Below are 53187 nucleotides of genomic sequence, written 5' to 3' on the forward strand. Positions count from 1 at the left end.
ACGCGCTCCGCCTCCGCGGGGTTCGTGTTCCCGACCATCTTCCCGCCGGCGTCGACGAACGTCACGCTGTCGCGCAGTTCCGGCGGGAGCGCGTCGCTCTCGACGCCCGGCAGGTCGGCGATTCGCTGGGCGGCCACCTCGCCGCTCGCGGGGCGGAGCGCACCGCCGTAGAACTCCCGCGACGAGAAGGCCTGAATCCGCTGCGCCATCCGGTACTGGCGTTCCAGCATGACGGAGGCGTCCGGATACCGTTCGACGAGGCGCTCGAACAGCGATTCGGAGAGGTCGTTTTCCGCGCGTACCACGGGCGGAAGCTGGTGGTGGTCGCCGACGAGGACGAACCGGTCGGCGAGGTTGATCGCGGCGAGGGTCGCGGGTTCGGTCAACTGCGAGGCTTCGTCGACGAGCGCCACGTCGAACTCCTGTGCGCGCATGACCCGCGAGCCGCATGTCGCGGTCGTCGCCGCGACGACGCCGGCGCTCCGGAGTTCCGCGACGCGCTCGTTCGGGTCGCCGCCGCGCTTCAGCCTGAGGTCTTGCATGTCCTCGCGGACGCCGCTCTCGGTGCCGACGCGCGCGATGTCCTCGAACCCTTGCTCCCTGAGCGCCTCCAGCGCGTTGTCCACCGCGCGGTTCGTGAACGCCGAGAGGAGGACGCGGTTCCCTCGCTCGACCAGCGCCCTGACGGTTCGCGCGATGGTGTACGTCTTCCCGGTGCCGGGCGGGCCGTGGACGAGCGCGCAGTCCTCGGCGTTGACGGCGAGGTTCACCGCCGCGTTCTGCGATTCGTTGTTGGTGACGAACGGTTCGCGGTCGTCGGCGAACGCGGGTTCCCGCCGCCCGAACAGCACGTCCTTCCGGCGCTCGTCGCCCTTCAGCAGGCAGTCGTGGAGCGCGGTGAGCATCCGGTCCGCCGAGAGTTCGGAGGGGTACACGTCGAGTCGCCGGAGTTCGACCGGTTCGTCGGTCGTGACGACGACCTCGTCGGTCAGTTTCTCGACCCGAGCGAGTTCCGCGTGGCCGCGGACGGGGTGGCCGTCGCTGGCGAGCACCACGTCGCCCTCCCGGATCTTCGAGACCGCGTCGTCCGTCTTCCGAGCCGTGAGTTCCCACCGCCCGCCGTCGCGCTGGCGCTGCCCCGTCGGTTCGAGGTCGACGAGCGCGCGGTCGTCGTTCGCCCGCTCCTCCGCGGTCTGCTCCCAGAGTTTGGCGTACTCCGCGTGGGTCGCCCGGCGCTCTTCTTCGATTTCGCGGTACTTCCGGTCGAAGTACTCGCGTTCGCTCTCCGGAATCGGGGTGCCGATCTGTCCGGCTTTCGACTCCTGGTCGAGTCGCCCCGAGACGACCATGCAGGTGTCCTTCTCGAAGCAGTACTGGCACTTCGCGTTCGCCTCGTACCCCGTCGGAACGTCCGCGTCGAACTCCATCGCGGCGATGGCGTTGCGGGTTCGGACGACGAACTCGAGGAGACCCTTTCCGATGGAGAACTCCTTCGCGGGCGAGAGGTCGCCCGACTCCTCGGTGCGGTCCAAGGCGGTGTTCTTGGTGTAGAGCAGAGTGCCGGTGTCCGCGGGAACGTCGCGCTCCCGGAGGAGCAGGGCGTAGCAGGCCGCCTGAATCTTGTCCTGAAAGCGCGGTTCGCGGTTCGTGTTCTTGCCGGTCTTCAACTCGACGGGCATCCCCCGGCGGAGCGCGTCGCACCGCCCCTTGATGCCGAACCGCTCGCTGATGAGGGTGTACTCGCTCCGCCACTCGTCGGTGTCGGTCAGGACGCCCTGTTCCAACCACCCTTCGATGGCGCGGGCGTTCTGCCGAACCTCGCCCGCGACCTCCTCCGCCTCGCGTCCGAGCAGGCCGAGTTCCAGTCCCGCCTCCTCGACGCGCTCGTCGATGGAGTCGTCCAGGTCGCGCCCGCGGAGCAGGTCGCCGAACACCTCGTGGACGACCGTCCCCTTCACCACGGGGTAGTTCAGGGGGATGCCCGAGAGCTTGTTCAGGTAGTACATCCGAGGACACTGCACCCACGAGCGAACGTCGGTCACGTTCACGAGAAACGAGGGTTCGACCACGACGTACGAATCCTCGCCCGTCGCGTACCGCGTCTCGCCTCGGTACTCCGACTCCTCCACGTCCGTCACCAGCAGTTCCATCCCCTCGCGGAGCAGTTCGGCGGACTCCGTCCACTTGCCCCACAACGTCACCGTCCGCGGCGCGTCGTCGTCCGGTCGGACGACCACCTCGGCGAGTTCGCGTTCGCCGTACCGCGTCGTGACGGTTCGCACCTCGCCCGGCTCCGAGACCGTCCCCCGTAGATTCACGAGCGGTTCGTACTGCCTCGGCGCGAAAAATTCTGTCGGTTGCGGCGTTCAGAGATAACGCCGCGACGTCTCCGTTTCTAGGGACGAGTCGCGAGAGGTTCGAGGACGGGCATTCCGACGTCGAAATCACCGCCGAACGGCGTCCGTAACGGTTCGGGCGCGCGGTCGCCGACGCTCTCGCCCGTCCGAAACCCGCCGACGAAACCGCCGCGCCGCTCTGCGGAAGCGACACGTTAATCTCCTCGGCGTGTTAGGGAGTATCCATGCGGGTTCGAGACTGGCAGGACGTTCTCCAGGACGTCATCGACCGCGACGTCGATCCAGAGGGCTGGCGGGCCGCCGGGGGTTCGCGAGCGGGCGGTGTCGGTGAAGACCTCTACCTCGGCCACCCGAGCGCGGGCCTCTACCACCTGAAGACGTACGCGAAGAATCCGTTTCAGGTTCGAGGCGTCGGCGCGCGGGTCGCCCGGAAGTTGGACGACGAAATCGGGAGCTACCTCCCCGAAAAGGAGTTCCGCGACGGTCGGTTCGCGGTTCGCCACCCCGAACGAGAACTGCCGGACGAGGAGGAGGCCGAGGCGCGCGCGAAACGGCTCGAAGAGACCATCAAGGCCCACGCGGACGCGCCGACGACGCCCGCCGACCTCTTCGACGACGTGATGGAGGCGATAGAGAGCCCGGCCTTCGGGCCGATGGACTTCGATAACTACGACCGCCCGGAGTCGGTCGACGACCTCTCGGAGACGTTCGAAGAGGCGGAGAAACTGCTGAGTTCGGAACTGGACGACCTCATCGACGAGGACGAGGTCGGGCGCGGATTCCAGTAGCGGCGGTTTCCGGTCGAAAGACCTACGACGATTCTTGTCGTATTATCGTTGAGTATCAGTGACACGATCACGAGAGCTACTGACACGAACGTTGCCGACAGAAAACGAATCCGAGAGTCGTCCCGACCCGGATGCGAAGATAGGCGGGTGGGCGATCGCCGCCATCGGCGTCGTTCTGATGGCGGCCATCGTCGCTGATCACTTCCTGCGCGTTCACGAAATGTGGCTGTTCGAACTCGTCGAACTGGGTCTCTCGACCACGCTCGTCTACGGCGGCTACCGACTCGCGTACAGCGATATCGATTCGAAGAAGCTCCTGACCGTCAACGCGTGGTGTCTCGCGGGCGTGGCTATCCTCGGCGTCGCCGCCGCGACCGCGGCCTTCGTCGAGGTGGTGCGGGTCGGCGACCTGACCGGCGGACACTCCAAAGTCCGGACGGTGGTGACCAGCGGTGCGGTGTTGGGATTCGTCATCGGAACCGCCAGCGTCCTCGGCTCGGTTCGGACTTCCCCGCCGACCCCCGACGCTCTCGACGCCGACGCTCGCTCGATTTCGAACGACGACGTTCCGTCGGCGGCGTTCGATACGTGGCTCGAACTGCTCTCCGACGAGCGCTGTCGGCGTATCCTCGAACTGGCGGTCGCGTCGCCCGACGGCGTGATGGCGACGGACGAGCTGGCGTCCCGCCTCGCCGATCGTTCGGACGCCGGGCGAGAGCGGACGTCGGTACACCTCCACCACGTCGCCCTCCCCAAACTCACGGACTCGGGGCTCGTCGACTACGACGACCGAACCGAGACGATACGCTACCGGAGCAACCCGACGTTCGAGGCGGTGTTCGAGACGACTGAGCGATACCGCCGGTAACGCGGCGGACGAATCGCGGGGGTTTCAACCGCCGTCGGAGACGTACGTCGTCGTCCCCCGTCGCGGCGAAATCCGCGCTATCGCGTCGATCTCCTGCATTCGGCGAATCGCCGCGGGCGTCGCAACCGCGCGAACGGTCGACCCGGCGGACTCGACGGTCGCGCCGTCCATCGACCGAAGTTCGCCGGCGACCGAGTCGACTTTCTGTCTCTCGCGGCGCTGATACTCGTCGCTGAGGGCCTCCTTGTACGCTTTGCCTGTGAGGTCGTCGTCCACCGCCCGTTTCGCGACTTCCGAGTCGACGGGCGTGACGGAGATCGACACGGCGATTCGCTCGTTCTCCCCCGCCGACCGAAGGCGCCGGTAGAGGTCGCGGTCGAGTTTCCCGTACCGTCCCTCGTAGGCTCGTTCCGCTCGCGCGTCGACCGCGTCCCGGTCGGCGACCGTTCCGTTGCTCGCCAGGAACACGCCGTTGATCCGGCGCTCGGCGTCGCTTCTGACCTTCGCGGTGTAGTAGCACTCGCCGAGTATCTCGTAGGTGACGACGGCGTCGTTTACGACCGTCACGTTCGCGGCGTCCGCTCCCACCTCGGCGGCGACGCGCTCGACCGCCAGCGTTCGAAGCCGGTTGCGGTCGACGTGACACTCGATTTCGGCGGTCCCGGCCGTCTTCGGGGAGTCGGTGACCGCAGTTTGCGCTTTCGTTCCGTCCGCCGAGTCGGTTCCCGGTTGGGCGGGAACGCTACCTCCGAGGCACCCGGCGACGAGGACGAGCGCGACGAACGAGAGCGCGGGGATTTTCCGCATGATCGACACGATTTCGGTATCCGATAAATGCCTTCAGGTGATAGGAACCGCCGCTTCGCTCGCGGCCGTCCCGCCGGGGTTTAAGCGCGTTCCCACGGAGCCATCTGGCATGGGTGCCGAGGAAACGGTACGCGACTACTACGAGGCGCTCCGGCGGGGCGAACCCCTGCATCCGTTCTTCGCGGCGCGGGAGGACGTCGTGAAGTTCGGAATCAGCGAACGCCTGACCGGGTACGACGAAATCGCGGCGGGACTGCGCGAACAGACCGACACCACCGCCGATTGGAGCGTGGGGAGCGAGCGCCTCCGCGTGGTCGAAGGACGCGAGTTCGCCCGATTCTCCGACGACGTTCGACTCGCGTGGGCTGACGCCCGGACGGGCCGGCGGCGAGCGTTCGACACTCGGTGGAGCGGCGTCCTCGAACGGGACGAAGACGAATGGGTTTTCACCGGCATGCACGTCAGCGTCGCACGGGAACTCTGATGGTCGGGCCGATATCCAGCGAAGACCGAACCGCCGCGATGAGCCGTCTGAAAGCCGCAATCGTCCTCCTCGTCGGCTCCTCGGGCGGACTCATCGCGCTCCACGCCGGCGCGAGCGCGGTCGGTATGGCGGTCGCGGTGCTGAGCGGACTCGTCGTCGGCGGACTGTTGGTGTGGTATCTCGGCCGGATAACGCGGTGACCGACCGCCGTTCGACCGCACCCTTTTGAGGCGGGCGTCCGAACTCGCCGTATGTCCTACGACGAACTCCGCGAGGAACTGCGGACGCCGTCCTCCCCGAGCGTCGCGGCGTTTCCGGACGGGAGCGTGGACACGTACTGTCGAATCCGCGACGGCGACGGGTACGTCAGTTCCAGGGAGACGTTCGGAAACGAACTCGCGGGCGGCGCGGAGTCGTTCCGCCTCGAACACCGGGACCGCGAGGCGGGCGGACAGGCGGTGAACATGGCGACGCAGGCGCACGCGCTCGGCGGTCGCGTCACGCTGTTCGGTCACGTGGACCACCCGGCGTTCGCCGACCTCCCGTACGACGCGCGCTCGATGGGGAAACCGGCCTCGGTTTCGGTGGTGGAGTTCGAGGGCGACGCCGTCATGCTCGCGACCGAGTCCGAGGCGATTCGGGAGTGGACGACCGCCGACCTGCGGATTGCGGCCGGCGGCGATTTCTCGGCGCTGTTCGAGTCGGACGGGGTTTGCTGCGGGAACCTCGCGTCGTTTCCGGCGCTGGTGGAGGTGTTCCAGACCCTCGCGTCTCGAAGCGACGGGGGCGGCGCGTTCGTCTTCGACCCCGGCAACCTCACCGACGTCGCCGACGACGCCGTGACCGCCTGCTTCGACGCGCTCGCCGACCTGGACGACCGATTCGACGTGGTCGTGAGCGTGAACCGCCGGGAGCTGGAGCAGCTCGCCGGGCGGGTCGGCGCGTCTCGGGGGTCGGACGCGAGGAAACTGGACGCGGTGAGGGCGAACGCGGGCGTCTCCGGGGTCGTCTCTCACGGCGAGAGCGAGGCGGTCGCTGCGACCCGCGACGGCACCGTGACGGTCGAGAACCTCTCCGTCTCGACGGTTAAGCGAACGACGGGGGCCGGAGACCGGTTCTCCGGCGGACTGACGTTCGGTCTCGCGGCCGGGATGGAGTGGGAACCGGCGCTCGCGCTGGCGAACGCCTGCTCGTCGTGGCGCGTCGAACGCGGAACGACGGCGGGGAGAGACGACGTCGGAGAGCTGATTCCGAACCGGTGAGGGGGGGAAAACCGTAACTACGCGCCGATTCGGGCCAACCACCGCTCGGGGTGGTCGAGTTCGTCGTCGCTCGGGAGGTTCTCCGGCGCGTCCCACACTCGGGTCGCGGTTTCGATGCCTTTCGCCTCGACGACGTGCTCGAAGAACGCCTTCCCCCGCTCGTACTGCCTGCGCTTCAGGCCGAGACCGAGCAACCGACGGACGAGCTTCGAGAGGGGGTTCATCCCCTTGCGCCGCGCCTCGATCTTCCGCCGGAGGTCCTCGTACTCGTCGTCGAACGCCTCGTCCATGAGGAGTTCGGCGTAGCCCTCGACGGAGGTCATCGCGGCGTCGAGTTCGCGGAACGCCTCGCGGTCGACCTCGCCGTGCGCCAGCGCCTCGACGCCCGACTCCATCTGCGCTTCGAGGTGGCCGGAGAGCCACGGGGCCGCGCCGAACTCCGCGGCGTGGGTGACCTCGTGGAAGGCGATCCACCTGCGGAATCGGTCGAAGTCCACGCCGAGTTTGCCCGCGATGCGTTCGATGTTCGGGTGGACGAAGTAGAGGGCGTGTTCGTCGCCCTCCGCGAGTAGCAGCGGGTCGTACTGGCCGAGGACGTTGTTGCCGAGGAGCGAGAGCATCACCGACATCGTCCCGGTGTTGAGGACGCGGGCGACGTCGGGGAGCACCGTCGGACCGTGTTCCTCGATGGGTTCCATCACGCGCCGAAACGTCGTTATGTTCGCGTCGATCCAGTGGTGGCGGTTCTGGATTTCGACGGTGTCCGGCACGTCGAACGAGACGCCCGACTCCGCTCGAACGCGGCTTCGGGCGTCCCGCACGTCGTTCGCGTACGCCGACTGCTCGGCGGGTGAGAGGTCGATGGAGCCGGGCTCCGTCGCCGCCTTCGCAGCTTCGGCGACCGCGGCCCAGTCGATGGGGCCGGTTCCGGACGCGTTCGTGACGGCCCGGACGCTACGATAGAGGTTCACGATTCCTCGTTGGGTTCGAGCCGACAAAATGCTTCTGTCTGGCTACCCCCGGCGCCTGTTCCTGCGCATCGCCAGCGCGACGACGGCGAGCACGACGAGCAGCGGGCCGAGTTTCCCCGCGACCGACGGCCTCGATTCGTCGTCGGTTCGCCCCCAGTCGAGCGACGACTCCGCGGCCGACCCGCCGTCGCCCACGTTCAGCGTGAAGTTCGGTTCGTGTAGGTGCAGTTCGAAGACCCCCATACCCTACCTTCGGTCATCTCCGCCTTATCGATTCGGGATAGGTGAAACGTCGATTACACGACGCGGCGATATCCGAGAGGTTGAAGGCGCACCGCTTCCCGGCTTCCCTATGAACGAAAAACGACGCGAGTTTCTGAAGACATTGCTCACGACGCCGAGCCCGTCGGGATTCGAGGTACCCGGGCAGCGCGCGTGGGTCGAGTACGTCTCCGAGTTCGCCGACGAGGTGCGAACCGACGAGTACGGCAACGCCGTCGCGGTCGTCGAGGGCGAGGGCCCCGAACTGGCCTTCGCGGGGCACGCCGACCAGATCGGATTCATCGTCGCCGGCGTCGACGAGGACGGGTTCCTCCGCATCGACCGAATCGGCGGTTCCGACAGGACCGTCTCCAAGGGCCAGCGCGTCGAGATTCGCGCCGCGGACGGCGTCGTCCCGGGGGTCATCGGCCAGCGGGCGATCCACCTCCGCGAGCGGGAGGACGAGGAGCTCGAAGACATCGTCGAACAGCACGTCGATATCGGCGCGAAAAACGAGCGGGAAGCCGAGGAACTCGTGGACGTGGGCGACCCCATCGTCTTTTCCCCCACCGTCGAAGAGCTCCACGGGACGCGACTGGCCGGGCCGGGTATCGACAACCGCGTCGGGACGTGGGTGGCGGCCGAGGCCCTCCGCCGCGCGGCGGAGCGGGACGCGGACGCGACGGTGTACGCCGTGAGCACGGTCCAGGAGGAGGTCGGCTTGCAGGGTGCCAAGATGGTCGGCTTCGACCTCGACCCCGACGCCGTCGTCGCCGTCGACGTAACGCACGCGATGGACAGTCCCGACATGACGAACGAGGAGCGGTTCAAGGACATCAGCGTCGACCTCGGCGGCGGTCCGGTCGTCGCGCGCGGGAGCGCTAACCACCCCGAAGTCGTCGCCGCGGTGCGCGAGGCCGCGCGCGACGCGGACATCCCCGTTCAGCTGCAGGCGTCGGGAATCCGGACCGGAACCGACGCGGACGCCTTCTTCACGGCTCGGGGCGGCACGCCGTCGCTCAACCTCGGCCTGCCGAACCGGTACATGCACACGCCGGTCGAAGTCGTCGACACGGACGACCTGGAGGCCGCGGCGGAGCTCCTCGCCGAGTTCGCCGCCCGGTCGGGCGACCGGGACGGGTTCGCGGTCGACCTCTGATTCGGGGCCGGGTTCGACTCGCGTTCCGGTACGTTTATCAACGCAAACAATGGGCTTGTTGATATGAGCGGACGACCACTCGACGTGCTCGAAGCGTCGCTGAACTCCGCGGTGACCGTGCAGTTGAAAGGTGGCGAGGAGTTCACCGGCACGCTTACCGGCTACGACCAGCATATGAATCTCGTCATCGAGGACGAAGACACAACCATTATACGCGGCGATAACGTCGTTTCGATTACTCCATGACTGGTGCAGGAACCCCAAGCCAGGGCAAGAAGAACAAAACGACGCACGTGAAGTGCCGTCGCTGCGGCGAGAAGTCCTACCACGTTCGAAAGAAGGCCTGCTCGTCGTGCGGATTCGGCAAATCGAGCAAGCGACGCGACTACGAGTGGCAGAGCAAAGCGGGCGACAGCTGACTCCCGCTGCGGATCTTTTCACTCCTTCCAACCATCGACCGTGAGCCGTCGGTGTCTCGCGCCCGTCGATATACACGAAAGTGCATATTTCGTGTTTTCGCGATGCTGAATTCGGCACGATAACGAGAGTTTTTACTACCGGCCCGCACTACGGACGCCTATGTCAGGTGGCCGGGCCGGGAACCTCGAAAAACCAACCGAAAAGTGCGGCGTCGTCGGGGCGTCGCTCGCGGGGCGTGACGCCGCGCGTCCCCTCTACTACTCGTTGTACGCCCTCCAGCACCGCGGGCAGGAGTCCGCCGGCATCGTCACGCACGACGGATTTCAACAGCACAGCCACGTCGAGATGGGACTGGTCGGCGACGCCTTCGGCGAGGACGACATCGACGGTCTCGCGGGGAGCGCCGGAATCGGCCACGTCCGGTACCCGACCGCCGGGAGCGTGGACAAAAGCTGCGCCCAGCCATTCACGGTCTCGTTCAAGAGCGGGTCGCTCGCGCTCTCGCACAACGGGAACCTCGTCAACTCCGACGAGATTCGGGACGAGCTCGCCGGAAAGGGCCACGCCTTCACCTCCGACGGCGACACCGAGGTCATCGCCCACGACCTCGCGCGCAACCTGCTCGAAGAGGACCTCATCCGCGCGGTCAAGCGGACGATGAACCGCATCCACGGCTCGTACTCGCTCGCCATCATGCACGACGACACCGTGCTCGGCGTGCGCGACCCCGAAGGAAACCGCCCCCTCGTCATCGGCGAAGTCGAAGACGGCTACGTCGTCGCTTCCGAGTCGGCGGCCATCGACACCATCGACGGCGAACTCGTGCGCGACGTACGGCCCGGCGAACTGGTCGTCCTCCAGCCCGACGGCGAGGGGTTCGACACGTACCAACTCGTGGAGCGCGAGCGAACCGCCCACTGCTTCTTCGAACACGTCTACTTCGCCCGCCCCGACAGCGTCATCGACGGCAGTCTCGTCTACGAGGTGCGGCGCGAACTCGGCCGAAAACTCTGGGAGGAGAGCGGCATCGAGACCGACGTGGTCATGCCCGTGCCGGACTCGGGACGCGCGTTCGCCTCGGGGTACGCGGAGGCGGCCCAGGAGGACGGTTCGGACGTGGAGTTCGCCGAGGGTATGATGAAGAATCGCTACGTCGGGCGGACGTTCATCATGCCGACGCAGGACGAGCGGGAGCGCGCGGTGCGGCTCAAACTCAACCCCATCAAATCCACCGTCGAGGGCCGAACCGTGACGCTCATCGACGACAGCATCGTCCGCGGGACGACGTCGACCCAACTCGTCCAACTGCTCAAAGACTGCGGAGCCGAGGAGGTTCACATGCGTATCGGCGCGCCGCCCATCGTCGCGCCCTGCTACATGGGCATCAACATGGCGACCCGCGGGGAACTCATCGCTTCGGACAAGTCGGTCGGCGACATCCGGGACGCCATCGACGCCGACAGCCTCGCCTACCTCTCGAAGGAGGCCATCGCGGAGTCCCTCGAAACCGAGAAGGGCGACCTCTGTCTGGGCTGCGTGACCGGCGAGTACCCCTACGACATCGACGACGAGGAGACCGACCGCGACGTGACCCGGCCCGTCATCGAAGGCGCGAGTTCGGACGACTGAGAGCGACGCTTCGGGAGCGGTTTTTTCGGACGGGAGCGGACGGACGATTCGCCGTGTTCGTCGGCCCCTTCGGCCTCACCGACCTCCGCCCCGAAATTCACCGTCAGTTCAGCAGTCGGTGGATGTCGTCCTCGTCCAGCACGTCGAGGAGGCTCTCTCCGCTCTCGTACCGCTCCCGTTGGCTCGGCGTGAGAAACGAGTCGTCGCGCTCTTCCAGCCGCTCTTCTAGCATCTCGTCCAGATCGTCCTCGTCGTACCCCGGAATCGGCATACATGTGGTAGGGAGCGACGAGTCAAATATCGTGCGGTTAGTTACCACGCCACCGCGCCGAATCGCGGCAGCGAATCCGAGACGGCGACCGGCGAGGTCAGTAGACGACGTACAGCAGCGCGTAGACGACCACGCCGAGCGCGAACGAGACGAGCCACAGCGACGTCGCGACCCGTCCCACGCGTCGGTGGTTCGTTCGCGGTATCGCGCCGACCGGTCGGGAGAGCGCCAGCAGGAGCACGTAGTACAGCAGGGGGATGCAGACGATGGCGAGGAGGATGTGAACCGCCAGTACCGGGAGGTAGACGAACCGCTCTATCGCGACGGGGCCGGGGAACTCGGTCGGCCCTTCGAGCGACACGCGGTAGAGGTAGAGACCGAGGAACGCGACGAACAGCGCCAGTCCGGTCAGCATCCCGGCGCGGTGGCGGGCGACGTTCCCGCGTCGAATCGCCCGCCACGCGCCGCCGATGACGGCGATGGCGACGACGCTGATGACCGCGTTGGCGTGCGGAATCGCGGCTATCACCGAGTCTGGCGCGCGCGGAATCGACTGTTCGGGAACGACGCCGAGCACCGCGCCGAACACCAGCGCCAGCGAGACGGCGGTCAGAAGCGCGGTCAGCACCGGGACGTTGTTTCGAACCGTAGCTTCCATACTCCGATTTCGTACTCGGGCGGCATACCAGTTACTTCACGATTCGGTACAGGGGCTCATCGTCACACACTGGACAGGTTTCGGACGGAAGGTTGAACGCCCGGGCGCAGTTGGGACAGACGTAGTCGATTTGGTTGTTCCGAATCCGGTTCACGAGGCGGCGAACGGGCATGGTTTCCGTAACGTGCGCGTCGATAATTACGCTACCGGCAGTCGATTGATAGGTACGTGCGAACCCCTCTCGTTTCCGAGTCAAATGAAAGCCCTTTTATCGGGTCACCCGCAACGGTTGAGTGCGGAAACAGACGGCGAGCGTGGGTAGCCAAGCTAGGCCAACGGCGCAGCGTTGAGGGCGCTGTCCCGTAGGGGTCCGCCGGTTCAAATCCGGTCCCACGCATCGCAAGATGCAGGTGATCTCCTTCGCGGACATCACCCACGCACAATCCTACCGAAGTTACAGTGACCAGCCGAGGCTGATTCGTTCTTCTGATCGCTATCGAATCGCAAACGCAGCTTAGATTCAACTCGTTTCCGAACTGTTCCGTTGCCGTCGGCGGAGCGCCCACCGAATCCCGATTCCGAGGAGAAACCCGAACGAAGCGAGTATCGCACCGTCGGGAAGCGTTCGCGCCGCTGCCGAAACTGGGTCGAGGTAAAGATTCGCGATTCGGTCGAGAGAACCGATAGTCCAGAGACGATTTCCGTAGGCCGGGGCGATCCCCAGTAACAGACTCGGTAGATAGCCTTCGTTCAGATACGCCTGAATCGCGGACAGACCGACGACGATGACTGCACCCCGCGTCGCCAGACCGAGTGCAGTTCCGTCTAAGGCGAAGAACTGATGGAGTTCGAACAGAAGTTCGTTTTCGAATCCCGTGATGAGGGTAAGGTATTCGACTCCCGCACCGACGATGACGAAGACGCCTGCGAGGGCGAGTGCTCGCCAAGTTCTCGTCCGGTCGGTCCCGAAAAGCACCGATTCGAGACGCCTCACTCGGTAATCCATGCGAAGTAGTTGCGATTGTAACAATAAGTAGTTCGGTGCCGGGCGTCGGATGGAAGACGGCGTTCGCGTGACTCGAAAGACGGTCAGAGTCCTTCGTGCGTTACGATTCGGTCGCGCCACTCCGGCGGAATCGGAGACGGTTCGCCCGCGTCTCGGTCGACCGCGACCTGCACGACCTCCGCGGTGGCGGCCGTGTCGTCCCCCGCGCGAATCTCGCATTCCATCGTGACGCTGGACTCGCCGAGGTCGAGGACGCGGAGGGCGACGGTCACGTCGTCCGTCGAGGTGATCGGCCGCCGGTAGTCGATCTCGAGGTGGGCGACGACGCCCTCGATATCGTCCCGGGGGACGCCAACGACGTCCCGGAAGTAGTCGAATCGCGCCTCCTCCAGAAACGTCGCGTAGACGGCGTTGTTGACGTGACCCATCGTGTCGAGGTCGCGGTAGCGCACCTCGACGTCGGTCGTGTAGCCGAACTCGTCCATGGAAACCGTAGCCGGAGGCGGGTAAATCCGTCTGTCGGTTCGAAGGCGCTAGCCTCTACGGCGACGGCGTCACTCGAAAATTCCGGCGTCTCGAAGTCGGAGTCGACCCAGTTTCCGAACGTCCACCTCCCCGTTCCGTGCGGATTCGACGGAAACAAACCGCGCGTCCGCGGCGTCGGAACCGGCTTCCACCTCGCCGTCGGTCGCCGCGCGGTCGGTGCGGTAATTTATCGAGCGGTAGTTCGCTCGCGGACCCTCCGAGAGGACCGTCCCGACGAGTTCCAACTCGTCGGGGTCGACGGCGAGTCCCGTCTCTTCGCGGAGTTCGCGGGCGGCCGCCGCCCGCGCGGGCTCGTCGTACTCCGGATGCCCCGCCGGGAGGTCCCAGCGACCGGCATCTCGGCCGCCCTTCCGTCGAATCAACAGGACGCGGTCGTCTTCGCGGACGGTTACGCTCGTCGTCGGCACCGATTGCCGCCACCAGACGCGGTCGCACGACGAACAGTAATCCCGGTCTCTGCCCTCGATTTCGGTGCTCGCGGGTTCGTCGCCGCAGTCCGGACAGTAGTTCGCTGCGCAGGCGATCATCGCGTTCGCCGATTACGTCAGATGATTAATTATTATTCCGTTCGCGTGGTCGCGGCTCGGAGCGCACGGGACGCGGCAAAGTATTTTGTCGGTAGCCGCACCGAATTCGCACGATGGTAGACGCCACGAAGGAGCCGGACGTTCGCACGAGGGTGATGAACGGAGTCGCCGTTCCGTCGGTCGAACCCGAAGAGGGACGGGACGACCATCCCGACCACGAACGCGCCTCGATACGGTCGCTCCGCCGGCTGGTTCGCCCCGGCGACAGCGTCGTCGTCGTCGGTGGCGGCTGGGGCGTTTCGACCGTGGTCGCCGCTCGGATGACCCACTTCGAGGGCGACGTGACGACCTTCGAACCCACGTCGAGGATGCTCGAAACCATCGAGCGGACGGTCGAAGTCAACCGCGTGGCCGACCTCGTGACGCTCGAACACGCGGCGATAGGCGAGTTCGCGGGCGAAGAGCTGTGGGGCGAGGCAGACGGCGCGCGGCGCTCCCCGGACGCGATTCCGGACTGCGACGTGCTGGAGTTGGACTGCGAAGGTGCGGAACTTGACATCCTTCGCTCGTTGGAGATCGACCCGAGAGTAATCGTCGTCGAAACGCACGACCACCTCGGCTCGCCGCCCGAGGAAGTCAGCGCAGCGTTGGATCGCCTCGGCTACGAGGTAGTGGCCGAAGGCACCGCCGGTTTCCACGACGACTTACCGGTGCTGACGGCGACGAAAAAGGGTTCTCGCTAGTCCGACCTGACCATCACGTCGGTCGCTTTGATTACCGCCGTGAGTTCCATTCCCTCCTCTATCTCCAGGTCCTCGGCCGATTCGCGGGTGACGACCGCGGTGACCGTCTCGCCGTTCACGTCGAGGGAGACCTCCGCCGTGACGTCCCCCGTTTTCACCTCGACGACCTCGCCGCTGAGTCGGTTTCGCGCGCTTAGCATCTTCTCTCCCCCCGGCGCGAAGACGCCGACCGAATCGATAAGCGTTCGGGCGCGGTTTGCTCCGGTGGACAAACGCGATATTGAAATGTGGCCACTTCCTAACAGGTGTATGGCCAAATACTCGACCGGGAACTCCTCCGGCGGCGGCGGTGGCGGTTCCTGCGAACTCTGCGGGAAGACCACCGACTCGCTGACCGAGGCGAACGTGGCGGGCGCGCAGTTGAACGTGTGTCGAAACTGCGCGAGCCACAGCGACACGACCAAATCCGAGCGAAAGAAGCGCGCGGAGCCGAGCGAACGAGACCGGAAGCGCCGGGCCGCCCAGCAGACGGCGAAGATGGACGACGCGCGAAAGGGCGACGCGAGCCACTGGGAGGAGGAGGGAACGAACTACGCCGACGACCCGCTTCCGTACCTCGTCTCCGATTACGGTGACCGCGTGCTCGAAGCGCGACAGGACGCCGGACTCCAGCGCGGGGAACTCGCCGACGAACTCGGCATCGCGGAGAACGACCTCCTCGCGGTCGAGCAGAACCGCGCCAACCGCGCGAGCGTCGGCGGGTCGGTCATCGAGGCGCTCGAAGACCACCTCGACGTGACGCTGTCGGAATCGGCGTAGCGTTTTTGCCCGCCCGCTTCCGAGAACGGGTATGACCCGCGCGCCAGCGGAACCGTATCTGACGAGTTTCGACGCGACCGTCGAACGACGGGACGGACGCGACGTAGTGCTTTCGGAGACGTACTTCTACGCCGAGAGCGGCGGCCAACCGGCCGACCGCGGGACGCTCGGGAACGCACCGGTCGCGAACGTGCAGAAACGCGACGGCGAAGTGGTCCACACGCTCGACCCGGAGTCGGAACCGGATTTCGAAGTCGGAGACACCGTCGTCGGCCGTGTGGACGAGGAGTTCCGCACCTACTGCATGCGAGCGCACACCGCGAGTCACGTGCTCTACGGCGCGGGCCGGCGGGTGTTGGACGACCTCGGCTACGGCGGGTTCGACATCGGCGAGGAGAAGGTCCGCGTCGACTTCCGGACCTCGACCGACGTCGACGACGCGCTCCTCGCGGAACTCGAACGACTGACGAACCGCGCGGTCTGGGACTCGCTTCCGGTGTCGTGGGAGGAGGTGCCGAAATCGGAGGCGATGGAGCGCGACGAAATCGCGTTCAACACGAAGACGGAGGAGGGCGTGCTGAGCGATTCCGACACGGTTCGGGTCGTCGACGTCGCCGACTGGGACGTGGCGGCCTGCGGCGGAACCCACGTCGAGAACACCCGCGAAATCGGCTCCGTGACCCTCCTCGACCGCTCCAACCCCGGCGAGGGCCTGACTCGCGTGGAGTTCGCGGTCGGCCCGTCCGCCGTCCGAAAGCGAACCGACGAGAAGCGAGCGGCGCTCGACGCGGCGCGAGTCGCGGGGACGAGCGTCGCGGACTTGCCCGACGAAATCGCCCGCCTCTCGGACGAAGTCGAGTCGCTCGAAGCCGAGTTGCGGGACGCGAAATCCCAACTCGTCGGCGCGAAGATAGACGAACTCGCGGACGAGACGGTCTCCCGCGACGGCCGCGAGTGGCTGGTCGGCACCATCGACGGCGTCGGCCCGAACGACCTCGCGGACAGGGTGCAGGAACTCGCGGGCGACGCGGCCGACGTGGTCGTTCTCGCCGGAAAAGACGGCTCGACGTTCCTCGTGGCCGGAACCGACGGCGACGTGGCGGCGGGCGACGTGGTGAGCGAGGTGACCGCCGAGTTCGGCGGCGGCGGCGGCGGCAGTCCGACGTTCGCGCAGGGCGGCGGACTGTCGGCGGAACCGGAAGACGTGGTCGGCTTCCTGCGCGAGTAGTTCCGACGCCGACTCAAACGTCCAACTGCTCGAAGAGGAACGTCCGCTCGTCCAGTTTCTCGCGCACGACCATCTCCGTGGACTTGCCGGTTCCGTGACCCGTATCCCGTTCTTCGCGGAGGAGGACGGGTCGGTCGGAGGTGTTCAGTTCCTGCATCCGCGCGGTCATCTTCCGCGCGTGGAACGGAAGAACGCGGCTATCGCCCTCGGCGGTTTTGAACAGCACGACGAGGGTCTCGAACCGCGTACGGAGTTCGTCGCGGACGACACCCCGGAGCGGGAATCGTCGTACTCGTTCCGGGCGGCGACCCACTCGCCGACCGATTCGTCGTCGCCTTCCGGCCAGCGATAAGGGTCGGAAATCCCCTCGCCGTGGAGCGTCTCGACGGTTTCGCGTCTCTCGGCTCGGGGCGGGTCTGTCGACATACCGTCGGCTCCCGTCAGGGGGACAATACGTCTCGGGAACCGGCAATTCGCTAAAAAACGTCCGAACCGGCGCCGAGTAACCGTCGACGCGCGGGCGCGGAACGGACACCTTTTTCCTCCCGCCCCCGAAGGGCGGGCATGGACCTCTCTTCGGAACAGCGGGCCATTCGCGACGTGGTTCGGGAGTTCGCCGTCGAGGAGATTCGGCCGACCGCGGCCGAGGGCGACGAGAACCAGGAGTTTCCCGAGGACGTGTGGGACGGCCTCGCGGAACTGGACATGACGGGCATGACGGTGCCCGAGGAGTACGGCGGCATCGACGTGGGGAGCCTGACCTACAGCGTCGTCAACGAACAGGTCGCCTACGGGTCGCTCTCGGTGGCGACCGCGCTCTCGGTGCACTGCCTCGCCACGTCGTGTCTCGCGGAGTTCGGAAACGACGAGCAGAAAGAACGGTGGCTTCCGGAGATGGCCGAGGGTCGCCCAGTCGGGGCGTTCGCGCTCTCGGAACCGGAGGCGGGGTCGAACCCCGCCGAGATGTCCACCGAGGCGCGCCGCGAGGGCGACGAGTACGTCGTCAACGGGAAGAAACAGTGGATAACGAACGGGAAGCGCGCGGACGTCATCGTCCTCTTCGCCAAGACCGACCGCGACGACCCCCGGAGCATCACGCAGTTCGTCGTGCCGAAGGACGCGGGCGTCGAAGTCGGGAAGAAGGAGGATAAACTCGGCCTGCGAGCGAGCGACACCACCAGCCTCATCTTCGACGACGTGCGGATTCCGGCCGAGTATCGGCTCACCGAGGAAGGTCGCGGCCTCTCCGCGGCCTTCCACATCCTCACCGGCGGGCGCATCGGCATCGCCAGCCAGGCGGTCGGTCTCTCGCAGGCCGCGCTGGACCAGGCCGTCGACTACGCGGGGGAACGCGAGCAGTTCGGCAAGCCCATCGCCGATATCCAGACCATCCGGCACAAACTGGCCGACATGCAGACGAAGTTGCAGGCGTCGCGCCTGCTAACCCGCGACGCGGCCCGCCTCGCGGACGCCGGGGAAGATTACCAGATGGCGGCGAGCATGGCGAAGTACTTCGCCAGCGAGTCGGCGGTCGACATCACCAACGAGGCGGTGCAGATACACGGCGGCTACGGCTACACCACGGACTTCGACGTGGAGCGGTTCTACCGCGACTCGAAGATAACGACCATCTACGAAGGCACCTCCGAGATTCAGAAGAAAGTCATCGCCCGGAGCCTCCTCGACTAGCCCCAGTAACTTTATATCAAATCCGAAAAATGGATGAGTCGATGACCGTTTCGGACTCCTCGTCGCTCGTCTCGTTCGACGCAGACGCGGTGGTCGCCACCCTACGGGGGATGACGGACGACGCGGTTCACCTCTGCGTCGAATACGACACCGAGGAGTTCAACACGCTCTACGCCGACGAGACGACGCTCGCGCTGTACGGGAGCGAACGGGACATGATAGACCACTTCGAGGAAGTGCTCTCCTACGTTCACGTCGATTTCATGGAGAAGGACCTCTTCGAGGACGTGTTCCGCGCCGCGGGCGAGGTTCGCGCGTTCGTCACCTACATGGACAACGTCACGCTCGTCCGGATGCTCGTCGGACAGGAGGGACTGTTCTTCACGGTGTCCCCCGGAACCGACGTGACGGAACTCGTCGAGGCGGCCGAAGACGCGATAGGGTCGTAACCGACCGAAGTCCCTTTGCTCTCCACCCGCCTACGGCGAGTCGTGACCGACGATGTTTCGGCGGTAGTGTACGACCTGGACGGGACGCTCGTCGACCTCGTCGTGGACTGGGACGAGGTGGCGCGGGACGTCGCCCGCGTCCTCGAAGACCACGGCGTGGACGCGAGCGACGCCGACCTCTGGCACATGCTCGACTTGGCCGACGAGGCGAACGCCCGCGACCCCGTCGAGGAAGTCATCGGCGAACACGAGCGCGAGGGGGCGCGGCTCTCGACCCGCCTTCCGCACGCTGACGAACTCCTCGAGTGCGAACTCCCCGTCGGCGTCTGTTCGCTGAACTGCGAAGCGGCCTGCCGCGTCGGCCTCGAGACGCACGACCTCGCGGACTGCGTCGACGCGGTCGTCGGCCGCGACTCGGTGGCGACGCGAAAACCCGACCCGGAACCCCTTCGCGCGACCCTTCGGGCGCTGGGAGTCGACGGAAACGCGCTCTTCGTCGGCGATTCGCGTCGGGACGAACTGACGGCGGAGCGCGCGGGAATCAGTTTCGAGTACGTGTAGCCGGCGACACAGGTCGCGCGTTCAGTCCGCTTGCTGCGTTCGCGCGTAGAAGTACACCGCGACCGCGGTGACGAACCAGACGACGGCGCCGACGCGGACGGCGAAGGAGACGCGGGAGGACCACGTCGGGAGCGAAACGCCGGAGGCGACCGCGAGCGCCGCGACGACCGGCGCGCCGACGACGATGGTCGTGACGAAGGTGACCTGCATCACCCACCCGTAATCCACGCCCTCCGGTTCGTGCGTCTCGACTGGTTCGGGCACGGGTGAACTCCCGTACCGGGCGGGCTTAAGCGTTGTCAGGTCGAATTCCGGCGAAACCCTCACTGACCGGGCAGATTAAGCCCTCGGACGAGAACTACGACGTATGCCAACGGTGAGGGACATCCGCGCCAAGGCGGGCGAAGAGCCGATAACGATGCTCACGGCGTACGACGCGCCGACCGCGAGCGTCGTGGACGAGGCCGGTATCGACGTCATCCTCGTGGGAGACAGCATGGGGAACGCGGTACTCGGCTACGATTCGACGCTTCCCGTCACGGTGGACGAGGTAGCGAGTCGCACGGGCGCGGTCGTTCGCGGCGTCGAGGAGGCGCTCGTCGTCGCCGACCTGCCGTTTCTCAGCTTCGGCTACGACGAGAAGAGCGCGGTCGAGAACGCGGGCCGGATGCTGAAAGAGGAGGGCGCGAACGCCGTCAAAATCGAGAGCGGACGCCACACCGTCGGGTTGACCGAGACGCTCTCGCAGGTCGGAATCCCGGTGATGGCGCACCTCGGCCTGACGCCGCAGCGCGTCAACCAGTTGGGGTACGCCCGGCAGGGGACGTCCCGCGAGGCGGCGGACGAGATGGTCGAACTCGCCCGCGAACACGAGGAGGCGGGCGCGTTCTCGCTCGTCCTCGAACACGTCCCGGCGAATCTCGCGGCGACCATCACCGAGGAACTCACCATCCCGACCATCGGCATCGGCGCCGGCCCGCACACCGACGGACAGGTGCTCGTCATCACCGACGTGATGGGACTCGGCGACTGGAGTCCGAGCTTTTCGAAGCAGTTCGGCGACGTAAAGGGGGAGATGCAACGAGCGGTCTCGGCGTACCGCGACGAGGTGGAGTCCGGCGAGTTCCCGTCGGACGAACACTCGCACGTGGAAGAAGAGTTGGACGGCGTGTACTGATCACCGAACCTCGTCCAAGAACCGCGTCAGCGTTCCGTTGAACGCCTCGGGCGTTTCGAGCATGGCGAGGTGGGCGGCCCCCTCGATTTCGGCGTACCGTCCGTCGCGCACGTTCTCGGCCAGGAACTCGTGGTACCACGGCGGGGTGAGCATGTCGTGTTCGCCGACGACGGCGAGCGTCGGGGCGGTTATCTCGTCCAGTCGGTCGCGCACGTCGAAGGTGTGACAGGAGCGAAAGTCCCGGCTCGTGACGCGCAGGCCGACTTCGTACATCGCCTCCCGCGAGAGTTCGACGTAGCGGTCGTCCGGGTCGTGGAAGAGTCGGTCGTCCTCGTGGAGGAACTCGACCGCCCGGTCGAAATCCCCGTCGAGCCACGCGAGCAGGTCGTCCATCACGGAGAGTTTCGCGCCGGTTCCGACGAGCGCGACGGCGTCCGCTTCGAACTCGCGTTCGAGGAGGAGGTGCAGGACGACCGCGCCGCCGAGCGAGTTCCCGACGAGGGTTCGCGCGCCCGTCTCCTCGGCGACCGCCAACGCGTCGTCCGCGTACGCCGAGAGCGCGCCCCACCCCGCGTCGGCGTCGACGTCCTCGGATTCGCCGTGACCGCTCAAGTCGAGGGCGACGACGGGGAACGAGGGGGCGAGTCTGGCGATTTGTGCCTTCCAGAGCCCGTGCGTGCCGCCGCTCCCGTGGACGAACAGCACGGGGTCGCCCGCGCCACCGCGGTTCGCGCGACGGTACGCGGTCGTTCGGCCGTGGTGAGTGACCGATTCCATACCGTTCGTTCTCACGCCCGTAGCATAAAGCTCGGGACGGGTGCCGAATGGGAACTGCATTTCTACCTCTATTTAGAAAACCGCAAGACGTAGAAGACTTCATCAGAGAAAGATATAAATAGTAGCGCGACTAACTATGGGTTAGCAACAATGTCACTCGAACGTATATCACGGCAGGACGACTACGTCGCCCGTCACTACAGCTACGACGAGGACGAGGTCATCGTCGCGGACTTCGGTGCGTCCGACGTTTCCGTCGACGTACTGGACGATGTCGCCATCGTCGTCGCGGAACACGACGGCGAGCACTTCCAGACCGAACTCGAACTGCCGGAGGGAGAGGCGCAAGCGTTTATCAATAACGGTGTCGTCACTATCGAGGTGAGACGATGAAACTTACTGTCAAGCCACTCAAACAGAAGGACGCGGGTCGCGGACTCGCGGCGGTCGACCGACGCTCGATGAAGGAACTGGAGGTCGAGAACGGCGACTACATCGTCATCGAGGGGCGTGGGCAGGGTCGCGCGGTCGCGCGCGTCTGGCCCGGTTACCCGGAGGACGAGGGTCGCGGCGTCATCCGAATCGACGGTAAACTTCGTCAGGAGGCCGGCGTCGGCATCGACGACAAGGTCACCATCGAGAAGGCCGACGTGAAACCCGCGAACCGGGTCACCATCGCCCTCCCGCAGAACCTCCAGATTCGCGGGAACATCGCGCCCCACATCCGCGATAAGCTGAGCGGACAGGCCATCACGCAGGGGCAGGCCATCCCCTTCGGTTTCGGCCTGATGGGGATGGGCTCCGGACAGTCGATCCCGCTCAAGGTCGCCAGCACCGACCCGGACGGGACGGTCGTCGTCACCGACTCCACCGAGATCCAGATCAGCGAACGCCCCGCCGAGGAGATCGCGGCCGGAAGCGGCGGCGGCGGACAGGCCCGCCCGGACGTGACCTACGAGGATATCGGCGGACTGGAGGGCGAACTCGAACAGGTTCGGGAGATGATAGAGCTCCCGATGCGCCACCCGGAGCTGTTCAGTCGCCTCGGCATCGACCCGCCGAAGGGCGTGCTCCTCCACGGCCCGCCGGGCACCGGGAAGACGCTGATGGCGAAGGCCGTCGCCAACGAAATCGACGCGTACTTCCAGACCATCTCCGGTCCGGAGATAATGTCGAAGTACTACGGCGAGAGCGAAGAGCAACTCCGCGAGGTGTTCGAGGAGGCCGAGCAGAACTCCCCGGCCATCATCTTCATCGACGAACTCGACTCCATCGCGCCCAAACGGGAGGAGGCGGGCGGTGACGTGGAGCGCCGCGTCGTCGCGCAGTTGCTCTCCCTGATGGACGGACTCGAAGAGCGCGGCGAGGTGACGGTCATCGCGGCGACCAACCGCGTGGACGCCGTCGATCCCGCGCTCCGCCGCGGCGGGCGCTTCGACCGCGAGATCGAGATCGGCGTGCCGGACCGCGACGGCCGCCTCGAAATCCTGCAGGTGCACACCCGCGGGATGCCGCTCGCCGACAGTATCGACCTGGAGGAGTACGCCGACAACACCCACGGCTTCGTCGGTGCCGACCTCGAATCGCTGGCCCGCGAGTCTGCGATGAACGCGCTCCGGCGCGTCCGCCCGGAACTCGACCTCGAATCGGACGAGATTCCGGCGGACGTACTGGAGTCGCTGAAGGTCACCGAGAAGGACTTCAAGGAGGCGCTGAAGGGTATCGAACCCTCCGCGCTCCGCGAGGTGTTCGTCGAGGTCCCCGACGTGTCGTGGGAGCAGGTGGGCGGTCTCGAGGACACCAAAGAGCGCCTGCGCGAGACCATCCAGTGGCCCCTCGACTACCCCGAGGTGTTCGAGGCGCTCGACATGGAGGCCGCGAAGGGCGTCCTGATGTACGGCCCGCCGGGCACCGGGAAGACGCTGATGGCGAAGGCCGTCGCCAACGAGAGCGACAGCAACTTCATCTCCATCAAAGGCCCCGAACTGCTGTCGAAGTGGGTCGGCGAGTCCGAGAAGGGCGTCCGAGAGGTGTTCAGCAAGGCCCGCGAGAACGCCCCGACCGTGGTGTTCTTCGACGAGATCGACTCCATCGCCACGGAGCGAGGACGCGGCGAAGGCGGCGGCTCGCAGGTCAGCGAGCGCGTCGTCTCGCAACTGCTGACCGAACTCGACGGCCTCGAAGAACTCGAAGACGTGGTCGTCATCGCAACCTCGAACCGCCCCGACCTCATCGACTCGGCGCTCCTGCGCCCCGGTCGACTCGACCGGCACGTCCACGTGCCGGTTCCCGACGAGGACGCCCGGAAGGCCATCTTCGAGGTGCACACCCGGAACAAGCCGCTGGCCGACGACGTCGACTTGGATGAACTGGCCGCCGAGACCGGCGGCTACGTCGGTGCCGACATCGAGGCCGTCTGCCGCGAAGCCGCGATGGCCGCGAGCCGCGAATTCGTCCAGAGCGTCTCGCCCGAGGACATCGGCGACAGCGTCGGTAACGTCCGCATCACGGCGGAGCACTTCGAGCACGCGCTCGGCGAGGTGACGCCGAGCGTCACCGAGGAGACGCGCGAACGCTACGAGGAGATCGAAGAGCGCTTCGACACCGCCGAACCCGAGACCGAGGAACGCGCCGTCGGTCGGACGTTCCAATAGAACCGATTACGGCGGTCGCGGCCAGGAAGGCCGACAACCGTCGGCCCTCCCGACGGCTCCCTGAAAACGGTTCATCAGAAGCGCCCCTCCTTCACTTCGCTACGCTCCGTTCAGTCGTCAGCCCGCTCGCTACGCTCGCGGCGAACCGTTAGCCATCGTGCGGATGCGTTGATTGCGGTTTTCTGGCGGTTGTGTCACCTACTATTTTTGACGGTTGTGTCGATCGCTACTCCGTGATCGGTGTCCCTGCTGATTTTCGGTGATCGGTTCGCTTACTGCTTTCTGGCGGTTGTGTCACCGGCCTACCGCTTCGCTGTCGGTCGCCGTTCGGCGGGTCGCGAAATCTTCCGGATTTGTCGGTACGTCGCGTAAGATGTAATTTTGCAAAGTATTTTACCGAATCACTCCGACGGGGCGACTACGATGTTAGTCGTCCACACGAGTATCCCTCTCAAATCCGAGCGCCGGGAAGAAGCGATCGAGGCCGCCGAAACGCTCGTCGAGCACTCACGAAACGAGGATGATCCGTTACCGAGCGATGACCGATGTCGAGAATCCGAACGTCCTCCGATTTTTCGAGCAGTACGAGGCTGTCGCGGCGCTGGAGGCACACGTAGAGACGGATCACTATCGGGTATTCAACGACGACCTGCCGAACTTCGTCGACGGTCGGATCGAAACGATTCGGTTCCTGGCCGATGATTCCGAAACCGTCGATTTCGACATCGACGAACTCCGGACCGAATCGTAGGCGTATCCTACTGATCGATGTCGGCGGTGCCGGCGAAGTCTCTAAACGTTTTCGCAGGTCGCTCCGGCAAAGGCAACTACTCCAACTTCTCCGCCGCGTCCCGCTCGATGAGCGGCGCGGCGTTCTCGGCGGGCAGCGTCACCACGTCCTCGCTCGTGAGTTCGTACTCCCGTTCGTCCACGCCGAGTATCGAACCCACGTCGCGGGTGATGCGAACCATCGTCCGCTCGTCCGAGAGCGCCGGTTCGGTCGCGGCCGCCGTCTCGTCGGCGGTCGATTCCGCTTCGGGCGCTGCGTCCGGTTCCTCGCCCGCGGTCGGCTCCGGCGGTTCCGACGACTCCGGCGCTCTCGCGTCCGACGGTTCGGTGTCGCCCGCGACCGCCGCCGCTTCGTCCGTCGGTCGGTCGGCCGAGCGGTCTGCCGGGCGGTCGACGGAACCGGCCGCGTCCGACGCCGGTTCGGAATCGGTGGCGGTCGGTTCCGCCGCGTCCGAATCCGTCGCGGACACCTCCCCGGCGAGCACGTCGAGTACGGTGGATTTGTTCGTCTCGATGCGCCCCACGAGGTCGGCGAACAGCGTCTGCTCTTCGCTGGTCAATCCCTCCTCGTCCGCGGGAATTCCGGCGGCCGCGAGGCTCGCGCGCTTGACGACTTTCCCCACTCGTCGTTCGTACACGGCCTCGACGACCTCCTCCGCCGTCTGTATCTCGTCGGTCAGTCGATTGACCTCGGCGGAGTCGAACGGATCGTCGGCCCGTTCGGCGGCCCGCTCGCGCTCCTCGCGCAGGTCGCGGATGTACTCGCCCACGTCCGCGTAGAAGGATTCCCGCAGGTGCTGCAGGCTATCCTTCGAGCGCTCCTTGCTCTGAACGCTGCGGAGTTCGTCGAGGTTCATTCTTTCCCTTTTTCTGCCCGGCCACGCGCCATGAGGAAGATAGCGACGTACTCGGGAATCGTTACATTGCCTGCGGGAATGGTAAAGCTTTCGCCACCTAGTTCGATTTTCGCCGCTTCCTCTAGTTCGATAGTCACGTCGTGTCTCGTGAACGTCTCCGGAATCGCGTCGACGAGCGGGTCGAAATCGGCGAGTTCGTCGCGCGGAATTCGGGTCACTTCGAGACCGCTCCCGCCGTGGAGGCTCCCCGGGAGGCGGATGAGGCGGTGGGTGTCGGTCGTCACGGGTTCGTCCACCGCCGCGCTCTCCGCAGCGAACACCTCCGAGGCGACGATGCGCGCGAGCTGGTAGAACGCGGGATGCACGTCCACGTTCCCGCGTTCTATCTCCCGGCGGTTGTTCTTCGCCGCGTTGTACGCGCCCGTCGCTTTCCCCGTGCCGATGCCGTCGAACTCCTGCAGGCGTTCGAGGGCGTCCTCCTCTTCCATCGCCACGAGTTCGTCCACGAACGAGCGGAGGCGCGCGTGGACGCGCCCGCCCCAACCGCCGTCGGTCGGGAGGGTTCGCTTGTGCGTCGGGTTCTTGAGTCCGAGACCGGCGACCGCTTCGGATTCGACCAGCGAGTCGAACGCCACGTCCCTCGCCCGGACGTAGTCGACGACCTCCCGGCGGGCCTCCCGGTCCAGGTGCCGGACGCCCTCGTCCCGGACGTGGACGTGGTAGCCGCGCCCCCCGGAGAAGACGACCGTCGCGTCCTCGAAGCCGAAATCGCGGTCTAGTAAGTCGAGCAGGTCGAGCAGTTCGTCCTTACAGCGCGCCAGCATCTCGGCGTAGGTCGTCTCCGGCGTGACGCCGGGGAGGTGGTCGGCGTCCAAGTCGAACACGAGGTCGGCGCTCCGCCACCCCTTCGCGTCCATCGTGCCCGCGCCGGGGTCGTCGTACCGCCCCGCGGAGAAGTAGACGTGTCGCGGGCGTTCGCGTTCGAGGAACCCGCCGAGGTCGCCGAGGTCCAGCAGCGAGTTGTGCCGAACCATCGTCGTCCCGGGGCCGGCCGTCCAGGGGATGTAGCCCCACTCGCGCTCGTCCGCGCCGGGCGGGAGCGTCGGATTCACCGCCCGGTAGTGGTCGCGGAACCTGCCTCGGAGATACGCTCGCGTCCGCTCTTCCATCGTCCGTGCATGAGACGGCGAACGATTAAAGCGTTGTTTCTTCGATTCAATCGACCGTTACGTCGGGAATATCCCGGGCGAGCGCCGGAGAAGGGTCGGGGACGAAGCGGAAACCGAGAGAAGAAATCCGAAGAGCGCTCACCCGCGCATGAAATCGGAGAGTCGCTTGGCGATACTCTCCTCCTCGCCCAATCGGAGGTAGTAGGCGTCGCCGCCGTCCTCGTAGTAGTTGTCGATTCGACGATCGACCTCGAAGCCGAGGTGGCGGTAGAACCGGAGGGCGTTCTCGTTCGTCGTCCGGGCGTGACAGGTCACGGACCTGTGGTTGTCGGCGACCCTCGCGACCAACCGCCGGCCGAACCCTTCGCCTCGGAAGGCGCTATCGACCGCGAGAAAGAGGATGTAACCGTCGCGTCGAACCGCCGCGAATCCGATGAGTTGTTCGCCGCCTTCCCCGTCCGTGACGTAGCAGTAGACGGTCGAGCGACGGTACGCGTCCGTGAAGAAGCCGCGTCGTTGTTTCAGCACGTCGTCCCGTTGCCGGATCCGCTCCTTCAGTTGCCACGCCTCCTCGACGTAGCGATTGTCGCCCGGCGCGACGACGCGCGTGTCGATATTTACGCTCACTGGATGGGAGTAGCAGACAGGTCAATATAATTCCACCGGCATACGCCCCGGTTGACACGACCGGTTTGGCAAGCCTGATACCCGTAGCGGGTGAGTACCGGACGATGAACTTCGCGCTGCGCGACCACACCGCCGACGTCGCGGTCGAAGCCACGGGCGACTCGCTGGCCGCGGTCTTCGCCGCCGTCGCCGACGGGATGGCCGCGGCGATGTGCGACGACGTTCCGGACGACGGCGAGCGATTCGATCTCGCGGTGCGCGCCGAGGGGCGGGAGGCGCTCCTCTTCGACTACCTCGACGAACTCATCTACCAGCGCGACGTTCGCGCGGTGCTTCCCGTGGATAACGTCGCGAGCATCGACGAGGGGGGAGGCGACGAGCGAGGGAGCGGCGAACGGGAGGACGAGTGGGTTCTCTCCGGGAGCGCCCGCGGCGTTCCCCTCGCCGGCCTCGGCGCGCGGGAGATAAAGGCCGTGACATACTCCGAGATGGAAATCGAGGAAACACCGAACGGGTGGCGGGCGTACGTCGTCTTCGACGTGTAAACCACTCACTCGCCTTCGACCGTCGCCCCACTCCGAAACGTCTTCGGAGTGCGCGCCGAACGTTCACGTATGAGTACGTACACCGCCGGAGACGTCACGCTCGAACGGGTTCGGGAGTACGTCTGGGAGATTCCGCAAGAAGACGGGATGGGGACGCCCGCCCGGGTGTTCGCCAGCGAGAAACTACTCGACCAGATAGCCGACGACAAGACGCTCCAGCAGTTGCGCAACGCGACCTACTTGCCGGGCGTGCAAAAGCACGCGCTCTGCATGCCCGACGGCCACCAGGGGTACGGCTTTCCGGTCGGCGGCGTGGCCGGAATCGACGTCGAGGAGGGGTGCATCTCCCCGGGGGCGGTCGGCTACGACATCAACTGCGGCGTCAGGATGATGCGGACGAACCTCACCTACGACGACCTTCGGGGGCGGGAAGAAGAACTGGTGGACGCCCTCTTCGCCAACGTCCCGTCCGGTCTCGGCGGGGGCGGCGTCGTCGAGGGCGACGTCGCCGCCGTGGAAGACATCCTCGACAGGGGCGTCGCGTGGGCGCTGGACGAGGGGTACGCCGTCGAGGCCGACCTCGCCCACTGCGAGGACGAGGGCGTGCGGGAGGAGAGCGACCCGTCGAAGGTCTCGCAGAAGGCGAAAGACCGCGGAAAGAACCAGATCGGCAGCCTCGGCAGCGGCAACCACTTCCTCGAAGTCCAGCGCGTGACGGACGTGTTTCGAGAGGACGTCGCGGAGGCGTACGGACTGGCGGAAGAGCAGATAGTCGTGCTCATCCACTGCGGGAGCCGCGGACTGGGCCACCAGGTCTGCACCGACTACCTGCGGAAGATCGAGAAGACCCACGCCGGACTGCTGTCGAAACTCCCCGACAAGGAACTCGCCGCCGCGCCCGCCGGGAGCCAACTCGCGGACGACTACTACCAGGCGATGGGGGCCGCCATCAACTTCGCGTGGGTGAACCGCCAACTCGTCATGCACCGAACGCGGCGGGTGTTCGAGCGCGTGTTCGGACGGTCGTGGCGGGAGATGGAGATGGAACTGCTGTACGACGTGGCGCACAACATCGCCAAGAAGGAGACGCACGCGGTGGACGGGGACGACCGCGAGTTGTACGTCCACCGCAAGGGCGCGACGAGGGCGTTCCCGGCGGGCCATCCCGAGGTGCCCGGCGCGTACCTCGACGTGGGCCAGCCCATCATCATCCCCGGAAGCATGGGCGCGGGAAGCTACGTCCTCCGCGGGGGCGAGGAGTCGATGAACCTCAGCTTCGGCTCGACCGCCCACGGCGCAGGTCGCGTCATGAGCCGGACGCAGGCGAAAAACGACTACTGGGGCGGCGACGTGCGGGACGAACTCCAACAGGAGCACATCTACGTCAAAGCCCAGAGCGGCGCGACGGTCGCGGAGGAAGCCCCGGGCGTCTACAAGGACGTGGACGAAGTCGTGGCGGTGTCCGACGCGCTCGGCATCGGCGACAAGGTGGCTCGGACGTACCCGGTGTGCAACATCAAGGGGTAACTCAAACGTCCTTTTTACTAATCAGAATCTTTTGATACTACTGCGCCGAACGGAAGGTATGCAACGACGAGCGGTGCTCGGCGCACTCGCGGCGAGCGCCACCGCCGGGTGTCTCGGCGGCGTCCTCGACATCGCCTCGGACGGGGCGCGGCTTTCCCTCGAGACCGACCCGGTGCCCGACGGGTTACCGGCGACGCTCTCCGCGGAACTCGTTTCGACGGCGACGCCGGAGCATCCGCCTCGCCTCCGAGTCGGATTCGAATGCACCGCCGACGAACCGCGGACGTTTCGGTTCAGTTACCCCGGTCCGTTCGCCGATGCGGTGAGCACGGCGACGGACGGTTCGAGACTCGTGTTCGAGTACGAGACGGAGTCGAACGACAGGCGCGATGGCTGCTGGCGGAGTACCGGTTCCGGCGGCTGGGGGGCGGTCGAGCGCCGGACGCTCGTCCCCGGCGAGCGAACGGGCATCGAGTGGTCGGTGTTGAATCACTCGGGAAACGAGTCGTGCTTCCCGCCGGGCCGGTATCGGTTCGAAGACCGGTACGGCGTCGACGGCGAGACCTACGAGTGGGGATTCCGCCTTCGGATACGGTGAGTCCGCTGCGAGTGCGCTACGTTCGAAAGTCGAAGTTCGGCGCGTCCTCCGGCCGAAGCGGAACCTGCGGGTCGAGTTCCTGTCCGCGGTCGAACTTCACGAAGTTGAGGTAGTACAACTCGCCGCAGCCATCGCCGTCGGTCTCGGCGGCCCCGCAGACGATTTCGACGCCGTCGGCCGCTTCGAACTCGTCGTAGGCGTTGGCGTACTCCCATCCGTCCAGCGGGTCGGCGGTCACCGACTTGTCGGCGAGACGGGCGTCGCGCTCCAACGTTGCGATAGCGCCGCAGTGAGGGCAGTGGTAGCGGACGGGAACGGTCATGGACGAACGTTGGTGCTCCGCGGACGTAAACCGCTCGTCGGGTCCCGTCCGCGGGTCCGCCGTCGACGCTCGGGGGTCGGCGTTCACGCCCCGTAACGACCGCCGGACGGAGCTATCGTCACCGCGTTCCGAAGTTCGGGATACCGTTCCGGTCGGCGTCGCCGCCGTCCGCTCCGAGGTGACGGTTCCGTTCGATAACGCGCACCCACGGGTGCTCGGCGATCCGCCGCATCTCGGCGACGGCGGCGGTGTCGTTCGCGGCGGCCGCGATGTCGTCGGCGAGCGCCAGCGAGCGTTCCTCGATTCGACCCGTGACGGAGCGTTCGGCCGAATCGGACGGATTCACGCGGTTCGCGAACCAGGCGTCGTAGTCGATACCGGCGTCGGCCAGCCGCTCCGTCAGCAGCGACACCAGTCGCGTCTCCAGTTTTCGTTCGCCGTCCAAGTCGCGGAGATAGAGTTCGTAGCACGCGGCGGCCGCGACGCTGTCGAGGACGTCGCGTCTCTCCGTCGCGTTCGCGCGGGTGGCGTCGTTCGCACGGACCCGCGTGATGGAGAGGAGATGGTAAAGGGTCTCCAGCGCGGCGGTTTCCGCGTCCGATATCGAGTTCGGCAGTACGAGACTTCGAAGGAAGTGTTCGTCGAGGTGCATGTCGCGGATCGCCCGGTTGTAGACGAGGACGTACGTGAACCAGTTCACGATGGGCGAGTTGAGCAGTAGCGCCATCACGGCGTTCGACGGCGCGTCGTCGTCGTTCACGACGATGTTCGTGACGGTCTCGAAGGTGAACGAATCGGAGGGGTCGTACGCGGCGGCGATTTTGATGTGGTCGTACGGATTCCGAACGTGCGCGATCAGGTTTTGGGCGACCACCTTCGGCCGTGCCATCCGCGTTCGAGCGCTCGCCGTCACGTTGCTCTCGTCCACGCGATCGGAGGCCTGCTTCGTGAAGTACCGCTGTACCTCCTTCCCTCGAAGCGCGATCGGTTCGGTCGGGTCGTCCGTCGCGTATCGACGCCCGATTCCGCGGCCGACGTCGATGTCGAAGTCGCCGAACCGTGGCAACGCCGATTCGCACAGCTCCTCCGCGACGTCGCGCTCGGCCGGCGACACGTTCACCGGAATCGTGCCGAGGCGGTCGGCGAACGGCTTTTTCGCGTCCGCCACGTCGTCCGGGTACGTTTCGCCTTCCGGGAGCGCACCGCACTCGTAGCTGTCCGCGCCGACCGCGTCGTGCGACAGGTGAATCGTCGCTTGCTCGTGCCGAACGTTTCGAAACGCCGTCCCCAAATCGAGCGCCCGAGCGAGCTTCGGTCGGCAGAACGCGCGGTAGTCCCGCCACGTCGAACTGTACGTCCCCGCCTTCGGGACGACGAAACTCAACTCTCCGTCGGTGAGCTCCCAGCCGCGCTCGGTGAACATCTTCGCCACCTCGCGGTCGCCCTTGATGAGGTCGTAGGCGTCCTCCAGAATTCGTTTCTGAGCGCCGCGGAGGGCGCTTCCGTGCGGCGGATTGCCGATCACGACGTCGAAGTAGACGCCCTCGCTCGGCGCGTACGATTCCGGAAACTCGAACGACCAGTGGAACGGTTCGAGCGTCTCGATATCGCTCTTCAGGAGCGGACGTTCGAGGCTGACGGTTCCACGGTCCGCCATCAGTTCGAACACCGCTTCGAGGGCGGACGGACTCGCCTCGCGGGCGTCCTCGTGGTACGCGGTCGTTTTCCAGTTCCGCTGTTCGCGGAAGCCGCGCTCGGATACGAAGTCGCGTTCCTCGTCCCCCATGGCGCCGTCGAAATCGAGGTTGAGCTTCACGCGCCCCTCCACTTCGTCCGCGATTTCGAGGTACTCGTCGAAGCTCGCGACGTCCTGCTCGACGCGAACGTCGCGGTTTTCCGCGTACGCGCCGGTGAGCTTCTCGTTCAGCAGCGCTCGTTCTTCGAGCAGGCGTCGGCGGACTTCCTCGGCCGCGGCACCGTGCGTTCGCCGGTACTCGGCGACGTCGCTCCGGTACCGCTCGACCGCTTCGGCGTACTCGATTCGCTCGCCGTCGATCCAGTCGAACTCCTCGGACTCGAGGAGCGAGCGCACGTTCCCGCCCGCCGCGCCGATGAGGCTGTTCCCCTGACGGACGTTGAAATCGACGTTCGGAAGCGGTTCGATCGTCGGATTCTCACCGGTCGGGTCGACGGTCGTCGCGCTGACGAGCCACAGCCACAGTCGGAGCCCGCAGATTTCGGTCGCGCCGTCGAGCAGGTCGACGCCGTGGAGCGCGTTTTCGACGATGCTCCGCCTGATTCGATACTCGTCCGGCGTCGCGTCCCGGCTGCACTTGATTCGCCAGTCCTCCAGAACGTCACCGACCGACCGGAGGAACGCACCGCTCCCCACGCTGGGGTCGAGCACGGTCAGGTCGGCCAGCACGCCGTCCAGCCGTTCGAGCGTGACGCCTTCCGGATTCTCCGCCTCCGGATCCAACGCTCGCTCGAAGTACTCCGCCGCCCCGGGAAACGTCTCCCCGTCGATTCCGTGCTCGCGCACCAGGAGGTTCGTGACGCGCGCCCAGAGCGCCTCCCTCGCGTTCTCCGTGGCGACGTAGTCGGGCGTGTAGTACGCCCCGACCCTCCTGTTCCCCCGCAGCAGTTGCTCGCCGTCGTCCGTGATGTCGAGTTCGTCCAACTCGTCGAGCGTCATCCGCTCTGCGTCCGAGAGTTCGCTGATCGTGATGACGAACTTCTCGTACATGTGACCCAGGACCGCCGGAGAGAGCTTGTTCGCGGAGCTTCGACCGCCGGTCGCAACGACCGCACTCCCCTCGTCTCCCGCGTCCGGGTAGTCGTCGACGAGCCAGTCGTAACCGTTGAGTTCGTCGACCAAGCGACGCCAGTCGAAGCCGGTCGCGTCCAAATCGCGCTCGGAGACGGTCCCGTCTGTCGTCGGTATCCGTCGTTCGCGGAACAACCCGCCGTTCAGGTACGGAACGAAGACGGAGACGGAGTCAGTGACGGGGTACTCGTTCACATCCTCGCTGTTGAGATACTCGAAGAACACGTCGTTCAGAAAATCGCCGAACTCGGTGGACTCCTCCAGTCGGAGGAACGTCTCCTCGGCATCCAACTCCGTCCGTCGGTTCGCGTCGTCTATCGCGTGGATGACGTTCTTCTCGACGAGAAAGTAACTGAAGACGAGGCGGTCGATGGTCCGTTGCGCCGCCAGCAGTTTCTCCCGGTCGGACACTTCGTCGCCGGTCGGGGCGTCGTACGCGCGCGCCAAGTCGAGGCGGACGTCCCAGAGACGGCGGTAGAATCGGTCGACGACCGCCCGGATGTCGAACAGGTCGTCGAGTCCGGCGTCGACGGTTTGGAGTTTCGACCGGTCGTGCGATATCGCGTCGTCCGACCGGGCGAGCGACCGGTCGAAAACGAACGACCTGTTCTCGCCGTGCGTTCGATAGACGGCGACGCGCGCGTCGTCCGCGTTCCAGAACCAGTAGTACTCGAAGTTCCGAGTGCGCCGCAGCTCTTTCACCACGTCCGAATGCGTCTCCGGGTCGACGTCCTCGAAGTAGGCGAGACGACTTCGGGGGTCGACGGCGAACGGAATCGATTCGCCGTCGACCGCGGTCGAGTCGGAGCCTTCCCGCGAGAAGTATCCCTTCTCCTCGAGGAAAGCGCGGTCGTAAGCCGCCGCGGCGTCGGTCATTGTCCATCCAGGTTACGGGTGCCGATTCAAAATAACTACCCCCCGAGGGGTGTCGGGCGGACCCCGCCCGCGAACCGTCCGAATCGGAAACCCAGAACAATCTTGTATCCCGACGAACTCCGTTAGCGCATGATAGACGAGACTGTCGAGGAGATACAGGAGATGCAGACGCACAGCTCCTCGACCGTCGCGGTCAAGGCCGCGCAGGCGCTGGAAGACCTCCTGACCCGCGAGTTCGAGACGGTCGAGGAGTTCGAGCGCGCGCTCGAACACAACAGCAACGCCCTCCGGCGGGCGAACCCCTCCCACGCCTCGCTCGTCACGACCCAGCGAGCCATCGTCACGATGGTCACCGACGCGGAAAACGAGTCCGTCGAAGCGGCCAAACGGAACACGGAGGAGGCCATCGACAGCGTCGTCGAACAGGTCGTGACCGCCAAGCGCCGCGCCGCCGAGAACGCCGCCCCGCTGTTCGAGGACGGCCTGACGTTCATGACCCACGACTACTCGTCGACCGTGCTGGAGGCGGTCGAACAGGCCGTCGCGGAGGGCGCGTACCTCGACGCGTACGTGTTGGAGGCCCGCCCGCGCTACCTCGGGCGCAAAACCGCCCGCGTGCTCGGCGAAATCGACCAGGTGGACGTGACCCTCGTCGTGGACAGCGCCTCGGGACACTACCTGCCGGAGTGCGACCGCGTGTTCACCGGCATGGACTGCATCGTGGACGAGACGCTCTACAACCGCGTCGGGACGTTCCCCCTCGTCGCCACCGCGAACGAGGTGGGCGTTCCCGTGACGACCATCGCTTCCAGCGCGAAGATCGTCGGCGAAGCGTTCCGCTTCGAGAACGATTTCCGCTCGGGGAGCGAGGTGATTCGAGAGCCGGCGGAGGGCTTCTCGGTGGCGAATCCTGCCTACGACGCGACGCCGACCCGTCTCCTCGATTCCGTCGTGACGGACGAGGGGACGTGGGAGTACTGAACGCTCGACTTCCTTACTCGGACTACTCCACCCCGACCCACTCCCCGCGCTCGTCGCTCCGCTCGATGGCGTCCAACACCTTCTGCACCGCCAACCCGTCCGCGAAGTTCGGGTGGTACTCCTCGCCGGAATCGACCGCCGAGAGGAACTCGTAGTTCTCGTGGACGAAGGTGTGCTCCCAGCCGATGACGTGACCCGGCGGCCACCAGTGCTCGATGTAGGGGTCCGACTCGTCGGTCACGAGCACCGTCTCGTAGCCCCGGTCGTCGCCCCGGAGGACTTCGAGTTCGTTGAGGCGTTCGAGGGAGAACTTGAGACTTCCCTCGGAGCCGTGAATCTCGATGGTGTGGTCGTTCTTGTGCCCCGTTGCGAACCGCGAGGCTTCGAAGGTTCCCATCACGCCCCCCTCCAACTCGGCCTGCGCGGAGTAGGCGTCGTCCACCGTGACCGGGCGGGTCTCGTCCTCGCCGGGAACCGGGCGCTCGTCCACGAAGGTTTCGAGGTGGCCGGAGACGCGCTCCACGTCGCCGACGAGGAAGCGCGCGAGGTCGACGGTGTGCGCGCCGAGGTCGCCGAGCGCGCCGCTGCCCGCCAGTTCCTCGTCGTTGCGCCACGACCACGGCGCGTCGGGGTCGACCAGCCAGTCCTGCAGGTAGCGCCCGCGGAAGTGGCGTATCTCGCCGAGGGTGCCGTCGTCGATGAGTCCCTTGGCGTACCGGATGGCCGGGATGAACCGGTAGTTGAACGCGGTCGCGGTCGGCACGCCGGCCGATTCCGCGGCGTCGGCCATGCGCTCCGCGTCGTCCAGCGTGGCCGCGAGTGGCTTCTCGCAGAGCACCGGAATCCCCGCGTCGAGGGCGGCGACGGAGGGTTCGGCGTGGACGAAGTTCGGCCCGAGGTTATAGAACGCGTCCACGTCGCCTACGACCTCCTCCCAGTCCGTGCTCGTCTCGGCGAACCCGAGGCGGTCCGCCGCGTCTTCGAGCGCGGATTCGTCCCGCCCGACGAGGACGTGGCGCTCCACGTCCGGCGCGTCGGGGAAGAACATCGGCAGGCGCGCCATCGCGTTCGCGTGGGCCTTGCCCATGAATCGATAGCCGAGAACGCCGACTTTCAACGTCATGGTTTGGCGTTCTTCGTGAGAGGGCTTAGTGTTTGATGGCTAGCGACCCCGCGTCGGAATTCCCCTCGCGGGGCGGTGTGCTCGCTCCGGACGTCCCCGGTCGCTCTCGGCGCGAGCGTTGCGGGTACCGGGGCGGCGGTGGCCTCGAAAGCCCCCGGGCGTTCGTCCGGTCGCAGCGTCCGACGGTCGCGGGGCGGAAGTCGAGAGCGCGGGGATTTTCCGGACGGTCACGGGGGATTCGATACCTCATCCGACAGAAACGCGTCTTCGGGACCCCATGTCCGAAAATCGCATCCGCGTCTCCGCCCGCGGTCTGGTTCGCCGCGGCGACGAAATTCTCGTCGCGCGGGACCGGGACCCGGCCGAAGGCGAGCGCTTCCACTACCTCCTCGGCGGGGGCGTCGAGTTCGGCGAGCACAGCGAAGACGCCCTGCACCGGGAGTTCGAGGAGGAACTCGGCGTCTCGCTGGCGAACGTCTCGCCCTTCGAAACGTACGAGGGGGTGTTCACCTTCGACGGCCGGCGGGCGCACGAGGTCTGGCGGGTCTACGAGGCCGACATCGCGGAATCGTGGCCGTACGAGCGGGATTCGTTTCCGGGCTACGAACCCGAGTTCGACGAGGAGTTCGAGTGCCTGTGGAAATCCCCGTCGGATTTCGCCGTCGCGGGCGAGACGCTGTATCCCGAATCGCTGCTTTCGGATATCTAGGCGTCGACTACTCGGCCCAGTACGCTTCGCCGGGGCTCGTCCGGAACACGGCGCGCTCCAACAGTTCGACCGCCTTCTCCAGCCCCTCGCGCGAACTCGTCAGCGAGTCCTCGTGTTCGATGGAGAGCGCGCCGTCGTACTCGATCATCCGGAGCGCGCTGACGACGTCCTTCCAGTGCTCCTCGCCGTGGCCGTAGCCGACGGAGCGGAACAGCCACGAGCGGTTGGCCTCCTCGGTGTAGGGGGTCGTGTCGAGCACGCCCTTGTAGCGGGCCTGCGACTCGTACACCTTCGTGTCCTTCGCGTGGAAGTGGTGGATGGCGTCGTGTTCGCCGAGGAAGCGGATGGCCTCGGTCACGTCGATGCCCTGCCAGTAGAGGTGGCTGGGGTCGAAGTTCGCGCCGATGCGCTCGTTGGTCGCGTTCCGCAGTTCGAGCAGTCCGGCGGGTTCGTGGATGAGCATGTTCGGGTGCATCTCGATGGCGACGTCCACGCCGTGGTCGGCGGCGTGCTCCGCGATGTCGCGCCAGTACGGGATGGCGACCTCCTCCCACTGGTACTCCAGCGCGTCGGCGTGGTCGCCCGGCCACGGGGCCGTGACCCAGTTCGGAACCTCGTCGTTCGGGCCGCCGGCGGGCAGGCCCGAGAAACACGTGACGGCGTCCACGTCGAGCTGGTCGGCCAGTCGAATCGCCTCGCGGAGGTCGGTGTCCGCCTCCTCGGCTTTCTCCTCGTCAGGATGAATCGGGTTGTTGTGGGTCGCCAGCGCGCTTATCCACATGTCGTGTTCGTCCAACAGGGAGTGGAGGTCGCTCTGGGCGTCGTCGTCGTCGAGGTACTCCTCTCGCGGCAGGTGGTCTTGACCGGGGTGGCCGCCGCAGCCGATTTCGACCGCGTCGACGCCGATGCCGTCGAGATAGGCGAGGGCGTCGTCGAGCGATTCGTCACCGAGCGGAACCGTGAGAACTCCGATGTCCATACCGGGAACGATTACTGCATTCGGGAATAAAATTTCGGCACCGGATTTTACGCCATCCCGAAGTTCGTTCGGCAACGTTTACGCCGTCCGAAATCTCACCCGAGGACATGAATCTCTCCGCGCGGTTCGAGAGCTTCGCCGAGTGGTGTGAGGACACGTCGCCGCTCTACGAGCGCATCTCCCGAGGCGTCGCGTCCGACGCCGACCTGCTCTCGCTCGCCGAGGACGTTCCGAGGGAGCGTTCTCCGCCGCACGTCCTGCTGGCCGCCGTCCACTCGCGGCTCCTCGCGGGCGCCGACCACCCGCTGGCCGACCACTACCCGAGCGTCACCGACGACCCCGCCGAGGGCGACCCGTTTCCCGCGTTCCGCGACTTCTGCCTCGAACGCGAAGCGGAACTTCGACCCCTGCTTCGCACCCGACGAACCCAGACGAACGCGGTTCGTCGCTGTACGGCGCTCTTCCCGGCGTTCTCGCGCGTCTCCCGCGAAGTCGGCGGCGAACCCCTCGCGCTGGTCGAACTCGGCCCGAGCGCGGGGCTCAACCTCAGTTGGAACCGCTACGCCTACGACTACGGCGACGCGGGTCGGTACGGAACCGCCGAGTTCGCGCTCGACTCGGAGATTCGCGGCGGATCGCCCCCGCTTCCGGACGAGTTTCCCCCGGTCGTCTCCCGCGTCGGCGTCGACCTGAACCCGCTCGACGTGCGCGACGAGGCGGACGTGCTGTGGCTTCGCGCGCTGGTCTGGCCGGAACACCGGGACCGCCACCGGCTGCTCGCGGGGGCCGTCGAGGTCGCACGGCGTCACCCGCCCGACCTTCGGCGGGGGGACGCCGTGGAGTCGCTCCCGGCCGTGTTACGGGAGATTCCGGACGACGTCCCGGTCTGCGTCTTCGACACGCAGATGCGCTACCAGTTGCCGGAGTCGGCGCAGGAGCGTCTCAGCGCGCACATCGAGGCGGCGGCGGAGCGACGGACGCTCCACTGGCTCTCGGGGCACGAGACCGCGGCGGAGTGGGACAACGCGCTCACGCTGCGGTGGTTCGACGGCGAAGCGTATCGGCGACTCGCGGCCTACGAACAGCACGGAAAATGGCTCCGGTGGTTACTGTAGCTGCACCGCCGCACCCTGTTCCGCGGAGCGATAGATGGCGTCGATGACGCGCTGGACGGAGAGCGCCTGTTCGATGGTGTTCAGGTTCGGCGCGATACCCTCCCGGACCGCCTCGAAGAACACGCGCTGTTCGGCCTTGTGGGCGTCTTCCTGCCGGGTACGGATGCTGGTGTCGGAGAAGTGGTCCGCGCCGACCATGTCCGTCTCGTAGAGGGTGAGCGAGTCGTCGTGCTTGTCGAAGCTCGCTCCGGCGTCCGTCCCGCGGACGTAGTACTTCTCGTTCGACGAGCGGTTCGCCGCCCACGCGACTTCGAGCGAGATGGTTTTCCCCCCGGCACAACGGATGAACGCGCTCACGGAGTCGTCAACCGTGAAGGCGCCGGACTTCGTGTCCTCGCCCCACATCTCGAGGTAGGTGTAGTCCTCTCGCCCCCCGAACTGCGACCGAACTTCGCCGCACACTTCCACCACGTCGGGGAAGTCGTGGAGGTGGAGCGCGAGGTCGATGGCGTGGACGCCGATATCGATGAGCGCGCCGCCGCCGGCCACGTCGCGGTTGGTGAACCACGACCCCCTGCCGGGAATGCCGCGGCGGCGGATGTAGTTCGCCTCGACGTGGCGCGTCTTGCCGAAGCGCCCCTCGTCCTGGTACCCCTTGATGACCTCGACCGGATTCCGGAAGCGGTTGTGGAACCCGACCATGCAGAACCCGTCGGAGTTTCGCGCCGCCTCCGCGATTCGCTCCGCGCTCTCCAACGTGTGCGCGAGCGGCTTCTCGAGCAGTACGTCGAGTCCGGCGTTGAGGGCGGAGATGGCGTACTCCTCGTGGAACTTGTTCGGCGTCGTGACGATGACGCAGTCGATGTCGGATTCGTAGAGTTCCTCGTAGCTCTCGAACGAACGGGTGTCGTACTTCTCGGCAAACCGCGCACGCGCGTCGGGGTTGATATCGACCCCGCCGACGATCTCGTGGCGCAAATCGGTGATTCTGTCGGCGTGATAGTGTCCAATATTTCCGAGACCGACGAACCCAACTCGAACCGGCTCACTGGCGCTCATAGTTACGCCTCACCTGTGAGACGGTGTTATTCTTTTCCCTTCGGTCGTCGTGCTGCACACAGCTGGTATTTCTGGTTCGGCTACCCGAACGGGGGCGAACGGAACTCGGAAGGTCGCGGGGGGTCACGTCAGTACAACTGTTGTTCTTTTTCCTCGCGTTCGCGCTCGCGCTTCTCCTCCGCCTTTCGGGCGCGTCGATTCGCGAGCAGCGTTCGGACGCCGGGGAGTATCTTGTTCTTCAGGTCGAGGGCGAACGAGACGATACCGTACGCCCAGAAGAAAAACAGGAGCGTCCCCGCGCCGAAGTAGAACCAACCGAGTTCCGTCGGCATCTCAGTCGTCCCCCTCCGCTTCGGTGCCCGTCGTCTCCGCCTCGACCGGCGCGAACTCGAGCCCGTGGGCGATGGCCTCGCCGGTTTGGGTGTTGAAGAGGTGGACGCGCTCCCTGTCGAGCACGACGTCCACCTCCTCGTCGACGTCGATGTCCTTGTCGGGGTTGACGCTCATCAGCAGTTGGTGCGTATCATCCGACTCCGCCTCCATCCCAGCCGTCTCGCCTTCGCCGGTGAGGATGTAGACGAAGATTTCGTCGCCCATCGGTTCGAGCACGTCCGTTCGGGCGCTGATCTGCTGCGTCGGGTTCGCAACGTTGTCGGCGTCTTGGACGAGATACACGTCCTCGGGGCGGACGCCGAGCGTCACCTCGTCGCCGACCGCGACCCCGTCGAGTTGGCCGGGGTCGAATTCGACGTGGTAGTCCGGCGTCTCCAGCCCGTTCGAATCGACGGTGCCCCGCACGAAGTTCATGCTCGGCGACCCGATGAACCCCGCGACGAACAGGTTCGTCGGCTCGTTGTAGCACTCGAGCGGCGGGGCGAACTGCTGGAGTTCGCCCTGATTGATGACCGCGATGCGGTCGGACATCGTCATCGCTTCCGCCTGGTCGTGCGTGACGTAGACGATGGTCGCGTCGAGTTCCTTGTGGAGTCGCTGGAGTTCGGTGCGCATGTGGACGCGCAGTTTCGCGTCGAGGTTCGCCAGCGGCTCGTCCATCAGGAACACGTCGGGTTCGCGCACGATGGCGCGGGCGATGGCGACGCGCTGGCGCTGGCCGCCCGACAGTTCGTCCGGCATCCGTTCCATCATCCCTTCGAGCTGGACGATTTCGGCCGCGCGCTCGACGCGGCGGTCGATCTCGTTCTTGTCGTAATCGCGGAGCCGCAACCCGAAGCTGATGTTGTCGTACACGTCCATGTGCGGGAACAGCGCGATGTTCTGGAACACCATCGCTATCCCGCGGTCCTTCGGCGGGAGGTTGGTCACCTCCCTGTCGGCGATCGTTATCGTCCCCTCCGTCGGCGTCGTCAGTCCCGCGACGGTTTCGAGCGTCGTGGACTTCCCGCACCCCGAGGGGCCGACGAGCGTGACGAACTCGCCGTCCCTGATGCTCAGGTTCATGTCGTCGACTGCCGTTACGTCCTGATACCGCTTCGAAACGTGTTCTAAGTTGACTTCACCCATTTTGTATCACTCCTTCAGCGCACCAGCGGTGAGACCGCTGACGATCTTTTCCTGTGCCACAACGACGAGGATGGCGATGGGCAGGACGCCCACGATGCTCGCCGCCGCCATCAGGTTGTAGAACTGTGCGTACTGACCCTGGTAGCCCAGTATCCCCCACAGCAGCGGGGCCCAGTTCGACGGCTTCCCGTTCGTCATCAGGAACGAGAAGAAGAACTCGTTGTACACCGAGATAAACGTTAGCACTCCCGCCGTCGCCACGCCGGGCGCGGACAGCGGGATGATGACCCGGAACAGCGCGCCCAGCCGCGTCGTTCCCTCGATGCGTGCGGCGTCCTCCAGGCCGTCCGGAATCTGGCCGTAGAACGTCGTGAGGATGAATATCGACAGCGGCATGAACAGCGCGCTAAACGGTAACACCATCGCGCCCGGCGTGTTGTACAGCATCGGACTACTGATGCCGAGTATCTCCACGTTCCCGGTGAACAACCGGAACAGCGGGAGCAGGAACGCCGCCGGCGGGAAGTACGAGATGGCGAGGATGAGCAGCATCAACGCCCCCTTCCCGGGGAAGCTCAGCCGTCCGAAGACGTACCCCGCGAGGCTGGCGAGTATCAACACGATGGCCGTGGTGATGAGCGCCAGCACGAAGCTGTTGAACATGTAGATGTGGAACGGCAACTGTTCGAAGATGCTCACGAACGCCCCGGGGTTGAACCCTTTCGGGAGGAACCAGATGTTCGAGATGGCCTGTCGGGGGGTCAACGCCAACACCAACAGCCAGTAGAACGGGAACAGCGTGGTGAACAGGAAGAAGATGGTCACCACGTAGAACATCGCTTGATAGGTCCGTTCGGGATTCTGTATCGATCCCTTTACCCAGCGCTGGAACGGCCCGCCCTGAGTTTCGGACCCCGCCGTCTGGTCAGCCTGCGCCATCTAGAATCCCCCCTGTGCGCTGTCGCGGAACTTCACGATGTACACCGTCACCACGATTCCGATGATGGCCGCCGTGACGAACGCGACTGCCGCCGCCGTCCCGTACCGGCGGGTGCTGAACGTCGTGACGACCAGACAGGACAGCGACGGCACCGTGGTACAACTCGACATCGTCTCGATGAGACCGAAGATTCGCATCGCCGCGATGGTTCGAAAGAGCATGGCGACCATCACCGTCGGGAACACGAGCGGAAGGGTGATCATCTTGAACTGCTGCCACTTCGACGCGCCCGCGACCTTCGCCACGTCGTAGAGGCTCCGGTCGATGCTCTGGAGCCCCGCGAGGATGAGCAGGGCCATGAACGCCGTCGTCTTCCACACGTCGGCGATGACGATGATGCCGAGCGCGGAACTGCTGCTGACCAGCGGCGTGCTCGTCAGCCCTATCATCTCCGTGAGTTGCGCTCCGAAGCCGATGCCGGGCTGGAACATCAGGTAGAAGATCATGCCCTGGATGACGATGGGCACCGCCCACGGGATGATGATGGCGACGCGCACCCAGCGTCGCCCCCGGAAATCCTGGTCGAGCACGAGCGCCTGCCCGAACCCGATGACCGTCTCGATGGCGACGCTGACGATCGTGAAGATGAACGTCACGGTGAGCGCGCTCTTGAACGGTTGGCTGAAGTCCATGAACGGTTGCGGGAGCGCCACCGTGTCCAGCTTCCCCGTCAGGAGCGCGACGTAGTTCTGTAACCCGACGTACCCGCCGACCTGCGACGCGCCGCGGAGGCTGTCGGCGCGGAGCGACATCTCGAACGTGCTGATGAGCGGCCAGAAGGCGATGACGCTGAGCAGCAACAGCGCCGGCAACAACAACAGGTAGGCGAACTGCGTCTCGCTCAAGTTCTCGATCCACCGGACGGTGCCGGCGTACGCCCCGGATTTCGGCTCTTCCCTGCGTGATTGTTCTGTTGACATTCGTATCACACCCTACTGGTTGTAGTTCTCGATCTCCTTTATCTGGCTGTTCAGCTGCGACATCGCCTGTTTCGGAGCTGCGTCCCCGGAGTAGGCCGAGTGAACGCTTTGGGCGATTTTTCCGGATTCCTGTGGCCAGACGACTGACACGGGACGCGGTAGGGCGTTTTTCCCCGCGATCTTCAGCGTGTCGACGTACCGACCCATGATCGGGACGTTCCTCGCGCGCTTGGAGTCGAGAACCTGGGGCTCCGGCGGAATCCAACCGATCGTCTCGAACATCTTCAGTTTGAAACTGTCCTTCGTCATCGCCTCCAGCACCTGTAACGCCTTTTGCTTCTTTTTGCTGTTCGGGTTGATGGCGACGTTCCAGCCGCCGAGCGCCGAGGCGAGACCGCCGAGTTCCTTCTCCTTGGCCTGCCCCTCCTTCACGCCGTACGGAATCGGCATCACGCCGAGGTTCTCGCCGAAGACCTCCTTCGCGCCGTTGATGTTGATGGAGTACGGCCAGTTTCGGTGCATGACCGCGTTCCCGTTGGTGAACGGCGCGCGCGAGGTCTCCTCCGTCCAACTCAACACCGCTCGCGGTGCGATGTTGCCCGCGTACCCGTTCAGGGTGTTCGGAGCGTCGTTCCCGTGGATGAACGTCCGAATCATCTTCACCGAGTCGATGACGTTCTGGGTGTCCAGGGTGACGGGGCGCTGCCCGACCGGACCGAGCAGGTTCTTCACGCTTCCGAAGTACGTGCCGCCCCAACTGGTGATGAACTCGTTGAAGTCACAGCAGGACAACCCTTCGTAGACGCTCGCCTGGAAGGTGAATCCGTAGTCGAAGTTGTTTTCCTTTTTCACCTTCTCGGTGACTTTCGAGAACTTCTTCCACGAAATTCCCTCCGTCGCCCAGTTCTCCTTGTCGGGGCTGAATCCGGCCTTCTTCACCAAGTCCTTGCGGTACTGTATCGTCCCGAAGTCGGAGAACATCGGGATGGCGTACAGGTCACCGCTGTTCGACTTCCCGGTGATGACGCTCCCCTGGAAGTACTCGTTGTTGACCTTCTTGAGCGTCTGCTCCGACATGTGGTCGCTCAAGTTGAGCAACTGACGCCGGGCGATGAACGGAATCGCCCACCCGCTGTCGACGAGCAGCAAGTCCGGTTCCGACAGGTTGGCGGACAACCATCGTTGGTACTGTGCCTGCCTCGCACCGGTCTGCTCGTTGCCCGCGAGAACTTCGAACTCGATGCTCTCGTCGAGACCGGCGTTGTAGAGCGCCTTCTCGATGGTCTCTATGTTCGTTTTGACGTCGTCGTCGGCCGCCCACTGGAGGACGTTCGGATTACTGGATTGGCCTCGACTGGTGCATCCAGCGAGGCCCGCCGCCGTTCCCGAAGCGCCAACGGCCTTCACGAACGTCCGTCGCGAAACGCCACTTCGCCGACGACGGTCGTTGCGCTCGCTAACACCTACCATGCATTGACAAAAGGTAGCAAATCCATTTATAACTTTGGTGCGATTGACTACGGTGGTTGTAGTGTTTTCTGGTCACGCCGTACTACACTCGCGTGGATTGAATACAGGGCGTGTAAAACTGTTTATGGCCGATGACTATCATTTAAGCATCCCGCGCAGTAAAGCGCGACGCGCCGACGCTGACGACTCCGAGCCGAACGCCGTTTTTGTGCCGCGGATACACCAAACACTTCAGATAAATACGACCATCTCAAACCTGTACGAAATCGTAGATAGTTCGCTCGCGCCTCGGCGGAGTCCTCTCGACCCGCGCCGGGCGCGATTTAGTCGGCGGCGTTAGATGTTCGCTATCCCGCGCGACCAGACCGGCGACTTCGGGGATTCGAGCCGTTCTATCTCCTCGTCCGTGAGCGAGACGTCGATGGACTCGACGTTCTCCTCCAGGTGGTCGACGGTTCGGGGGCCGACGATGGGCGAATCGACCACGGGTTTGTGGAGCAGCCACGCGAGGCTGACCTGCGCCGGCGTGACGCCCTTCTCCTCGGCGATGGCCCGTACCTCTGCCAGCACGGCCCAGTTCTCGTCGGTGAACCGCGCCTCGGTGTGTTCGTCCTCCGCCGCGCGACCCTCGGTGACCTCCTCCTCGTCGCGGTCGTACTTCCCGGTCAGGAAGCCGCCCGCCAGCGGCGACCACGGGATGACGCCGATTCCCTCCGACTCGCAGACGGGGAGGACGTTCTGTTCCTCGTGACGGTCGACGAGGTTGTACTCCGGTTGCATGCAGGTGAACCGCTCGTAACCTCGGCGGTCGCTCTCGTAGAGCGCCTTGGTGAACTGCCACGCGGCCATCGTGCTCGCGCCGACGTAGCGGACTTTCCCCGTCTCGACGAGGTGGTCGAGCGCCGAGAGCGTCTCCTCGATGGGCGTCGTCTCGTCCCAGCGGTGAATCTGGTAGAGGTCGATGTAGTCGGTGCCGAGGCGGTCGAGGCTCGCCTCCGCCTGGTCCAAGATGTGCTTCCGGGAGAGTCCCTGCCCGTTCGGGTAGTCGCCCATCTTCCCGAACACCTTCGTGGCGACGACGAGTTCGTCGCGGTTGCGCCCCTCGATGGCTTTTCCGACAATTTCCTCGCTCTCGCCGTGCGAGTAGACGTTCGCCGTGTCGAGGAAATTGATGCCCATCTCCAGCGCGCGGTCGATGAGTTCGAGGCTCGCTTCCTCGTCGTTCATCATCCACGGCTGGTCGCTGCCGAAGTTCATACAGCCCAGACAGAGGCGCGATACTTCGAGGCCCGTGTTCCCCAGTTTCGTGTACTCCATCTCCGTCATGGCTAGGGGGTTGTCCGGGCGAAAGTATAGGGTTGTGGGCGGACGGGCGAGGGTGAACGGCCTCCGGCGGGGAACGTTCGGGGCTATCGGAGTTGCCGTCCCGACGAGTCGGCGACTCCGAGGAACGAGCGAACCGTCCGAAATCCGCGGACCACCCTCCCCCGCCCGAACACTCAAACTACCGGACCCCCAACCCCTCACCGATGCTAGACGACTTGCGGAGGCCCGAGTACACGGGGGAGAATAGGTGCTGGCCCTGCACGGCTTCGAACGCCGTACTTCTTCTCCTCGCGTGCGCGAGCGTCGCCCGACTGCTCCCCGCGAAGCGCGCCCGACGCCTCGGCGTCGCCTCGGTGCTCGGACTCGTCGGCGGTGCTACCATCGCGCTTCGGGGCTACCTCGTCCCCGGAACGCCGCGGTTCGCGCCACGACTCGTCGACGTGCTCGCGGGCGAACCGACGCGACCGACCGAAGCCGGATCGCTCGCGGGGGAGGCGGCCGACGACGCGGGGGAGCGCGCGCTGGACGCGCTCCTGGCCGAGGGAGTCGTCCACGCGGTCGGCGACTCCCTCCACCTCGACGAACGATTCAGAAGCGACTGGCGCGCGGCGATGCGCCGCGTTCGGGAGCGCGACCTCGCGCCGGCGGTGAGCGACGCCGCCCCCGTCCCCGTCGACGTCGAACTCGTCGAGGGCGGCGACTGGGTCGTCGTCTCGGCGGGCGGCCCCGAAAGCGAACGGTGGCTTTCGCGGCCCGTCGCGATCGCCGAGGTGGCGGCGGTGCGGGCGCTGGCGGAGTCGGGCGTCGACCCCGCGGTCCGCGCGCAGTCGGCGTCCCCGCTCCGGGCGTTCCTCCGCGAGTGTCCGGACTGCGACGTGGAACTCGAAGAGACGACCGCCGACCGCTGTTGCGGCAGCGGGACGAGTCCCCTCTCGCCGCCCGACGAGGTGCTCGCGTGTCCGGCGTGCGACCGGTACGTCTTCAGGTTCTGACGTTCGTCGCGTTTTACCGCTCGTAAGCGGGCGGTTCGTCGGTTCCGACTCGAATCTCGTGCGCCTCGATATCTTCGAGGGCGGCGACCTGCCCGCCGACCGTGACCGTGCCGTTCTCCGTCTCGACCGACATCCCGGCGACGCGCTCGCCGCCTTCGAACGAGAAGCCGACGACCTTGCCGCGAACGACTCGCTCCCGTCCGCTCTCGATGTCGCGGCCCTTGATGGTCGCGTAGAACTCCCCCTCAAGTTCCTGAATCTCCTTGACGCACCGCCGGATGGAGGCGTAGCGCCGGGGGAATCCCCTGTCGCTCCCGTCCGCGAAGAGGGTTCGCTCCGCGGTGGTCCAGAGGACGGTGCCGAAGAAGCCGGAGACGAGAAAGCCCAGCGCGGAGCGATTGAAGATGACGCCGTACCGGTCGCGGTCGTCGCGCAGGGCGTCCTGCGTGGCGTACATCGAGTACTCGCCGTCCGCCACCGCGACGACGGGCGTGGTGATACCCCGGCGAGCGCGGACGGTCGTCGCCACGGCGTCGTAGTCGAACTCCTCGGGTTCGGGCGCTTCAGAGGCCGGCGTGACGAGCAGTTCCGTGCTCACGCCGGAGTCGATGGCGGCGGCGAGGTCGTCCTCGAACCGTTCGAGCAGGTCGGGCGTCAGCGACAGCGCGAGTTCGTACTCCGCCTCGTCGATGACGTCTTCGAGGTAGCGGAGGATGGTCGAACGCGATTTCACCAGCGAGACGGCTTCGGTGTCCCGCGTCGGGGCGGTGTAGCGGTCTTCGAGGTTCGATATCATGTCGCGGAGCGACGACTGCACGTCGGAGAAGGCCTCCTCTGGGTCGATGGCGATGACCTTCATCGGGCGGGATTCGCGGAGTTCGACGAGTCCGCGGTCGCTCAGACTCCGGACGGTGTCGTACACCCGCGGCTGCGGGATGTCCGTGCGCTCCGCGATTTCGCTCGCGGTCAGTCGTCCGTGTTCGAGCACCGTGAGGTAGGCGTCGATCTCGTACTCCCCGAGGTTGAACCGTTCTCCGACTCGTTCGAGCGTCAGATAGAGGTCGTCGGAGGTCATTACCAAGAGCAAATCCACGGAGGATTATAGTAACCCACCTTTTCGCACCACGCTTTTACGACGCCCGAGGGGCGGCGCTCGCGTCGCCGGCTTCGGTCCCGACCGCGGCGAACGGTCGGTTTCACATGTACATGCGGTCGTTCGGGCGCTCGGTCTCCTGCGCCGTCTCCAGTCGCGCCGCGAGTTCCGCGTAGTACTCGCTCACCTCCTCGGCGAACTCCTCCAGCGGACCGGTGTCGACCGAGATTCCGTACACGTCGCGGACGGCGTCGATGAGTCGCAGGGCCGCCTCCACGTCCGGCGTCTGAGCGTGGACGGGGGTGACGTACACCCCGGTCGTGAGCGACGAGTCGAGTCCTCGGGCGACGAGGGTGGCCTTCGTCCCGTCGAGGAAGCCGCGACCCATCCCCGGAATATCGACGCCGTCGAGCCGTTTCTCGCGGTAGTCGTCCGTGGCAACGAAGAAGACCCGGTGTTCCTCGGGGCCGTGCGGAACCGGAATGCCGGAGAGGACGGCTATCTCCTCCACGCCGTTCCCCTGCGTCCAGTCGAGGATGGCGCTGGCGAACGAGTCGGCGGCCCAGACCGGAACGAACAGTTCGCCGACGAGCACCGTCAGGTCGAGGCCCGGCCGGGAGAACAGTCGGGTGTGGTGGTGCGGACGTCCGTTCTGGAACGGCGTGATGGCGGGTAGTCGCTCGGCGGTGACGTGGCCGGTCTCCTCGAGGTCGAGGCGCTCGACGAGATACTGGACCGCGGTCAGTCCGGCGAGTCCGAACTCCGAAAATCCGGCCAACAGGGTTTCGCTCGGTTCCTCGTCGTGGCGTATCTCGAACGAGACGCGCGAGGATGGTGGGTTAGTGCTCATGGTTCGCGTTCGACGCGCCGGGACTTAGTTCACACCGCTGTCGGTGCGGTTACACACGGGGAGCGAAAATGGAGAGCTTTTACTAAGACCGGTGTGAGGGGAGAGTCATGCCGACGCTCGAAGGTCTGCTCGGCGACGTCGCTCGGTGGCTCGGAGATGTCGGTAGTTTTCCGGTCGCGGGCGTCGCCGTCACGGACGTCCTCCTCGCCGCGCTGTACGTTCTCCTCGGGTGGTACGTCTCGAAGTTGGTCGTCAGCCTCGTCGGACGGCAGGTCGCGCGCCGGTTCCGCAGGCCGAGCGTCACGAAGACGATTCTACGGGGGATTCGCGGCGCGATTCTGCTCGTCGCGATGGGGTTCGCGGCGGGGCGGTTGAACTTGGGGTCGTCGGAGATCCTGGTGTCGGTGACGGTGTTCTCCGCGGCGGTCGGTCTCGTCCTCGCGCCCATCATCGGGAGCGTCATCAACGGGCTGTTCGTGCTGGCCGACCAACCCTACGAGATCGGCGACCTCATCGAACTCGTCGACGACAGCGCGCCGGACGCCGGAACGCGGGGGTACGTCGAGGACATCACCCTCCGGTACACCAAGATATTCACGCTCGAAAACACCTTCCTCGTCATCCCGAACGCGACGATGCGCGAGCGCGACGTGATAAACTACTCCGCCGAGGACACCCGCTCTCGGCTCTCGCTCCAACTGCTCGTCACCTACGAGGGCGACCTCCAAGAAGCGCGAGCCATCATGGAACGGGCCGCCCGGGAGACGCCGGAAGTCGTTTCGGCCGGCCCCGACATCCGCATCGGAAGCGCGCGCTACCCGAGCGACCCGGTGGCGAACATCAGGGACTACGCCGACCACGGCGTCCTCCTCGACCTGCGCTACTGGGTGAAAGACCCCTACAACATGCTCCGAGTCAGGTCGCGGATACTGGAGCGAATCTGGGACGAGATCGAGGACGCGGACGTGGATTTCGCCTACCCCCACTCGCACCTCGTCTTCGACGACACGAGCGGCATCGCGCGGGTGTCGGTGGACCCCGAGCGCGCACGTCACCCGGTCGAGTTCGACGACCGCTAACCGACCGTGATGAGTTCGCAGTCGACCTTCTCCCTGAGGAAGTTCTCGATGTCCGGGTCGTCCACCAGTCGGCGAATCGCGCGCCGCCATCGTCCCATCTGCTTGCGGCCGATGACGACCACGTCGGCGCGCGTCGCCGCGATCTCCTCGAGAATCGTCTCCTCGATCAAGAAGCCGTCGCGGACGACGTAGCGGGCGTTGGTTATCCGACCGAACGCCGACTCGACGGTGCGTTTCAACTCGGTTCTCGTCGCGTCGTTCCCCCGGTGGTAGAGGTTGACGTGTAAGACCGTGAGGTCGGCGTCACGCGTTTTCGCCACGTCGATGGCCTCGGAGAGCGTCCGACGGGAGTGGTTCGATAGCGGATACCGAACCGGGACGAGGACGCGGGTCATAGGAGGTGAATCGCTCCCCACTCGGGAGAACCTTACTATCGACGCGCGATGCGACCGTCGATCTCCGGGTCGACGCCGCACTCGCGGGCGTACTCCGCCAGAACCTCGTACTGGACGTCGCCGACCGCCGCGCGGTGTTCCTCGCGGAGCGCGGGAAACTCCCGGTCGGTGTGGAGGAGGTACTCGGTCGTTGCGAGGGCGTACGTCGCGTCCTCGCGGACGGGGTCGCCGCCGACGGTCGCCGATTCGAGGCCCCCCTCCGCCCGGTTCCAGATCAGTTCCACCCCGCTCAGGTGGGCGTGCCACCAGTCGGGTTCGCCGAAGGTGACGGTCGCGCCGTGGGCCTGTCGGAACACGTCGAGCAGTTCCGATCCGGAGAGTTCCGCGACGGCGACCCGCTCCTGAAACGGAACGACGCTCACGAGGTCCGCGACCGTCACCTCGCCGGCGAGCGGATTTCCTTCGCGGATGCCGCCGCTGTTCTGGAGGCCGACGTCCGCGTCGGTCGCCCAGCGGTAGGCGTCGGCGACGAAGTTGCCGATTCGACTCTCCCCCCGGAACGTCGTCGCCTCGGTTCGCTCGATGGGGTCGTCGACGGTGGCGACGACCGCGTCGAGTCCCGTCGCCGCCATGCGCTCGCGCATCGTCGCCGCCACATGGTCGTCCCGCGGCGCGTCGGCGACCGGGTGCCGGGTGACGGTCGGGTCGGAGCCGAACTCGATTTCGAGGAGGACGCGGGCGTTCACGCCGGGGCGGGTAAGGAGCGTCCCGCTCAGTCGCTCTATCTGCTCGGAGTGAACGTGCCCGCCGAGTATCACGTCCACGTCCACCGCGGCCGCGAGTTTCTCGTCGCCGCGACCGAGGTGGGACAGGGCGACGACGTACTCCGCGCCGTCGTCGCGGAGGCGGGAGGCGGCCTCTCTGGCCGCCGGAATCGGGTCGGCGAAGCGGACGTCGGTCGCGTTCGGATTCAGGTCGGGCGTCGCGGGGTCGGTCAGGCCGAAGAATCCGACCCGCGTCCCGTCGAGTTCGCGCATCGCGTGCGGGACGGTTCCGGCGGCCGCGGCGAACTGGTCGCCGTTCTCCCGGACGTTGGCGGTGAGCCACGTCTGCGGGGAGCGCCGGACGAACTCGCGGGCGCGGTCCGCGCCGTAGTCGAAGTCGTGGTTGCCGAAGGTCTCGAAGTCGGGCGAGACGGCGTCGAAGAAGTCGAGCGCCTGCGCGCCCTCCGTGACGAGCGAGAGGACGCCGGGTGACGTGTTGTCGCCGGTTCCGACCACGAGCGTCCGGTCGTCTCGGAGGCGGTCGATGCACCCCGCGAGACGGCCGATGTGGTCGGGGTCGTCGTAGGCGTTCTCGACGTCCGAGTAGTGGAGGAGACGGAGAGCCATCGCCGAGAAGTCTCGGGCGGGGGACAAGGTTCCTTCGGTGCGTTCAGTACCCCTAAATCGCTGGAGTGCCAAACGAGGCGCGATGAAAGAAACGACGACGCCCGACGGCGAAACGGTCTACATCAGCACATCGGAGGGAGAGCGCGGGTCGAAGGGGGCGTTCTTCCTCGTCTATCGGTCGCCCGACGGAGAGGGTCGGTACGGCTACTTCTGTGCCAACTGCGAGACGCTGGACAACGCGATGGACTCGATGGGCCGCATCGAGTGCAACCGGTGCGGAAACCTCCGGAAGGCGACGGAATGGGACGCGGCGCACGAGTAGCGCGGCCGCGTCTCTTATCCCCGTGCCGACCCGAGAACCGGTATGGCTTCGACCGACCAGGAGCTCGTGGACGAACTGGACAGCAGAGTCGAGACGCTCACGCTCGACGACGCGGTGCGACTGGTCGAGACCAACCATCCGAACGGCGGGCCGGGCGTCGAGCGCGAGGTGTTCGAATCCTATCTCGACGCGACCGAGTACGGCGAGGACGCGTTCACGTCGTCCTTGGAGGAGAGCCTGACCGACGCAGACTCGTGGCAGGGCGGCGGTCGCGTCTACGACCTCGGCGGCGGGCGGGTGAGCGCCTACCCGCGGCGGTGGCACGACGAACTCGGCGATACGACGGACCTCCGCGAGTACCTCCGAGTCATCGGGGACGACGCCCAAGGGTCGACCGGCTCCGAGCGCGCTGCGGTCACGGAGGACGGCGTCGCGGAGGGGATGTTGCTGGACGCGGCGGCGGCCATCGGCGGGGTGGACCACGAGGACACGCGCGACCGGTTGAAGACGCTTCGGGACGAGGGTGAAATCGAGGCGAACCCCTCACAGCATCCGAATCCGTGGCTGCGGCTCGCCTGATTGTTTCCATTTTCCAAATATCAAACTGTATCCGC

60 protein-coding genes and 1 tRNA gene (1 of these 61 only partly in view) are annotated in these 53187 nt (G+C 65.9%); 30 read left to right on the top strand and 31 right to left on the bottom strand.

What is annotated here, in order from left to right; all coding sequences use genetic code 11:
* Positions 1-2318, bottom strand: the 5' portion of a protein-coding gene (locus LIX00_RS14715) for an AAA domain-containing protein (RefSeq protein WP_227353943.1). 331 nt of this gene lie to the left of the window's left edge; the window shows 2318 of its 2649 coding nt (coding positions 1-2318); the start codon lies at positions 2316-2318; its stop codon lies beyond the left edge, outside the window.
* 263 nt (positions 2319-2581) lie between these two features.
* Between LIX00_RS14715 and LIX00_RS14720 the strand changes: the two genes are divergently transcribed.
* Positions 2582-3145, top strand: coding sequence for a hypothetical protein (locus tag LIX00_RS14720; RefSeq protein ID WP_227353944.1), 564 nt, complete (start codon positions 2582-2584; stop codon positions 3143-3145).
* 91 nt (positions 3146-3236) lie between these two features.
* Positions 3237-4013 carry a DUF7344 domain-containing protein gene (locus LIX00_RS14725; protein ID WP_227353945.1) on the top strand — a complete coding sequence of 259 codons (777 nt, stop codon included), beginning with the start codon at positions 3237-3239 and terminating at the stop codon, positions 4011-4013.
* Between the two features lie 24 nt (positions 4014-4037).
* Here the strand turns inward: LIX00_RS14725 and LIX00_RS14730 are convergent, their stop codons facing one another.
* A complete protein-coding gene (locus LIX00_RS14730; RefSeq protein ID WP_227353946.1) occupies positions 4038-4820 on the bottom strand; it encodes a hypothetical protein in 783 nt (260 codons plus the stop codon).
* Between the two features lie 109 nt (positions 4821-4929).
* On the opposite strand from LIX00_RS14730, the gene LIX00_RS14735 reads away from it, so the two are divergent.
* The 3 genes from LIX00_RS14735 to LIX00_RS14745 are packed head-to-tail and all read left to right on the top strand — an operon-like array spanning position 4930 to position 6566.
* Positions 4930-5304 carry a nuclear transport factor 2 family protein gene (locus LIX00_RS14735; RefSeq protein ID WP_227353947.1) on the top strand — a complete coding sequence of 125 codons (375 nt, stop codon included), beginning with the start codon at positions 4930-4932 and terminating at the stop codon, positions 5302-5304.
* Complete coding sequence (locus LIX00_RS14740) at positions 5304-5504, top strand: DUF8527 family protein (protein ID WP_227353948.1); 201 nt, start codon at positions 5304-5306, stop codon at positions 5502-5504. The genes LIX00_RS14735 and LIX00_RS14740 overlap by 1 nt, the downstream gene beginning before the upstream one ends.
* Positions 5505-5555: 51 nt before the next feature.
* Positions 5556-6566 carry a carbohydrate kinase family protein gene (locus tag LIX00_RS14745; RefSeq protein WP_227353949.1) on the top strand — a complete coding sequence of 337 codons (1011 nt, stop codon included), beginning with the start codon at positions 5556-5558 and terminating at the stop codon, positions 6564-6566.
* A 17-nt stretch (positions 6567-6583) separates the two neighbouring features.
* Here the strand turns inward: LIX00_RS14745 and LIX00_RS14750 are convergent, their stop codons facing one another.
* Both LIX00_RS14750 and LIX00_RS14755 read right to left on the bottom strand, forming a co-directional pair.
* A complete protein-coding gene (locus LIX00_RS14750) occupies positions 6584-7537 on the bottom strand; it encodes a zinc-dependent metalloprotease (protein WP_227353950.1) in 954 nt (317 codons plus the stop codon).
* Between the two features lie 42 nt (positions 7538-7579).
* Positions 7580-7780, bottom strand: a complete 201-nt coding sequence (locus LIX00_RS14755) for a hypothetical protein (RefSeq protein WP_227353951.1) — start codon at positions 7778-7780, stop codon at positions 7580-7582.
* Positions 7781-7889: 109 nt separating this feature from the next.
* On the opposite strand from LIX00_RS14755, the gene LIX00_RS14760 reads away from it, so the two are divergent.
* The 4 genes from LIX00_RS14760 to purF all read left to right on the top strand — a co-directional run bounded on the left by LIX00_RS14760 (position 7890) and on the right by purF (position 11006).
* Positions 7890-8957: a M20/M25/M40 family metallo-hydrolase gene (locus LIX00_RS14760; RefSeq protein WP_227353952.1), complete on the top strand. Its 1068-nt coding sequence runs from the start codon at positions 7890-7892 to the stop codon at positions 8955-8957.
* Positions 8958-9020: 63 nt separating this feature from the next.
* Positions 9021-9203: an LSM domain-containing protein gene (locus LIX00_RS14765; RefSeq protein ID WP_227353953.1), complete on the top strand. Its 183-nt coding sequence runs from the start codon at positions 9021-9023 to the stop codon at positions 9201-9203.
* Complete coding sequence (locus tag LIX00_RS14770) at positions 9200-9376, top strand: 50S ribosomal protein L37e (RefSeq protein WP_227353954.1); 177 nt, start codon at positions 9200-9202, stop codon at positions 9374-9376. The genes LIX00_RS14765 and LIX00_RS14770 overlap by 4 nt, the downstream gene beginning before the upstream one ends.
* Positions 9377-9536: 160 nt before the next feature.
* Positions 9537-11006 carry an amidophosphoribosyltransferase gene (gene purF, locus LIX00_RS14775; RefSeq protein WP_227353955.1) on the top strand — a complete coding sequence of 490 codons (1470 nt, stop codon included), beginning with the start codon at positions 9537-9539 and terminating at the stop codon, positions 11004-11006.
* A gap of 103 nt (positions 11007-11109) precedes the next feature.
* Here purF and LIX00_RS14780 read toward each other — a convergent pair whose 3' ends face one another.
* Positions 11110-11277 (bottom strand): DUF8027 family protein, encoded by a 168-nt coding sequence (locus LIX00_RS14780; protein WP_227353956.1) that lies wholly within the window; start codon positions 11275-11277, stop codon positions 11110-11112.
* Between the two features lie 97 nt (positions 11278-11374).
* Entirely contained in the window at positions 11375-11935 is a 561-nt protein-coding gene (locus LIX00_RS14785; RefSeq protein WP_227353957.1) for a DUF420 domain-containing protein, read from the bottom strand.
* A gap of 312 nt (positions 11936-12247) precedes the next feature.
* Here LIX00_RS14785 and LIX00_RS14790 point away from each other — a divergent pair.
* Positions 12248-12332, top strand: a tRNA-Leu gene (locus LIX00_RS14790).
* 123 nt (positions 12333-12455) lie between these two features.
* Here LIX00_RS14790 and LIX00_RS14795 read toward each other — a convergent pair.
* The 3 genes from LIX00_RS14795 to LIX00_RS14805 form a co-directional block, all read right to left on the bottom strand.
* On the bottom strand, positions 12456-12941 hold the full coding sequence (locus LIX00_RS14795; protein WP_227353958.1) for a hypothetical protein: 486 nt from the start codon (positions 12939-12941) through the stop codon (positions 12456-12458).
* An 83-nt stretch (positions 12942-13024) separates the two neighbouring features.
* Positions 13025-13426, bottom strand: coding sequence for an acyl-CoA thioesterase (locus LIX00_RS14800; protein ID WP_227353959.1), 402 nt, complete (start codon positions 13424-13426; stop codon positions 13025-13027).
* Between the two features lie 69 nt (positions 13427-13495).
* Entirely contained in the window at positions 13496-14014 is a 519-nt protein-coding gene (locus LIX00_RS14805; RefSeq protein WP_227353960.1) for an NUDIX domain-containing protein, read from the bottom strand.
* 113 nt (positions 14015-14127) lie between these two features.
* Here LIX00_RS14805 and LIX00_RS14810 point away from each other — a divergent pair, with 113 nt between their 5' ends.
* Positions 14128-14757: an FkbM family methyltransferase gene (locus LIX00_RS14810; RefSeq protein ID WP_227353961.1), complete on the top strand. Its 630-nt coding sequence runs from the start codon at positions 14128-14130 to the stop codon at positions 14755-14757.
* On the opposite strand, the gene LIX00_RS14815 is transcribed toward LIX00_RS14810, so the two are convergent.
* Positions 14754-14957, bottom strand: coding sequence for a TOBE domain-containing protein (locus tag LIX00_RS14815; RefSeq protein ID WP_227353962.1), 204 nt, complete (start codon positions 14955-14957; stop codon positions 14754-14756). The two genes, LIX00_RS14810 and LIX00_RS14815, sit on opposite strands and share 4 nt — an antisense overlap.
* A 109-nt stretch (positions 14958-15066) precedes the next feature.
* Between LIX00_RS14815 and LIX00_RS14820 the strand changes: the two genes are divergently transcribed.
* The gene (locus LIX00_RS14820; RefSeq protein ID WP_227353963.1) at positions 15067-15576 is read left to right on the top strand and encodes a helix-turn-helix domain-containing protein; all 510 of its coding nucleotides are present in this window, start codon (positions 15067-15069) and stop codon (positions 15574-15576) included.
* Positions 15577-15607: 31 nt separating this feature from the next.
* On the top strand, positions 15608-16804 hold the full coding sequence (locus LIX00_RS14825) for an alanyl-tRNA editing protein (protein ID WP_227353964.1): 1197 nt from the start codon (positions 15608-15610) through the stop codon (positions 16802-16804).
* 13 nt (positions 16805-16817) lie between these two features.
* On the opposite strand, the gene LIX00_RS14830 is transcribed toward LIX00_RS14825, so the two are convergent.
* The gene (locus LIX00_RS14830; RefSeq protein ID WP_227353965.1) at positions 16818-17117 is read right to left on the bottom strand and encodes a prolyl oligopeptidase family serine peptidase; all 300 of its coding nucleotides are present in this window, start codon (positions 17115-17117) and stop codon (positions 16818-16820) included.
* A gap of 251 nt (positions 17118-17368) precedes the next feature.
* On the opposite strand from LIX00_RS14830, the gene LIX00_RS14835 reads away from it, so the two are divergent.
* The 3 genes from LIX00_RS14835 to LIX00_RS14845 are packed head-to-tail and all read left to right on the top strand — an operon-like array spanning position 17369 to position 19503.
* A complete protein-coding gene (locus LIX00_RS14835; RefSeq protein ID WP_227353966.1) occupies positions 17369-18493 on the top strand; it encodes an acyl-CoA dehydrogenase family protein in 1125 nt (374 codons plus the stop codon).
* A gap of 41 nt (positions 18494-18534) precedes the next feature.
* Positions 18535-18942, top strand: a complete 408-nt coding sequence (locus tag LIX00_RS14840) for a DUF7522 family protein (protein ID WP_227353967.1) — start codon at positions 18535-18537, stop codon at positions 18940-18942.
* Positions 18943-18984: 42 nt separating this feature from the next.
* Complete coding sequence (locus LIX00_RS14845; RefSeq protein WP_227353968.1) at positions 18985-19503, top strand: HAD family hydrolase; 519 nt, start codon at positions 18985-18987, stop codon at positions 19501-19503.
* 21 nt (positions 19504-19524) lie between these two features.
* Here the strand turns inward: LIX00_RS14845 and LIX00_RS14850 are convergent, their stop codons facing one another.
* Positions 19525-19767 (bottom strand): DUF5822 domain-containing protein, encoded by a 243-nt coding sequence (locus tag LIX00_RS14850; protein WP_227353969.1) that lies wholly within the window; start codon positions 19765-19767, stop codon positions 19525-19527.
* 103 nt (positions 19768-19870) lie between these two features.
* Here LIX00_RS14850 and panB point away from each other — a divergent pair, with 103 nt between their 5' ends.
* Entirely contained in the window at positions 19871-20680 is an 810-nt protein-coding gene (gene panB, locus LIX00_RS14855; protein WP_227353970.1) for a 3-methyl-2-oxobutanoate hydroxymethyltransferase, read from the top strand.
* Here the strand turns inward: panB and LIX00_RS14860 are convergent, their stop codons facing one another.
* A complete protein-coding gene (locus LIX00_RS14860; protein ID WP_227353971.1) occupies positions 20681-21457 on the bottom strand; it encodes an alpha/beta fold hydrolase in 777 nt (258 codons plus the stop codon). It lies immediately after the preceding gene.
* A gap of 150 nt (positions 21458-21607) precedes the next feature.
* On the opposite strand from LIX00_RS14860, the gene LIX00_RS14865 reads away from it, so the two are divergent.
* The 3 genes from LIX00_RS14865 to LIX00_RS14875 all read left to right on the top strand — a co-directional run bounded on the left by LIX00_RS14865 (position 21608) and on the right by LIX00_RS14875 (position 24862).
* Positions 21608-21850: a DUF7127 family protein gene (locus tag LIX00_RS14865; protein ID WP_227353972.1), complete on the top strand. Its 243-nt coding sequence runs from the start codon at positions 21608-21610 to the stop codon at positions 21848-21850.
* The gene (locus LIX00_RS14870; RefSeq protein ID WP_227353973.1) at positions 21847-24111 is read left to right on the top strand and encodes a CDC48 family AAA ATPase; all 2265 of its coding nucleotides are present in this window, start codon (positions 21847-21849) and stop codon (positions 24109-24111) included. Before LIX00_RS14865 ends, LIX00_RS14870 begins: the two co-directional genes overlap by 4 nt.
* A 520-nt stretch (positions 24112-24631) precedes the next feature.
* Positions 24632-24862, top strand: a complete 231-nt coding sequence (locus LIX00_RS14875; protein WP_227353974.1) for a putative quinol monooxygenase — start codon at positions 24632-24634, stop codon at positions 24860-24862.
* A 76-nt stretch (positions 24863-24938) separates the two neighbouring features.
* Here the strand turns inward: LIX00_RS14875 and LIX00_RS14880 are convergent, their stop codons facing one another.
* The 3 genes from LIX00_RS14880 to LIX00_RS14890 form a co-directional block, all read right to left on the bottom strand.
* Complete coding sequence (locus LIX00_RS14880; protein WP_227353975.1) at positions 24939-25757, bottom strand: DNA replication complex subunit Gins51; 819 nt, start codon at positions 25755-25757, stop codon at positions 24939-24941.
* The gene (gene priS / locus LIX00_RS14885) at positions 25754-26926 is read right to left on the bottom strand and encodes a DNA primase small subunit PriS (RefSeq protein WP_227353976.1); all 1173 of its coding nucleotides are present in this window, start codon (positions 26924-26926) and stop codon (positions 25754-25756) included. Before priS ends, LIX00_RS14880 begins: the two co-directional genes overlap by 4 nt.
* 138 nt (positions 26927-27064) lie before the next feature.
* Entirely contained in the window at positions 27065-27553 is a 489-nt protein-coding gene (locus LIX00_RS14890; protein WP_227353977.1) for a GNAT family N-acetyltransferase, read from the bottom strand.
* 104 nt (positions 27554-27657) lie between these two features.
* On the opposite strand from LIX00_RS14890, the gene LIX00_RS14895 reads away from it, so the two are divergent.
* From LIX00_RS14895 to LIX00_RS14905, 3 genes are all read left to right on the top strand, one after another.
* Positions 27658-28098, top strand: coding sequence for an archease (locus LIX00_RS14895; protein WP_227353978.1), 441 nt, complete (start codon positions 27658-27660; stop codon positions 28096-28098).
* A gap of 69 nt (positions 28099-28167) precedes the next feature.
* Positions 28168-29625 carry an RtcB family protein gene (locus LIX00_RS14900; RefSeq protein WP_227353979.1) on the top strand — a complete coding sequence of 486 codons (1458 nt, stop codon included), beginning with the start codon at positions 28168-28170 and terminating at the stop codon, positions 29623-29625.
* A gap of 58 nt (positions 29626-29683) precedes the next feature.
* Complete coding sequence (locus LIX00_RS14905; RefSeq protein WP_227353980.1) at positions 29684-30223, top strand: hypothetical protein; 540 nt, start codon at positions 29684-29686, stop codon at positions 30221-30223.
* A 16-nt stretch (positions 30224-30239) separates the two neighbouring features.
* Here the strand turns inward: LIX00_RS14905 and LIX00_RS14910 are convergent, their stop codons facing one another.
* Both LIX00_RS14910 and LIX00_RS14915 read right to left on the bottom strand, forming a co-directional pair.
* Complete coding sequence (locus LIX00_RS14910; protein ID WP_227353981.1) at positions 30240-30545, bottom strand: DUF7969 family protein; 306 nt, start codon at positions 30543-30545, stop codon at positions 30240-30242.
* Between the two features lie 118 nt (positions 30546-30663).
* Positions 30664-34248, bottom strand: coding sequence for an Eco57I restriction-modification methylase domain-containing protein (locus LIX00_RS14915; RefSeq protein WP_227353982.1), 3585 nt, complete (start codon positions 34246-34248; stop codon positions 30664-30666).
* Between the two features lie 129 nt (positions 34249-34377).
* Here LIX00_RS14915 and LIX00_RS14920 point away from each other — a divergent pair, with 129 nt between their 5' ends.
* A complete protein-coding gene (locus tag LIX00_RS14920; RefSeq protein ID WP_227353983.1) occupies positions 34378-35229 on the top strand; it encodes an eIF2B alpha/beta/delta subunit family protein in 852 nt (283 codons plus the stop codon).
* A gap of 22 nt (positions 35230-35251) precedes the next feature.
* Here LIX00_RS14920 and LIX00_RS14925 read toward each other — a convergent pair whose 3' ends face one another.
* Positions 35252-36352, bottom strand: a complete 1101-nt coding sequence (locus tag LIX00_RS14925; protein WP_227353984.1) for a Gfo/Idh/MocA family protein — start codon at positions 36350-36352, stop codon at positions 35252-35254.
* 277 nt (positions 36353-36629) lie between these two features.
* On the opposite strand from LIX00_RS14925, the gene LIX00_RS14930 reads away from it, so the two are divergent.
* Positions 36630-37061 (top strand): NUDIX hydrolase, encoded by a 432-nt coding sequence (locus tag LIX00_RS14930; RefSeq protein ID WP_227353985.1) that lies wholly within the window; start codon positions 36630-36632, stop codon positions 37059-37061.
* Positions 37062-37068: 7 nt separating this feature from the next.
* Here the strand turns inward: LIX00_RS14930 and LIX00_RS14935 are convergent, their stop codons facing one another.
* Positions 37069-38040: a sugar phosphate isomerase/epimerase family protein gene (locus LIX00_RS14935; RefSeq protein WP_227353986.1), complete on the bottom strand. Its 972-nt coding sequence runs from the start codon at positions 38038-38040 to the stop codon at positions 37069-37071.
* Between the two features lie 107 nt (positions 38041-38147).
* On the opposite strand from LIX00_RS14935, the gene LIX00_RS14940 reads away from it, so the two are divergent.
* Entirely contained in the window at positions 38148-39155 is a 1008-nt protein-coding gene (locus LIX00_RS14940; RefSeq protein ID WP_227353987.1) for a DUF2332 domain-containing protein, read from the top strand.
* Here the strand turns inward: LIX00_RS14940 and LIX00_RS14945 are convergent.
* The 7 genes from LIX00_RS14945 to LIX00_RS14975 form a co-directional block, all read right to left on the bottom strand.
* Positions 39147-40214: a Gfo/Idh/MocA family protein gene (locus LIX00_RS14945; RefSeq protein WP_227353988.1), complete on the bottom strand. Its 1068-nt coding sequence runs from the start codon at positions 40212-40214 to the stop codon at positions 39147-39149. The two genes, LIX00_RS14940 and LIX00_RS14945, sit on opposite strands and share 9 nt — an antisense overlap.
* 128 nt (positions 40215-40342) lie before the next feature.
* Positions 40343-40546: a DUF8005 family protein gene (locus LIX00_RS14950; RefSeq protein ID WP_227353989.1), complete on the bottom strand. Its 204-nt coding sequence runs from the start codon at positions 40544-40546 to the stop codon at positions 40343-40345.
* Position 40547: 1 nt separating this feature from the next.
* Positions 40548-41735, bottom strand: a complete 1188-nt coding sequence (locus tag LIX00_RS14955; protein ID WP_227353990.1) for an ABC transporter ATP-binding protein — start codon at positions 41733-41735, stop codon at positions 40548-40550.
* A 6-nt stretch (positions 41736-41741) separates the two neighbouring features.
* Complete coding sequence (locus tag LIX00_RS14960) at positions 41742-42674, bottom strand: carbohydrate ABC transporter permease (protein ID WP_227353991.1); 933 nt, start codon at positions 42672-42674, stop codon at positions 41742-41744.
* Entirely contained in the window at positions 42675-43655 is a 981-nt protein-coding gene (locus LIX00_RS14965) for a carbohydrate ABC transporter permease (protein WP_227353992.1), read from the bottom strand. It abuts the gene before it with no gap.
* Between the two features lie 12 nt (positions 43656-43667).
* Positions 43668-45125 (bottom strand): extracellular solute-binding protein, encoded by a 1458-nt coding sequence (locus LIX00_RS14970; RefSeq protein ID WP_227353993.1) that lies wholly within the window; start codon positions 45123-45125, stop codon positions 43668-43670.
* Between the two features lie 336 nt (positions 45126-45461).
* On the bottom strand, positions 45462-46451 hold the full coding sequence (locus LIX00_RS14975; protein WP_303659900.1) for an aldo/keto reductase: 990 nt from the start codon (positions 46449-46451) through the stop codon (positions 45462-45464).
* A gap of 203 nt (positions 46452-46654) precedes the next feature.
* Here LIX00_RS14975 and LIX00_RS14980 point away from each other — a divergent pair, with 203 nt between their 5' ends.
* Complete coding sequence (locus LIX00_RS14980) at positions 46655-47443, top strand: DUF8054 domain-containing protein (RefSeq protein ID WP_227353994.1); 789 nt, start codon at positions 46655-46657, stop codon at positions 47441-47443.
* Positions 47444-47456: 13 nt separating this feature from the next.
* Here LIX00_RS14980 and trmB read toward each other — a convergent pair whose 3' ends face one another.
* Positions 47457-48518, bottom strand: a complete 1062-nt coding sequence (trmB, locus tag LIX00_RS14985; RefSeq protein ID WP_227353995.1) for an HTH-type sugar sensing transcriptional regulator TrmB — start codon at positions 48516-48518, stop codon at positions 47457-47459.
* A 121-nt stretch (positions 48519-48639) separates the two neighbouring features.
* Complete coding sequence (locus LIX00_RS14990) at positions 48640-49386, bottom strand: proteasome assembly chaperone family protein (protein ID WP_227353996.1); 747 nt, start codon at positions 49384-49386, stop codon at positions 48640-48642.
* 107 nt (positions 49387-49493) lie between these two features.
* Between LIX00_RS14990 and LIX00_RS14995 the strand changes: the two genes are divergently transcribed.
* Positions 49494-50465, top strand: coding sequence for a mechanosensitive ion channel family protein (locus LIX00_RS14995; RefSeq protein ID WP_227353997.1), 972 nt, complete (start codon positions 49494-49496; stop codon positions 50463-50465).
* Here the strand turns inward: LIX00_RS14995 and LIX00_RS15000 are convergent.
* Positions 50462-50860, bottom strand: coding sequence for a universal stress protein (locus LIX00_RS15000; protein WP_227353998.1), 399 nt, complete (start codon positions 50858-50860; stop codon positions 50462-50464). The genes LIX00_RS14995 and LIX00_RS15000 overlap by 4 nt on opposite strands.
* A gap of 35 nt (positions 50861-50895) precedes the next feature.
* Entirely contained in the window at positions 50896-52251 is a 1356-nt protein-coding gene (locus LIX00_RS15005; RefSeq protein ID WP_227353999.1) for a bifunctional metallophosphatase/5'-nucleotidase, read from the bottom strand.
* An 82-nt stretch (positions 52252-52333) separates the two neighbouring features.
* Here LIX00_RS15005 and LIX00_RS15010 point away from each other — a divergent pair, with 82 nt between their 5' ends.
* Both LIX00_RS15010 and LIX00_RS15015 read left to right on the top strand, forming a co-directional pair.
* Positions 52334-52573: a DUF5816 domain-containing protein gene (locus tag LIX00_RS15010; RefSeq protein ID WP_227354000.1), complete on the top strand. Its 240-nt coding sequence runs from the start codon at positions 52334-52336 to the stop codon at positions 52571-52573.
* A gap of 42 nt (positions 52574-52615) precedes the next feature.
* Positions 52616-53152, top strand: a complete 537-nt coding sequence (locus LIX00_RS15015; RefSeq protein WP_227354001.1) for a hypothetical protein — start codon at positions 52616-52618, stop codon at positions 53150-53152.
* Positions 53153-53187: the final 35 nt, after the last annotated feature.

The sequence above is a fragment of the Haladaptatus salinisoli genome, from assembly GCF_020614375.1.
Taxonomy (GTDB): Archaea; Halobacteriota; Halobacteria; order Halobacteriales; family Haladaptataceae; genus Haladaptatus; species Haladaptatus salinisoli.

What these genes read in the sequence shown, in the direction of transcription:
- LIX00_RS14720 (WP_227353944.1), top strand. Translation starts at nt 2,582, where the DNA reads ATGCGGGTTCGAGACTGGCAGGACGTTCTCCAGGACGTCATCGACCGC.
- LIX00_RS14730 (WP_227353946.1), bottom strand. Translation starts at nt 4,820, where the DNA reads ATGCGGAAAATCCCCGCGCTCTCGTTCGTCGCGCTCGTCCTCGTCGCC.
- LIX00_RS14735 (WP_227353947.1), top strand. Translation starts at nt 4,930, where the DNA reads ATGGGTGCCGAGGAAACGGTACGCGACTACTACGAGGCGCTCCGGCGG.
- LIX00_RS14740 (WP_227353948.1), top strand. Translation starts at nt 5,304, where the DNA reads ATGGTCGGGCCGATATCCAGCGAAGACCGAACCGCCGCGATGAGCCGT.
- LIX00_RS14745 (WP_227353949.1), top strand. Translation starts at nt 5,556, where the DNA reads ATGTCCTACGACGAACTCCGCGAGGAACTGCGGACGCCGTCCTCCCCG.
- LIX00_RS14755 (WP_227353951.1), bottom strand. Translation starts at nt 7,780, where the DNA reads ATGGGGGTCTTCGAACTGCACCTACACGAACCGAACTTCACGCTGAAC.
- LIX00_RS14760 (WP_227353952.1), top strand. Translation starts at nt 7,890, where the DNA reads ATGAACGAAAAACGACGCGAGTTTCTGAAGACATTGCTCACGACGCCG.
- LIX00_RS14765 (WP_227353953.1), top strand. Translation starts at nt 9,021, where the DNA reads ATGAGCGGACGACCACTCGACGTGCTCGAAGCGTCGCTGAACTCCGCG.
- LIX00_RS14770 (WP_227353954.1), top strand. Translation starts at nt 9,200, where the DNA reads ATGACTGGTGCAGGAACCCCAAGCCAGGGCAAGAAGAACAAAACGACG.
- purF (WP_227353955.1), top strand. Translation starts at nt 9,537, where the DNA reads ATGTCAGGTGGCCGGGCCGGGAACCTCGAAAAACCAACCGAAAAGTGC.
- LIX00_RS14780 (WP_227353956.1), bottom strand. Translation starts at nt 11,277, where the DNA reads ATGCCGATTCCGGGGTACGACGAGGACGATCTGGACGAGATGCTAGAA.
- LIX00_RS14785 (WP_227353957.1), bottom strand. Translation starts at nt 11,935, where the DNA reads ATGGAAGCTACGGTTCGAAACAACGTCCCGGTGCTGACCGCGCTTCTG.
- LIX00_RS14795 (WP_227353958.1), bottom strand. Translation starts at nt 12,941, where the DNA reads ATGGATTACCGAGTGAGGCGTCTCGAATCGGTGCTTTTCGGGACCGAC.
- LIX00_RS14800 (WP_227353959.1), bottom strand. Translation starts at nt 13,426, where the DNA reads ATGGACGAGTTCGGCTACACGACCGACGTCGAGGTGCGCTACCGCGAC.
- LIX00_RS14805 (WP_227353960.1), bottom strand. Translation starts at nt 14,014, where the DNA reads ATGATCGCCTGCGCAGCGAACTACTGTCCGGACTGCGGCGACGAACCC.
- LIX00_RS14810 (WP_227353961.1), top strand. Translation starts at nt 14,128, where the DNA reads ATGGTAGACGCCACGAAGGAGCCGGACGTTCGCACGAGGGTGATGAAC.
- LIX00_RS14815 (WP_227353962.1), bottom strand. Translation starts at nt 14,957, where the DNA reads ATGCTAAGCGCGCGAAACCGACTCAGCGGCGAGGTCGTCGAGGTGAAA.
- LIX00_RS14820 (WP_227353963.1), top strand. Translation starts at nt 15,067, where the DNA reads ATGGCCAAATACTCGACCGGGAACTCCTCCGGCGGCGGCGGTGGCGGT.
- LIX00_RS14825 (WP_227353964.1), top strand. Translation starts at nt 15,608, where the DNA reads ATGACCCGCGCGCCAGCGGAACCGTATCTGACGAGTTTCGACGCGACC.
- LIX00_RS14835 (WP_227353966.1), top strand. Translation starts at nt 17,369, where the DNA reads ATGGACCTCTCTTCGGAACAGCGGGCCATTCGCGACGTGGTTCGGGAG.
- LIX00_RS14840 (WP_227353967.1), top strand. Translation starts at nt 18,535, where the DNA reads ATGACCGTTTCGGACTCCTCGTCGCTCGTCTCGTTCGACGCAGACGCG.
- panB (WP_227353970.1), top strand. Translation starts at nt 19,871, where the DNA reads ATGCCAACGGTGAGGGACATCCGCGCCAAGGCGGGCGAAGAGCCGATA.
- LIX00_RS14860 (WP_227353971.1), bottom strand. Translation starts at nt 21,457, where the DNA reads ATGGAATCGGTCACTCACCACGGCCGAACGACCGCGTACCGTCGCGCG.
- LIX00_RS14865 (WP_227353972.1), top strand. Translation starts at nt 21,608, where the DNA reads ATGTCACTCGAACGTATATCACGGCAGGACGACTACGTCGCCCGTCAC.
- LIX00_RS14870 (WP_227353973.1), top strand. Translation starts at nt 21,847, where the DNA reads ATGAAACTTACTGTCAAGCCACTCAAACAGAAGGACGCGGGTCGCGGA.
- LIX00_RS14875 (WP_227353974.1), top strand. Translation starts at nt 24,632, where the DNA reads ATGATCCGTTACCGAGCGATGACCGATGTCGAGAATCCGAACGTCCTC.
- LIX00_RS14880 (WP_227353975.1), bottom strand. Translation starts at nt 25,757, where the DNA reads ATGAACCTCGACGAACTCCGCAGCGTTCAGAGCAAGGAGCGCTCGAAG.
- priS (WP_227353976.1), bottom strand. Translation starts at nt 26,926, where the DNA reads ATGGAAGAGCGGACGCGAGCGTATCTCCGAGGCAGGTTCCGCGACCAC.
- LIX00_RS14895 (WP_227353978.1), top strand. Translation starts at nt 27,658, where the DNA reads ATGAACTTCGCGCTGCGCGACCACACCGCCGACGTCGCGGTCGAAGCC.
- LIX00_RS14900 (WP_227353979.1), top strand. Translation starts at nt 28,168, where the DNA reads ATGAGTACGTACACCGCCGGAGACGTCACGCTCGAACGGGTTCGGGAG.
- LIX00_RS14905 (WP_227353980.1), top strand. Translation starts at nt 29,684, where the DNA reads ATGCAACGACGAGCGGTGCTCGGCGCACTCGCGGCGAGCGCCACCGCC.
- LIX00_RS14910 (WP_227353981.1), bottom strand. Translation starts at nt 30,545, where the DNA reads ATGACCGTTCCCGTCCGCTACCACTGCCCTCACTGCGGCGCTATCGCA.
- LIX00_RS14915 (WP_227353982.1), bottom strand. Translation starts at nt 34,248, where the DNA reads ATGACCGACGCCGCGGCGGCTTACGACCGCGCTTTCCTCGAGGAGAAG.
- LIX00_RS14920 (WP_227353983.1), top strand. Translation starts at nt 34,378, where the DNA reads ATGATAGACGAGACTGTCGAGGAGATACAGGAGATGCAGACGCACAGC.
- LIX00_RS14925 (WP_227353984.1), bottom strand. Translation starts at nt 36,352, where the DNA reads ATGACGTTGAAAGTCGGCGTTCTCGGCTATCGATTCATGGGCAAGGCC.
- LIX00_RS14930 (WP_227353985.1), top strand. Translation starts at nt 36,630, where the DNA reads ATGTCCGAAAATCGCATCCGCGTCTCCGCCCGCGGTCTGGTTCGCCGC.
- LIX00_RS14935 (WP_227353986.1), bottom strand. Translation starts at nt 38,040, where the DNA reads ATGGACATCGGAGTTCTCACGGTTCCGCTCGGTGACGAATCGCTCGAC.
- LIX00_RS14940 (WP_227353987.1), top strand. Translation starts at nt 38,148, where the DNA reads ATGAATCTCTCCGCGCGGTTCGAGAGCTTCGCCGAGTGGTGTGAGGAC.
- LIX00_RS14945 (WP_227353988.1), bottom strand. Translation starts at nt 40,214, where the DNA reads ATGAGCGCCAGTGAGCCGGTTCGAGTTGGGTTCGTCGGTCTCGGAAAT.
- LIX00_RS14950 (WP_227353989.1), bottom strand. Translation starts at nt 40,546, where the DNA reads ATGCCGACGGAACTCGGTTGGTTCTACTTCGGCGCGGGGACGCTCCTG.
- LIX00_RS14955 (WP_227353990.1), bottom strand. Translation starts at nt 41,735, where the DNA reads ATGGGTGAAGTCAACTTAGAACACGTTTCGAAGCGGTATCAGGACGTA.
- LIX00_RS14960 (WP_227353991.1), bottom strand. Translation starts at nt 42,674, where the DNA reads ATGGCGCAGGCTGACCAGACGGCGGGGTCCGAAACTCAGGGCGGGCCG.
- LIX00_RS14965 (WP_227353992.1), bottom strand. Translation starts at nt 43,655, where the DNA reads ATGTCAACAGAACAATCACGCAGGGAAGAGCCGAAATCCGGGGCGTAC.
- LIX00_RS14970 (WP_227353993.1), bottom strand. Translation starts at nt 45,125, where the DNA reads ATGGTAGGTGTTAGCGAGCGCAACGACCGTCGTCGGCGAAGTGGCGTT.
- LIX00_RS14975 (WP_303659900.1), bottom strand. Translation starts at nt 46,451, where the DNA reads ATGACGGAGATGGAGTACACGAAACTGGGGAACACGGGCCTCGAAGTA.
- LIX00_RS14980 (WP_227353994.1), top strand. Translation starts at nt 46,655, where the DNA reads ATGCTAGACGACTTGCGGAGGCCCGAGTACACGGGGGAGAATAGGTGC.
- trmB (WP_227353995.1), bottom strand. Translation starts at nt 48,518, where the DNA reads ATGACCTCCGACGACCTCTATCTGACGCTCGAACGAGTCGGAGAACGG.
- LIX00_RS14990 (WP_227353996.1), bottom strand. Translation starts at nt 49,386, where the DNA reads ATGAGCACTAACCCACCATCCTCGCGCGTCTCGTTCGAGATACGCCAC.
- LIX00_RS14995 (WP_227353997.1), top strand. Translation starts at nt 49,494, where the DNA reads ATGCCGACGCTCGAAGGTCTGCTCGGCGACGTCGCTCGGTGGCTCGGA.
- LIX00_RS15000 (WP_227353998.1), bottom strand. Translation starts at nt 50,860, where the DNA reads ATGACCCGCGTCCTCGTCCCGGTTCGGTATCCGCTATCGAACCACTCC.
- LIX00_RS15005 (WP_227353999.1), bottom strand. Translation starts at nt 52,251, where the DNA reads ATGGCTCTCCGTCTCCTCCACTACTCGGACGTCGAGAACGCCTACGAC.
- LIX00_RS15010 (WP_227354000.1), top strand. Translation starts at nt 52,334, where the DNA reads ATGAAAGAAACGACGACGCCCGACGGCGAAACGGTCTACATCAGCACA.
- LIX00_RS15015 (WP_227354001.1), top strand. Translation starts at nt 52,616, where the DNA reads ATGGCTTCGACCGACCAGGAGCTCGTGGACGAACTGGACAGCAGAGTC.